67 protein-coding genes are annotated in these 52,197 nt (G+C 68.5%); 17 read left to right on the forward strand and 50 right to left on the reverse strand.

Going from position 1 to position 52,197, the window contains the following annotated elements; genetic code table 11:
- The 4 genes from JJ685_RS24310 to JJ685_RS24325 form a co-directional block, all read left to right on the forward strand.
- Positions 1-506, forward strand: a 506-nt coding sequence (locus JJ685_RS24310) for a hypothetical protein (RefSeq protein ID WP_236599253.1), incomplete at its 5' end; no start/stop codon positions are given.
- Positions 507-650: 144 nt separating this feature from the next.
- On the forward strand, positions 651-1,301 hold the full coding sequence (locus JJ685_RS24315; protein ID WP_201676962.1) for a DUF1877 family protein: 651 nt from the start codon (positions 651-653) through the stop codon (positions 1,299-1,301).
- A 144-nt stretch (positions 1,302-1,445) separates the two neighbouring features.
- Positions 1,446-1,919, forward strand: coding sequence for a hypothetical protein (locus tag JJ685_RS24320; RefSeq protein WP_201676963.1), 474 nt, complete (start codon positions 1,446-1,448; stop codon positions 1,917-1,919).
- A gap of 125 nt (positions 1,920-2,044) precedes the next feature.
- Positions 2,045-2,386: a hypothetical protein gene (locus JJ685_RS24325; RefSeq protein ID WP_201676964.1), complete on the forward strand. Its 342-nt coding sequence runs from the start codon at positions 2,045-2,047 to the stop codon at positions 2,384-2,386.
- Between the two features lie 142 nt (positions 2,387-2,528).
- Here JJ685_RS24325 and JJ685_RS24330 read toward each other — a convergent pair whose 3' ends face one another.
- From JJ685_RS24330 to JJ685_RS24505, 36 genes are all read right to left on the reverse strand, one after another.
- Complete coding sequence (locus tag JJ685_RS24330) at positions 2,529-2,747, reverse strand: hypothetical protein (RefSeq protein WP_201676965.1); 219 nt, start codon at positions 2,745-2,747, stop codon at positions 2,529-2,531.
- Entirely contained in the window at positions 2,711-2,848 is a 138-nt protein-coding gene (locus JJ685_RS24335; RefSeq protein WP_201676966.1) for a hypothetical protein, read from the reverse strand. Before JJ685_RS24335 ends, JJ685_RS24330 begins: the two co-directional genes overlap by 37 nt.
- Positions 2,845-3,279: a hypothetical protein gene (locus JJ685_RS24340; protein WP_201676967.1), complete on the reverse strand. Its 435-nt coding sequence runs from the start codon at positions 3,277-3,279 to the stop codon at positions 2,845-2,847. The genes JJ685_RS24335 and JJ685_RS24340 overlap by 4 nt, the downstream gene beginning before the upstream one ends.
- A 21-nt stretch (positions 3,280-3,300) precedes the next feature.
- A complete protein-coding gene (locus tag JJ685_RS24345) occupies positions 3,301-4,392 on the reverse strand; it encodes a phage tail protein (protein WP_201676968.1) in 1,092 nt (363 codons plus the stop codon).
- A 9-nt stretch (positions 4,393-4,401) separates the two neighbouring features.
- On the reverse strand, positions 4,402-6,357 hold the full coding sequence (locus JJ685_RS24350; RefSeq protein ID WP_201676969.1) for a hypothetical protein: 1,956 nt from the start codon (positions 6,355-6,357) through the stop codon (positions 4,402-4,404).
- A complete protein-coding gene (locus JJ685_RS24355) occupies positions 6,358-7,404 on the reverse strand; it encodes a hypothetical protein (RefSeq protein WP_201676970.1) in 1,047 nt (348 codons plus the stop codon).
- A gap of 2 nt (positions 7,405-7,406) precedes the next feature.
- On the reverse strand, positions 7,407-8,006 hold the full coding sequence (locus tag JJ685_RS24360; RefSeq protein ID WP_201676971.1) for a hypothetical protein: 600 nt from the start codon (positions 8,004-8,006) through the stop codon (positions 7,407-7,409).
- Entirely contained in the window at positions 8,003-8,728 is a 726-nt protein-coding gene (locus JJ685_RS24365) for a phosphoadenosine phosphosulfate reductase domain-containing protein (protein ID WP_201676972.1), read from the reverse strand. Before JJ685_RS24365 ends, JJ685_RS24360 begins: the two co-directional genes overlap by 4 nt.
- Position 8,729: 1 nt before the next feature.
- On the reverse strand, positions 8,730-9,695 hold the full coding sequence (locus JJ685_RS24370) for a hypothetical protein (RefSeq protein WP_201676973.1): 966 nt from the start codon (positions 9,693-9,695) through the stop codon (positions 8,730-8,732).
- Between the two features lie 9 nt (positions 9,696-9,704).
- Positions 9,705-9,998: a hypothetical protein gene (locus tag JJ685_RS24375; protein WP_201676974.1), complete on the reverse strand. Its 294-nt coding sequence runs from the start codon at positions 9,996-9,998 to the stop codon at positions 9,705-9,707.
- 9 nt (positions 9,999-10,007) lie between these two features.
- Positions 10,008-10,457: an N-acetyltransferase gene (locus JJ685_RS24380; protein WP_201676975.1), complete on the reverse strand. Its 450-nt coding sequence runs from the start codon at positions 10,455-10,457 to the stop codon at positions 10,008-10,010.
- Positions 10,454-12,088 (reverse strand): hypothetical protein, encoded by a 1,635-nt coding sequence (locus tag JJ685_RS24385; protein ID WP_201676976.1) that lies wholly within the window; start codon positions 12,086-12,088, stop codon positions 10,454-10,456. Before JJ685_RS24385 ends, JJ685_RS24380 begins: the two co-directional genes overlap by 4 nt.
- 2 nt (positions 12,089-12,090) lie before the next feature.
- Complete coding sequence (locus JJ685_RS24390; RefSeq protein ID WP_201676977.1) at positions 12,091-12,837, reverse strand: phage adaptor protein; 747 nt, start codon at positions 12,835-12,837, stop codon at positions 12,091-12,093.
- A 7-nt stretch (positions 12,838-12,844) separates the two neighbouring features.
- On the reverse strand, positions 12,845-13,456 hold the full coding sequence (locus tag JJ685_RS24395; protein WP_201676978.1) for a hypothetical protein: 612 nt from the start codon (positions 13,454-13,456) through the stop codon (positions 12,845-12,847).
- A 20-nt stretch (positions 13,457-13,476) separates the two neighbouring features.
- The gene (locus tag JJ685_RS24400) at positions 13,477-14,046 is read right to left on the reverse strand and encodes a hypothetical protein (protein ID WP_201676979.1); all 570 of its coding nucleotides are present in this window, start codon (positions 14,044-14,046) and stop codon (positions 13,477-13,479) included.
- Between the two features lie 12 nt (positions 14,047-14,058).
- Positions 14,059-15,981, reverse strand: a complete 1,923-nt coding sequence (locus JJ685_RS24405) for a hypothetical protein (protein ID WP_201676980.1) — start codon at positions 15,979-15,981, stop codon at positions 14,059-14,061.
- Between the two features lie 4 nt (positions 15,982-15,985).
- Positions 15,986-16,357, reverse strand: a complete 372-nt coding sequence (locus JJ685_RS24410) for a hypothetical protein (RefSeq protein ID WP_201676981.1) — start codon at positions 16,355-16,357, stop codon at positions 15,986-15,988.
- A gap of 87 nt (positions 16,358-16,444) precedes the next feature.
- Positions 16,445-17,416: a phage major capsid protein gene (locus tag JJ685_RS24415; protein ID WP_201676982.1), complete on the reverse strand. Its 972-nt coding sequence runs from the start codon at positions 17,414-17,416 to the stop codon at positions 16,445-16,447.
- A 123-nt stretch (positions 17,417-17,539) separates the two neighbouring features.
- The gene (locus tag JJ685_RS24420; protein WP_201676983.1) at positions 17,540-18,688 is read right to left on the reverse strand and encodes a hypothetical protein; all 1,149 of its coding nucleotides are present in this window, start codon (positions 18,686-18,688) and stop codon (positions 17,540-17,542) included.
- A gap of 39 nt (positions 18,689-18,727) precedes the next feature.
- Complete coding sequence (locus JJ685_RS24425) at positions 18,728-20,956, reverse strand: hypothetical protein (protein WP_201676984.1); 2,229 nt, start codon at positions 20,954-20,956, stop codon at positions 18,728-18,730.
- A gap of 2 nt (positions 20,957-20,958) precedes the next feature.
- Positions 20,959-21,357 carry a zinc ribbon domain-containing protein gene (locus tag JJ685_RS24430; RefSeq protein ID WP_201676985.1) on the reverse strand — a complete coding sequence of 133 codons (399 nt, stop codon included), beginning with the start codon at positions 21,355-21,357 and terminating at the stop codon, positions 20,959-20,961.
- Positions 21,357-21,572 (reverse strand): hypothetical protein, encoded by a 216-nt coding sequence (locus tag JJ685_RS24435; protein WP_201676986.1) that lies wholly within the window; start codon positions 21,570-21,572, stop codon positions 21,357-21,359. The genes JJ685_RS24430 and JJ685_RS24435 overlap by 1 nt, the downstream gene beginning before the upstream one ends.
- Positions 21,572-23,689 carry a hypothetical protein gene (locus JJ685_RS24440; protein WP_201676987.1) on the reverse strand — a complete coding sequence of 706 codons (2,118 nt, stop codon included), beginning with the start codon at positions 23,687-23,689 and terminating at the stop codon, positions 21,572-21,574. The genes JJ685_RS24435 and JJ685_RS24440 overlap by 1 nt, the downstream gene beginning before the upstream one ends.
- Before the next feature lie 8 nt (positions 23,690-23,697).
- Positions 23,698-25,050 carry a hypothetical protein gene (locus JJ685_RS24445; RefSeq protein ID WP_201676988.1) on the reverse strand — a complete coding sequence of 451 codons (1,353 nt, stop codon included), beginning with the start codon at positions 25,048-25,050 and terminating at the stop codon, positions 23,698-23,700.
- Positions 25,040-25,516, reverse strand: a complete 477-nt coding sequence (locus JJ685_RS24450) for a hypothetical protein (RefSeq protein WP_201676989.1) — start codon at positions 25,514-25,516, stop codon at positions 25,040-25,042. Before JJ685_RS24450 ends, JJ685_RS24445 begins: the two co-directional genes overlap by 11 nt.
- A 129-nt stretch (positions 25,517-25,645) precedes the next feature.
- Positions 25,646-26,002 carry a hypothetical protein gene (locus tag JJ685_RS24455; RefSeq protein ID WP_201676990.1) on the reverse strand — a complete coding sequence of 119 codons (357 nt, stop codon included), beginning with the start codon at positions 26,000-26,002 and terminating at the stop codon, positions 25,646-25,648.
- A gap of 4 nt (positions 26,003-26,006) precedes the next feature.
- Positions 26,007-26,774, reverse strand: a complete 768-nt coding sequence (locus JJ685_RS24460) for a hypothetical protein (protein WP_201676991.1) — start codon at positions 26,772-26,774, stop codon at positions 26,007-26,009.
- Complete coding sequence (locus JJ685_RS24465) at positions 26,771-27,184, reverse strand: hypothetical protein (RefSeq protein ID WP_201676992.1); 414 nt, start codon at positions 27,182-27,184, stop codon at positions 26,771-26,773. The genes JJ685_RS24460 and JJ685_RS24465 overlap by 4 nt, the downstream gene beginning before the upstream one ends.
- Positions 27,181-27,447 carry a hypothetical protein gene (locus JJ685_RS24470; RefSeq protein ID WP_201676993.1) on the reverse strand — a complete coding sequence of 89 codons (267 nt, stop codon included), beginning with the start codon at positions 27,445-27,447 and terminating at the stop codon, positions 27,181-27,183. The genes JJ685_RS24465 and JJ685_RS24470 overlap by 4 nt, the downstream gene beginning before the upstream one ends.
- Before the next feature lie 2 nt (positions 27,448-27,449).
- Positions 27,450-28,310, reverse strand: coding sequence for a hypothetical protein (locus JJ685_RS24475; RefSeq protein ID WP_201676994.1), 861 nt, complete (start codon positions 28,308-28,310; stop codon positions 27,450-27,452).
- Positions 28,310-28,966 carry a hypothetical protein gene (locus JJ685_RS24480; RefSeq protein WP_201676995.1) on the reverse strand — a complete coding sequence of 219 codons (657 nt, stop codon included), beginning with the start codon at positions 28,964-28,966 and terminating at the stop codon, positions 28,310-28,312. Before JJ685_RS24480 ends, JJ685_RS24475 begins: the two co-directional genes overlap by 1 nt.
- Before the next feature lie 13 nt (positions 28,967-28,979).
- Positions 28,980-29,189 (reverse strand): hypothetical protein, encoded by a 210-nt coding sequence (locus tag JJ685_RS24485; protein WP_201676996.1) that lies wholly within the window; start codon positions 29,187-29,189, stop codon positions 28,980-28,982.
- 14 nt (positions 29,190-29,203) lie between these two features.
- A complete protein-coding gene (locus JJ685_RS24490) occupies positions 29,204-29,575 on the reverse strand; it encodes a hypothetical protein (RefSeq protein ID WP_201676997.1) in 372 nt (123 codons plus the stop codon).
- 477 nt (positions 29,576-30,052) lie between these two features.
- Positions 30,053-30,970, reverse strand: a complete 918-nt coding sequence (locus tag JJ685_RS24495; protein ID WP_201676998.1) for a hypothetical protein — start codon at positions 30,968-30,970, stop codon at positions 30,053-30,055.
- Positions 30,967-31,428, reverse strand: a complete 462-nt coding sequence (locus JJ685_RS24500; RefSeq protein ID WP_201676999.1) for a hypothetical protein — start codon at positions 31,426-31,428, stop codon at positions 30,967-30,969. Before JJ685_RS24500 ends, JJ685_RS24495 begins: the two co-directional genes overlap by 4 nt.
- Before the next feature lie 9 nt (positions 31,429-31,437).
- Positions 31,438-31,731, reverse strand: coding sequence for a hypothetical protein (locus JJ685_RS24505; RefSeq protein WP_201677000.1), 294 nt, complete (start codon positions 31,729-31,731; stop codon positions 31,438-31,440).
- A 275-nt stretch (positions 31,732-32,006) separates the two neighbouring features.
- Between JJ685_RS24505 and JJ685_RS24510 the strand changes: the two genes are divergently transcribed.
- From JJ685_RS24510 to JJ685_RS24545, 8 genes are all read left to right on the forward strand, one after another.
- Complete coding sequence (locus tag JJ685_RS24510) at positions 32,007-32,375, forward strand: hypothetical protein (RefSeq protein ID WP_201677001.1); 369 nt, start codon at positions 32,007-32,009, stop codon at positions 32,373-32,375.
- A complete protein-coding gene (locus JJ685_RS24515) occupies positions 32,372-32,542 on the forward strand; it encodes a hypothetical protein (RefSeq protein ID WP_201677002.1) in 171 nt (56 codons plus the stop codon). The genes JJ685_RS24510 and JJ685_RS24515 overlap by 4 nt, the downstream gene beginning before the upstream one ends.
- Positions 32,542-33,465, forward strand: coding sequence for a PD-(D/E)XK nuclease-like domain-containing protein (locus tag JJ685_RS24520; protein ID WP_201677003.1), 924 nt, complete (start codon positions 32,542-32,544; stop codon positions 33,463-33,465). The genes JJ685_RS24515 and JJ685_RS24520 overlap by 1 nt, the downstream gene beginning before the upstream one ends.
- Positions 33,462-34,304, forward strand: coding sequence for a phage recombination protein Bet (bet, locus tag JJ685_RS30330; RefSeq protein WP_201677004.1), 843 nt, complete (start codon positions 33,462-33,464; stop codon positions 34,302-34,304). Before JJ685_RS24520 ends, bet begins: the two co-directional genes overlap by 4 nt.
- An 11-nt stretch (positions 34,305-34,315) precedes the next feature.
- Positions 34,316-34,543: a hypothetical protein gene (locus JJ685_RS24530; protein ID WP_201677005.1), complete on the forward strand. Its 228-nt coding sequence runs from the start codon at positions 34,316-34,318 to the stop codon at positions 34,541-34,543.
- A gap of 306 nt (positions 34,544-34,849) precedes the next feature.
- Positions 34,850-35,383, forward strand: coding sequence for a hypothetical protein (locus JJ685_RS24535; RefSeq protein ID WP_201677006.1), 534 nt, complete (start codon positions 34,850-34,852; stop codon positions 35,381-35,383).
- A gap of 179 nt (positions 35,384-35,562) precedes the next feature.
- Complete coding sequence (locus JJ685_RS24540) at positions 35,563-35,781, forward strand: hypothetical protein (protein WP_201677007.1); 219 nt, start codon at positions 35,563-35,565, stop codon at positions 35,779-35,781.
- Positions 35,782-35,858: 77 nt separating this feature from the next.
- On the forward strand, positions 35,859-36,266 hold the full coding sequence (locus JJ685_RS24545; protein WP_201677008.1) for a hypothetical protein: 408 nt from the start codon (positions 35,859-35,861) through the stop codon (positions 36,264-36,266).
- 179 nt (positions 36,267-36,445) lie between these two features.
- On the opposite strand, the gene JJ685_RS24550 is transcribed toward JJ685_RS24545, so the two are convergent.
- The 8 genes from JJ685_RS24550 to JJ685_RS24585 all read right to left on the reverse strand — a co-directional run bounded on the left by JJ685_RS24550 (position 36,446) and on the right by JJ685_RS24585 (position 42,329).
- The gene (locus tag JJ685_RS24550) at positions 36,446-36,700 is read right to left on the reverse strand and encodes a MerR family transcriptional regulator (protein WP_201677009.1); all 255 of its coding nucleotides are present in this window, start codon (positions 36,698-36,700) and stop codon (positions 36,446-36,448) included.
- A 61-nt stretch (positions 36,701-36,761) separates the two neighbouring features.
- Entirely contained in the window at positions 36,762-38,408 is a 1,647-nt protein-coding gene (locus tag JJ685_RS24555) for a tyrosine-type recombinase/integrase (protein WP_201677010.1), read from the reverse strand.
- A gap of 253 nt (positions 38,409-38,661) precedes the next feature.
- On the reverse strand, positions 38,662-39,027 hold the full coding sequence (locus tag JJ685_RS24560) for a hypothetical protein (RefSeq protein WP_201677011.1): 366 nt from the start codon (positions 39,025-39,027) through the stop codon (positions 38,662-38,664).
- 128 nt (positions 39,028-39,155) lie between these two features.
- Complete coding sequence (locus JJ685_RS24565) at positions 39,156-39,809, reverse strand: L,D-transpeptidase (RefSeq protein ID WP_201677012.1); 654 nt, start codon at positions 39,807-39,809, stop codon at positions 39,156-39,158.
- A 101-nt stretch (positions 39,810-39,910) separates the two neighbouring features.
- Positions 39,911-40,759 (reverse strand): hypothetical protein, encoded by an 849-nt coding sequence (locus JJ685_RS24570; RefSeq protein WP_201677013.1) that lies wholly within the window; start codon positions 40,757-40,759, stop codon positions 39,911-39,913.
- A 109-nt stretch (positions 40,760-40,868) separates the two neighbouring features.
- On the reverse strand, positions 40,869-41,006 hold the full coding sequence (locus JJ685_RS24575) for a hypothetical protein (RefSeq protein WP_201677014.1): 138 nt from the start codon (positions 41,004-41,006) through the stop codon (positions 40,869-40,871).
- A gap of 137 nt (positions 41,007-41,143) precedes the next feature.
- Positions 41,144-42,061 carry a DUF808 domain-containing protein gene (locus tag JJ685_RS24580; protein WP_201677015.1) on the reverse strand — a complete coding sequence of 306 codons (918 nt, stop codon included), beginning with the start codon at positions 42,059-42,061 and terminating at the stop codon, positions 41,144-41,146.
- Positions 42,062-42,140: 79 nt separating this feature from the next.
- The gene (locus JJ685_RS24585; protein ID WP_201677016.1) at positions 42,141-42,329 is read right to left on the reverse strand and encodes a hypothetical protein; all 189 of its coding nucleotides are present in this window, start codon (positions 42,327-42,329) and stop codon (positions 42,141-42,143) included.
- Between the two features lie 119 nt (positions 42,330-42,448).
- Between JJ685_RS24585 and JJ685_RS24590 the strand changes: the two genes are divergently transcribed.
- Genes JJ685_RS24590 through JJ685_RS24600 form a run of 3 tightly spaced genes read left to right on the forward strand, consistent with a single transcriptional unit; the run spans position 42,449 to position 44,981 of the window.
- Entirely contained in the window at positions 42,449-43,216 is a 768-nt protein-coding gene (locus JJ685_RS24590) for a c-type cytochrome (protein WP_236599254.1), read from the forward strand.
- A complete protein-coding gene (locus JJ685_RS24595; protein WP_201677017.1) occupies positions 43,213-44,493 on the forward strand; it encodes a c-type cytochrome in 1,281 nt (426 codons plus the stop codon). The genes JJ685_RS24590 and JJ685_RS24595 overlap by 4 nt, the downstream gene beginning before the upstream one ends.
- Before the next feature lie 11 nt (positions 44,494-44,504).
- Positions 44,505-44,981 (forward strand): protein-tyrosine phosphatase family protein, encoded by a 477-nt coding sequence (locus JJ685_RS24600; protein WP_201677018.1) that lies wholly within the window; start codon positions 44,505-44,507, stop codon positions 44,979-44,981.
- 23 nt (positions 44,982-45,004) lie between these two features.
- Here the strand turns inward: JJ685_RS24600 and atpE are convergent, their stop codons facing one another.
- From atpE to JJ685_RS24630, 6 genes are read right to left on the reverse strand one after another with little or no spacing between them, the layout of a single operon-like run.
- On the reverse strand, positions 45,005-45,247 hold the full coding sequence (atpE, locus tag JJ685_RS24605) for a F0F1 ATP synthase subunit C (RefSeq protein WP_201677261.1): 243 nt from the start codon (positions 45,245-45,247) through the stop codon (positions 45,005-45,007).
- A gap of 47 nt (positions 45,248-45,294) precedes the next feature.
- Positions 45,295-45,780 (reverse strand): 2-amino-4-hydroxy-6-hydroxymethyldihydropteridine diphosphokinase, encoded by a 486-nt coding sequence (gene folK / locus JJ685_RS24610; RefSeq protein ID WP_201677019.1) that lies wholly within the window; start codon positions 45,778-45,780, stop codon positions 45,295-45,297.
- 7 nt (positions 45,781-45,787) lie between these two features.
- Positions 45,788-47,371: a polynucleotide adenylyltransferase PcnB gene (pcnB, locus tag JJ685_RS24615; protein ID WP_201677020.1), complete on the reverse strand. Its 1,584-nt coding sequence runs from the start codon at positions 47,369-47,371 to the stop codon at positions 45,788-45,790.
- Positions 47,368-48,054: an HAD family hydrolase gene (locus JJ685_RS24620; protein WP_330901835.1), complete on the reverse strand. Its 687-nt coding sequence runs from the start codon at positions 48,052-48,054 to the stop codon at positions 47,368-47,370. Before JJ685_RS24620 ends, pcnB begins: the two co-directional genes overlap by 4 nt.
- Entirely contained in the window at positions 48,051-48,725 is a 675-nt protein-coding gene (hda, locus tag JJ685_RS24625) for a DnaA regulatory inactivator Hda (RefSeq protein WP_201677021.1), read from the reverse strand. Before hda ends, JJ685_RS24620 begins: the two co-directional genes overlap by 4 nt.
- A gap of 3 nt (positions 48,726-48,728) precedes the next feature.
- Positions 48,729-49,799, reverse strand: coding sequence for an AI-2E family transporter (locus tag JJ685_RS24630; protein ID WP_201677022.1), 1,071 nt, complete (start codon positions 49,797-49,799; stop codon positions 48,729-48,731).
- An 89-nt stretch (positions 49,800-49,888) separates the two neighbouring features.
- On the opposite strand from JJ685_RS24630, the gene purM reads away from it, so the two are divergent.
- Together purM and JJ685_RS24640 are read left to right on the forward strand one after the other, a co-directional pair.
- Positions 49,889-50,926 (forward strand): phosphoribosylformylglycinamidine cyclo-ligase, encoded by a 1,038-nt coding sequence (gene purM / locus JJ685_RS24635; RefSeq protein WP_201677023.1) that lies wholly within the window; start codon positions 49,889-49,891, stop codon positions 50,924-50,926.
- A gap of 4 nt (positions 50,927-50,930) precedes the next feature.
- Entirely contained in the window at positions 50,931-52,121 is a 1,191-nt protein-coding gene (locus JJ685_RS24640; RefSeq protein ID WP_201677024.1) for an MFS transporter, read from the forward strand.
- Positions 52,122-52,197 lie beyond the last annotated feature (76 nt).

Consider the following 52,197-nt stretch of genomic DNA (forward strand, 5'->3'; position numbering starts at 1 on the left):
AAACCTTACACTGCCCAATAGCGCCGCCGTGCCTCGGCGGTTTAGTCCAACAAGGTTTATCTGCCGCAGGGAGGGTCCGTGGTTGTCGATGCTGCGCGGCGGCAGATAAACGCTATTCGTTAGCGCTCATGTGTACGCTCACTGAGATCGTCGCGTCCGCCCTCATGCTCCTGCTCGTAATTGGCGGTGGCGTGGGCCTCTGGTTCGAGTCGAAGTTCATGTCGCGCCTATCCGCCGAGCATCCCGCGGAATGGCGCGAGCTTTCAGCCCGCGGGAAGAAGGTGCTGTTCGCCGATCGCGCTAGCGATATGTCGTACATCGGCGCCCAGTGGTATCTCATCCTCCGCGGTGAGTACAAGAAGATTGAAGACGACCAGTTGCGCGTGCTTGGCTCAAATGCTCGCCTGGCTACGCTCGTCACGCTCGGAATTTTTGCTGTTCTCGGTGTGCTCGTGGTCGCGACGCAGGCCTCGCCGTCACTGGCTTGCATGCTGCCCAGGACCTAAGGACGGAGACATGATCGCTAACAGGTCGGTCGACTCGGACACGTTGCGGCAAGGGGCCGCACAGTGCCGTCGAAAATCGTGCACCGTGCGGCCCCTTGCCGCAACGTGCCGGTCACCTTCACGTTATGTCGCAGGAACAGCAACATGAGCATCATCGCCTACTACGTCCACGTTGATGACGCACAGCTCCAGGCCCTCCGTGAGCAGCCGGCGCTTGTTTGGGACATCAGAAGCGATCCTCGTTTCGCCTCGGCGGTGCTGTTCGATATAGATAAAGACTACGATGTCCTCGCCTGGCTGGTCTCTGCGAAGAAGCGTAAGGAGCAGGCGCAGCAAGTCGCGAGCTACCGCGCTATCGACCGGGAGAGGGAGTCGGGATCCGACTATGACAAGGCTGAGTTCTCCCGTGTCCTGAACGAGGAGCTTCAGAAGCTCGGCGTACCGCCCGAGGACACAAATGCCATTCCGACCGATCCTGCACTGGAGGCGATTGAGGGCCGCGGAACGGAAAGCCAGCGAGATCCTAAGATCAACTTTGGCCTGGGAAGCGCACGTCACTTCAGGCCGGACGAGGTGAGGAAGCTCTCGGAGGCTGTCGACGGAGTCACAGAGGCAGACCTCCGGAAGTCGTTCAATCGAGCGGAAATGGCCAAGTTCGATGTTGGTGGGATGGGCTGGCTTGAAGAGGAGGATTCGGTCTTGGATGAGTTTCTGATACCGGCCTTCCGCAAGCTTCAAGCCTTCTATAGGCAGGCAGCCAATTCTGGTCACCATGTTCTTGTCATTTATCAGTAGCGATTCGAGGGTGGGGCACCTGCGACATAACAGGTCGTTCGACGCGGACACGCAGCGGCATTGCGCCGCAAGCCGTGCGGGTGAGCATGCGTCTTGCGGCGCAATGCCGCTGCGTGCCGGTCAACTCCGACGTTAGAGCGCACTATGACTCTGTTCCGAACCGCCGCTCTGGTCCTCGCCTTGTCACCGGGCGCGGTGTTCCCTCAGGCCGCCGACACCGAACTCCGGCTGCCCTCGGGCGCCGAAGTGGCGCGATCGCTCGCCACAATCTGCTCTGCCGAGGCCCAGGGTGCAACGCTCGGGTTCGCGGCACGCGAGTCGGGGATGTCCCTCGAAACCGTGCTCGCGCGCATGCCAGATCCCCCGGACCCTGGGCTCAAGAGCATCTACCGTGGCATCAGGCGCACCGTTCAAGACGTTTACGAGCATCGCAGCATCAGTTACTTTGCGATGTTCTACTACCGCTCGAAGGCGTGCTTCCGCGAGAGAACGGAACTGATGCCCTTGCCATCCGTTGCGTTCAGTGCTGCAGGCTTGCTTCGGTGTGAGAGTGAGTTTGGGCGCGAAGGCGGCCCTGAGCTTCTGGCTTGCGTCGAGAAAGTGGTGGGCGCCCTGTGATGCGCTCTAACAGGTCGGTCGACTCGGACACGTTGCGGCAAGGGGCCGTACGGCGCCGTTGGAAATCCTGCACGGTGCGGCCCCTTGCCGCAACGCGCCGGTCACCTTTACGTTAGACCTCACTTATGACGATTCCGGCTATTCGAATAGAAGTGAACGGTGAGCTTGTGGCAGTTGCAGGCGCCAAGGACGCTTCCTTGCTGACCGCGAGCCTTGGCCTCGGAGCGGGCGCCGAGAAGGATCTCGCCTTCGAAAGGCCAGTGTTTTCGGTCATGGCACTGGTAGGAGTTGCCGGTGACGCTCCTAGACAGCTGTCGTGGTGCGATCATGTGCACCTGCGCAAGGGTGACCGCGTGACTTTCGAGTTGGTCGAGGTTGACGAGGCGACGCCTCCGAGCAAGGCCCTCAGCACGCCCAGCAGCACGGAGCTTCAGGCCGAAGCTGAGAAGAAGGGCCGGCGCAAGTGAGGTCTAACAGGTCGACGCGGACAGGGAGCTCGCCAGCCCGCAGGGGGCCGACGCAGTGAGCGGCCTCCACGCGACCAGACGCACGAGGCCGCCCGAGGGCGGCTTTTGCTTTCGGGCCGGGAAGACCTGCCGGCGGGCGCGATCAGGGGTCGGGCGGCACCTTGCCATGCTCAAAGCGCTTGAACGCGTCCTTGGCTTCCTGCAGCCGGACCTTCTCTGCCTCGCGGATCTCGTCGTCGCCGCTGCTGCTGGTCCTGACGATCACGGTGCAGTTGATCAGGCACAGGGACGCCACCGGCGCGTCGGACGAGCACGCCGCGAGAGCTAGAACCGCTCCGCAAGCAAAGCCGCGAACCAGCATGCGAGGCTCCCCGCGAGCAGCGAGTAGCGGCCCGCCGGCACGTTGACCGTCGCCAGGATAGCCAGCACCAGTGCCGCGATCAGGAAGGCCAGCGGGATCATGGTGCCTCCGGCTGCGAGGCCGCGCCGCCCACCCCGAGCTGCCGCAGCTCCACGTAGCGCGGCATGACGACGTCCACGGTGGCGCCCCCGCCGATCTCGACGTCGAGGCTTTTGTCGTCGCCCGTGCAGCGGATCGCGTTGGTGGGGCCCGCCACCACACGCACACGCACGAGCGGGGTGTCGCTGTCCTTGGGCCTCGACGCGTGCTCGCGCCAGAACAGGATCAGCTCGATAGCCTTCTTCGCGATGGAGCTCAGTGCGTCCTGCAAGTCCTCCAGAAAGTCGGGGTTGTCGCCGATGGTGGCGATGGTCACGGTCTGGTCGGCGAACGAGTACGGCTCGCCGGGCTTGAGCGACAGCGCGACGCCGCCGCCTTGCGAGGAGGTCAGGGGTAGCGCTTCGGCTCCCAGGTTGGTCAATGTCACGTTCATGGCAAAACCTCCAATGGTGGGTTAGAACTTGATGATCTTCAGCACGGTGGCGCAGGGGTGGTACTGGTTCACAGGCGCGCCGGTGCCGGTCGCGTTGGTCTGCGTGATGCCAGCACCGTTGAAGGTCGTCTCGGTGATGCCGGTGGCCGCAACATCGGTTGTGCCAGCCAGCGTGCCAGCAGAATCGCGCGCACCCCCTTCAGCACCACCGGGCTGGGTGTTCGACGTTTTCGTGTAGGCGTGCGCGTGCCCCGGATCTGAGATGCCGTGCTTGTGCCCCGGATCGGTGATGGTGTGCAAGTGGGGCGGCAGTTGCGCCTCCGACAGGTTGAACATCTCCGAGCCGCCGACGGATCCCACTGCCACGCCAGGCCCGGCAGCGAACGTGCCGCCCGCGCCGACGGTGGAACGGCGACGCATGTCGGGCAGGTTGAACGTCGTGCTGCCGTCGCCTGCACCCCAATTCGTGCCGATAGCCGCGAACAGCGCAGCGTAGTCGGTGCGGCTGATGGCAGACCCGTTGCATGGCAGGTAGCCCGCTGGCGTCGAGGTGCCGCCGAAGTCGAACATGGTGCCGGGTGGCACCGAGTTTGAGGCGCCCCCAGCCGTCCACCGCATCACCTCGACCCCGTCGAGCACGAGCGCGATCACGCCCGGCGATGGAGAGTAGAAGCCGCTGTCGGTGTCGTTGATGGTGAGCACCGGCGCCGCCAGGGTGCCGGCGCCGAGGTGCAGTTGGTCCCCGAGGGTCACCTGACCCGGCACCGGGCCAGTGATGCCCGCCAGGCTCACCGGCTTGAGCAGGTCGATCACCGTGGTGCGGAACTTCGCCGCTGCCACGCCTGCGACGCTCACGCCCAGCACACTCGTCGCCTCGCGATAGAACCCGAGGTTGGACTGTGCAGTGAACGACAAGCCTGGCGCGGCCACGGTGCCGTCGGCGACGTTGAAGGGGCCCAGCATTCCGCCGCGCCCGTAGCGGTCCAGGCTGTCGGTGAGGGCTGCGGCGATGTCTGCCAGCGTGGGATTGGCCCACGCGGTTTCGATCAGCGTCTCGGGCTGCACCGGGTTGCCTGCGGGCAGCGTGTAGTTACCGGAAGAGTTGCGTGGCATGTTGCTCTCCTATGGCGAGACGACACCGGCACCAGTACCGGCACTGCCCACGTTGGACAGGCGCCGCGCTGCCTCCTGAATCGCCGCCATGCGCGAGTTGGGATCCAGCTTCGCGAGCTCCGCTGCGAGCACGGTGGGGCGCGACAGCATGTGCTGCAGCTCCTCCTGCACCGCTTCCTCGTTGAAGCGCGCCAGGCGCGACAAGCCCTCGGCCATTGCAGGACCACCCTTCACGTTGAGGATCCAGTTGAGGATCTTGCCGCCCGCCTCGGTCACTTGCCGGTTGGGCTCGGTCATTGAGCCGCCGCCGCCGGTGGCCGCGAGCTTGCGCGAGCGCATCGGCCCTTCTCCCCTGCGCAGCGTCTCGCGCAGAACCTGCGCGGCGCCCTCGTCGCTCGGGGTGAGCTTGCTGCCCCACTTGCCCTCGGTGCTGCGCTGCAGTGCCTTCTTGTAGGCGTCGAAGGTCACCTCGGGGTCGGTGCCCTTGAGTCCCTTCTGCTCCATGGTCTGCGCAACGTCGGCGAGCGCGTGCCCCGAGGAGTACGGGCCCGAGCGCGCGCGGAACTCCTGCATGTACGGCGCGAACCTGCCTTGGCTCGCGGTGTCGAGCGCGTTGTCGATGGTGTCGAGCAGGTCCATCACCTCCGCGCGTGCCTTCTTCACTGCGCCACCGAGCTGGTCGCTCGGATCCGTCCTGCCACCCAGCTTCTCCGCGAGCGTCTTGCGCACCTCGTACAGGCGCGAAGCGGTGACCCCCTTCGCGTCGGGCCCGAGCACGCGCTGCACGTAGTTCGTGATGGACTCCAGATTCGGGTTGGCGCCGCCGCCCGCAGGCCCCTCGGCAATTTGCCGCACGTGCTCCAGCACGGGCTCGACGTAGCCGCCGCGCGCCTCAGCGGACGCCAGTGCACCTTGGCGCATCGGCGCCGTGCGGCCATGCCGCACCGCGTCCAGCCGCTGCAGCCGCAGCTCGCTCGGCGCCATCTCCTGCGTGGCGCGATACAGCTCCATGTTGCGGATGTCGTCGAAGTTCTGCCACTGGGGCCCGCCGGTCTTGTTGCCGCGCGAGTACAGCTCCAGTTGCGTGAGGTACGGGTCGTTGGTCGCCTGGGCCGCACTCTGCGGCACGTTGAACTCCCTGTTGCCGTAGCCCGAGGGATGCGGCGCGTTCACGCGCACCTCGTCCGCCGCGCCTCCCAGGTTGGGACGGTAGCCAGGCGGCAGGAACTCGTCGATGAAGTTAAGAGCCTTTGAGCGCGCGCCCGAGCGCGTGAGCACCCGGTAGCCGCCTTGCCCGGCCTTGCCAATGGCGGCGCCGCCACCAGGCACTGCCATGCCCACGGTGCCCGCAATCGCCATGTTTTCCGCGCGCGACTCGTCGCTCTTGACCGGCGTAACCCCCGCACCGGCGGCGCCGCCCAGGCCGCTCGCGATGAGCGTCTTCACCAGGGGGCGCACATTCCTGATCGCGTTCGCGGCGGGCACTACGCGCGCCAGCGCAGGCAGCGCAGCGGGCCCGACGAGCGCCCCTGCGGCCATGCCTGGCAGCACCTCGCCAGCGACTTGCAGCAGCCCGCCGCCGGTGGTGGAGTCGGCCAGCGCATCGTCGCGCCTGCGCTTCTCTTCGATCTCCTCGTCGGTGATGCCTTTGCCCCAGCCCGCCTTGCCCGCGAGTTGCTTGCCACCTTGCACGAGGTTGTCGACACCGGCTCCCAAGTTGACCAAGGCACGCTGGCCCCAGTTCATCTCGTTGAGAGGGTCGTACCGCTGCAGGTCGTCGGCACGGTCGGACGCGGCCTTCGCCTGGAAGCCAACGGAGGAGGTGTCCACCGGCGGCTTCGTCGGTGCGGTGAGCGACGCGATGTACTGCCCCGCGATCTGCTCCACCTCGGCTGGGGTCGCGGTGTCCGGTGCGGTGATGCGATAGCTGGTGCCGTCGGGCCCCTTGATGCGGTAGTTAGCCATCTACTTCTCCGGCGTGACGGACCACCCACGAGGCAATCCGCCGCCTTGTCGGGGCCCTGCTGCGGGGCGGGTGCCGGTGACGGCATACGGGTCGATGCCGCGCGCGCGGGCGCGGTCACTCCACGAGCGCGTCGACTGGTCGATGTTCTGCTGCGCCAGCGTGGCAAGGCGCCCCGCCGCGCCCAGCATCTCGGTGCGCTGCTTCGGGTCGAGGAAGTTGCCCTTGATCGCACGGTTGTAGAGGTTGCGGACGCGCACATCGATGCCGCCCGCATTCTGCGCAGAGGCGAACTCGCCCTCGCGCACCACGCTGCCGGGGTCGAGCATCTTCATGTACTGGAAGATGAATGCCATGTCGCTTGCCGGGTCGTTGCGCTGCGCAGTGGTCTGCAGGTTGGCGAACGTGTCGACGCGGTCGCGGTGCTGCTTCACCTCCTTGGTGAAGTCGTCGAACATGCGGTCTTCGATGCCCAGCACGCGCGCCTGGCCCGCGCTCATGCCGTCCTCGCCGCCGCCGCCTTGCAGTTTGATCTCCAGCTTCTGCCGCCCGCCTTGCGCGAGCAGCATCTGCTTTTGCCAGAAGTCCATGCGGTCGGCCTGCTTCTTGTAGTCCTCCGCTGCCTTGAGCTTCTGGATCGCGTCGATGCGCGTGAGTTGCTGCTGGCGCAGGTAGTCGGGGTCGTAGCTGAACTCGCCGGTGATCTGATCGGCGCTGCCCTTCTCGGTGATCTTCGGCTGGCGCATTGCCAGTGCGTTCTTCAGCACGAGCCCGCCCGCCTCCTTGAAGTCGTCGTGCCCCGACAGCACGCCGAGCAGCCCCATCTCGTATTCGCGCTGGTTCGCGTCGCGCCGCTGCGTCACTTGCTTTGGCGTGTACATCGGCTTGCGCGTGCGGTCCATCTCGTCGAGCTTCGCCATCTCGCGCGTGAGCACCGCGTCCCAGGAGTTGGGCAGATCCGGCGGGGGCTCGGCAGGGTCCGCGAACGGCGACGGCTGGCCCGTCGGCTGACCCGTCGGGAGTGCCTTCTTCAGTACCGTGCCTCCCATGGTCAGCTCCCTGCGCCGCCGCCGCCGAAGGCACCCTTGAGCCAATCCATGAAGCCTGCGCCGCCGCCGCCCGCGCCCGCGTACGGGTTGGGAGGTGGGCGCTGCGGCATGGTCTTGCCCGTGATGCCCTCGTAGAAGGCGCGCTGCGCCTCGCGTTCGTCGCCCGCGAGCGCGTCGCTTTGCTGCTTCGCATCCATGTCGCCCATCAGGCCAGCGGCCTGCGACGCGAAGTTGCCGAGCAGCGAGCCGTAGCCTGGTGCGACGTACACGCGCCCGGCCTGCGTGCCCTGCAGTTGCTTGGTGCCCTCGGCGCGCAGCAGGTCGGCCATCTTGCGCTGCCGCTCAATCGCGGCTTGCTGCGTCTTCATGCCCGACAGAGCCATCATGGCGGCGACGGACTGCTCGTTGAGCCCCTTGCCAGGCGCGCCAGGTTGCGCCGCTGCGGCGGCGGCGGGGTCGGGTGGCGGCTGCAGTTGCGGCATGCCTTGCCCCTGCGAGTACATGGTCGGCGCGGGCTGCGGCAGGTTGTAGTCGAGCTCCGGCGGCATCGGCATGCCGGGGAGCTGCGGCGGCTGGCGCCGCGCGTAGTTGTAGTTGCTCATGCTGCCTCCATTGCGGTGAGATGGCGCCGCGTGATGTCACGCATCCAGTGCACGATGGGCTGCACCTCGGCCCAGGCTTGCGGGTAGTGCTCGCGCAGGTCGGCCAGGCGTCCGGGGTTCTCGTGCAGGTACGCGGTGCAGTTCATGCAGTCCAGGCTCGTGCGCAGCCCGCGCCGGTACGACGCTGGGATGTCGTCGCCCACGTACTCGCGCACCTGATCGTCGGACCAGTGCAGCAGCGGGAAGTGGTACTCGACGCCTTCACGCACCTCGCCGTGCACGACGTTCGCGTGCAGCGGGTCGCACGCCTTGTCGCCGCGAATGCAGCCGGTGGCGCCGTAGTCGATCACTGCCTGGCGCATCGGGCCCCACAGGTTCGCGCGGCAGCACACTTCCAGCGGCACCAGCATCGGCGCCGAGGTGTCGGCGGCGATGCGCCCGAGCGGGGTCGCTTCAAACGGCACGAGGTCCGCAGGATGACCATGGCGCGCCACGAACGCTGGCTGCTGCCCCAGCACCATCTGGAAGTGAGGCACGCTGCGCTGCACGTGCGACATGTAGTCGAGCGTCTCGGGGTACGGGTGGCCTGGGTTCACCCACGTGACCATCACGCGCGCCAGGTGCGGGCGCAGCAGTTTCAGGACCGCAGCCGAGTCCTTGCCTGCCGAGAACATCAGCAGGATGCGCTCGTGGCGCGCGAGGAAGTCGGCCAGCGTGTCCATGTCAGAAGGCCACTGCCATCATCGCGGAGCCACCGAGCTGCCCGAGGGTGCCGAGGGTCTGCCCGCGCTGCGCGCCGCGTGCGTTGTAGGAGTCCAGTGCCCCCTGGTAGCCCTGCTGCGCGGCGCCCATGTAGTCGGTGGCCTGGCCCATGCCCGCCTGCGTGTAGTCGCCAAAGGATGGCATCTGCACTTGCGAGCCACCCATGAGCGAGTTGTACTCGTTGATGCCCTGGTTGCGCAGGCCGAACAGTTCGTTCAGTTGCAGGCCGCGCAGCGTGTTCGCCAGTTGCGAGCCTTGGAACTGCTGGCCGAACGCCTGCCCCTCGCCAGCGAGCTGCGACGCGTAGTCGCCGCGCGCCTCGGCGCCCGCGCCGGTGATGGCGCCGCGCATCGCGGTGTCGTATGCGTCGGTGCGCTCCCGTCCGAAGTTGCCCATCTCGCGCTCCCAGGCATCGCTGTTGCGCGTGATGCCCTGGTTGGCGAGCTGCGTCTCCAGATCACCCTGGCGCTGCTGCCACTGCGGGTCCAGCCGCGAGGTGGCGCTCTTGTAGAACGCGTCCTCGGTGCGCTGGCGGGTGCCGCCGAAGCCGTACGGGTCGGTGATCGCACCCGGCACCGCACCCCACTGGTTCAGGCCGCTCGTGCTCACCGGCGAGCCGAGCGTCGAACGCAGGTTGCCCATCATGGAGGTGCCGATCTGCCCCGCAGTTGCCTGGTTGCCGAACTGCGAGTTCAGTGCCTGCTGCAGGCGCGGGTCGAGCGTGGTGGTCTGCCCCCACTGCGTGATCGGCTTGCCGGTCACCGGGTCGGTGCCCTGCGTCGCCTGCCAGGTTTGCGAGCCGTACGGGTTGTACTGGTTCGCGCGGTTCGCCCACGTTTGCTGCGACAGCAAGTCCTGCTGCTGCTGCCCCTGCTTCTCTGCGAGCCCCGTGTAGTCGGGAGCTGCGGGTGCGCTCTTCTTGCCCATGGTGAGCTCCTAGAACGGGGGGACGTCTGAACGGCCCTTCTTGCCGCCAGGCTGGAACGGCGCGGCCTGGGACATGGCCCACGGCTGCTGCGGCGGCTGCTGGGGCTGCTGGGGCTGTTGCTGGGGCATCTGCGGCGGCGCGGCGCCCGCCTTGCCGCCTGGCGGCGGGGTGCCTGGCGTGGCGAACTGCATGCTGCCCTGCGGCGGCGGCGGCGCCCAGGTTGACTGCTGCGGCGCGGCTGGCGCTGCAGCGGCCTGCGCGGCGGGCTGCATGCTGGGAGCGGGCGAGCCTGACTTCTTCACGGTGCCTCCTCAGTGCGTCACCCGCTGGCGGATCCAGCGGCACTGCTCGCGGCGCATGCACAGAACCACGAGGTCGCCGTCCATGCCCGCGTGCGGGATGCGCGCGATCTCGTGGAAGCCCAGCTTCGTGTCGAAGCGCAGCGCCGCCTCGTTGGTGGAGTCCACGAGCGCGATCACTGCTTCGCAGTCGCAGGTCACGAAGGGGAACTCGAAAGCCTCGTGCACCAGGCGGCGCAGCATGCGCTCTGGTTTCGCGATCACCGTGTGCATGCAGCAGGCGCGCCCGATGAACTGGTCGTAGCCTACGGCGACGGCGACGTCGTCCATGGTCACAAGCTCGCCGGGGCCCGGCGGCACCACGTGGCACACGCCTCGGAAGTCGTCGCTCGGGTGCAGGCCCAGCTTCTCGTGGAAGTACTGCCCCACCATTTCGCGCTGCGTGATCGACACAAGGCTCATAGCGGACCTCCAGGCTTGACCATGTACTCGATGTTGGCGATGGTCGCGCCCTGTTCGCTCGCGACGTAGATGGTGGGCGCCAGCGCAAAGCCCATGGCTTCGACGCTGCGCCATTCGCCGAAGGCTGCGATGGCGCCAGCCCAGAAGGCGGCGTCCCACATCGCGTGGTTCCACAGGGAGCCGACAGCTCCGGCGAGCGCGGGCGCCGATGGCGGCGGCTGCACCGCGAAGTCGCGGTTGACGTGCAGCACGTAGCTCGGCGACGACGACGCGAGGAAGTTCACGCGCATCATCAGTGCCTGCTTGAGGACCGTTGGGTCGCCGAAGTAGTTGAACGCGGGCGTCACGCGGCCACGGATCTCGTGCGCGCCGGTGCCATCCAGCAGCATGCCGTCCTGCGTGCCGTCGAAGAGTTGCAGCACGCGCCCGTCGTCGGTGCCGCCGTAGGCTTCGTTGAGCCTGCGCCCGAACGTCTCCGCAGGGATGTCAAGCAGCCGCGTCCACGCAAGCGCATGCTTGTGGAACGTGTACTGCACGAACTCGCCCACCACGAGCTGCGGGCGCGCGATCAGCATCAGTGCCTTGGTGGGGAAGTTCATGATCTCCCAGCCCACCGTGTCGATCAGCGTGGCGAAGTCGACGTTCAGGACGTCCTGAATCTTGCGCAGTTGCTGCAGGAACTCGGTGCCCGCCATCAGCAGCGTGTCCAGGCCACCCTGCACAACCTGCGCCACCGGGACCACGCCGAACACCGTGAGCACGAACACGTTGCCGCCGGACTGTGTCATGCAACGCCGTCCCACCGGCGGGCGCCCGATGTACCACACGCCGACGTTGCGGAACTGCGTGGCATTGGTCGGGTCGGTGCCCTCGTACACGAGCAGGTCGCCTGAGCTGCCGAGCGCCACGAGCCTGTCGTCGATGCCCGCGCCTGCGTCCATCGTCCAGTTGGCGAGCGCCAGCAGCATGCCGCCCGAGCGCAGCAGCGGCCCGAAGTCGAACTTCGCGGCGGCGCCGCCCACGCTGCCCACGGGCAGGATCCAGGCGACGGTGCCGCCGCGTTCCACGAACATGAGCCGGTGCTTCCACGCGCACACGTGCACGAACATGGCGGGGTCCACGCCGGTGACCACGCCTGGCCCAGGATCACCTTCGCTCGACATCTTCGACCACGTGGTGCCGTCGAACAGGAAGGCGCCGTCGGTTTCGCTGCAGGCCACGAGGTACTTGCCGCCTGCGGTGGTGAAGTCCACGAAGGACAGGCGCCCCGCATACGCTGCGCCCGACAGCGCGATCATGGGAGTCTCGGCTTCCATGTTGCCGCCGCCTTCGACGTCGAAGATGCCATCGTCGGTGGCCGCGAACAGCACCGACACCGACACCGGAGACGCGGTCGACAGCGTGGGCGCGCCGTCGTAGGAGAACACCGTTCGCACCGGGCCTCCCAGGTTGGTGGCGTACTCGCGCCATCCCTCGCGCAGCGTCACGCCGAAGTCCGCAGAGATGAAGTTGTCCATCTCCAGCGCATCGGTGGGCTGCATCGTCGCCACCGCATCGGTGCTGTTCAGGCCGCGCACGGGTGGCGGATTGGCTACCAGGCGATGCAGCAGCCGCTGCGGCTTCGTGGGCACGGCTAGCTCCCGTAGCCGGTGTCGGGCAGGTTGAACACGGGAGACAGCAGCGGGTAGTCGCTGCCGCCGCCGACGGCAGACAGCACCGGCGCGTCGCTGTCGTTGTCGATGGCTGCTTCGATGAGCGCGTCGAGCTGCGTGGCGACGGCAGTGGTGTCGAAGCCCTTCGCGGTCAGGAAGGCGAACTGCAAGCCCGCGACCATCATCTCGGGGTCGAGCATCACGATGTCGCCATCGGCCACCGGCGCGTCGGCGTACGGCGCCTGCGGATCCGGCGGGCTCGCGAGCTTGACCCAGTTGCGCGAGGTGTAGGCGATGGAGAGTGACTGTGCGTCGCCTGGCGAGTTGTAGATCTCAAACTGCTCGCCCACCGTGCGGTACACGATGCTGATGGTGGAGGATCCCAGGCTGCGCGCGCGCAGCGCTTGCCACTGCGCGTCGAGCGCGCCCAGCATCGGCAGGCGCGAAGCGAGGTTCCACGCGGTGCTGTCGATGAAGCCGTCGTGGTCGGTGGGGAGGTCGTACAGCGTCTTGCCTGGCACCGTGGTGAGCTTCCACTCGCGCGTGAGTGCCTGCCACCGATGCGTGCGCGTGGGCTTCATCAGTCGCCGCCCGGTCTGGCGCAGCAGCACCCAGATCTGGCGTGACGTCGCGTCGTTCGTGTTCGCCGACACCGCGTTGGGCACTGGCAGGCCCATGAGCCCGAGCACCTCCTTGCAGATGTCGCCCGCGTTCATCAGCCGTGCCATCGTTCATTCAGGCGGCTTTCGCCTGCTCCGCGTTGCGCAGCTTTTCGATCAGCTTGGCCTGCTCGCGAATGGCCCCTTCCAGCTCGCTGATGCGGCTTTGCATGGCTTTGTCCTTCGCCACTTGCTGCGCCGCCTCTGCGGTCGTTTTGGCGCGTCCCAGCCAGGCTTTGGCGATCTCCTTGAAGTCGCGCGAGCCAGGCATGCGGCTGCAGACGTCGTCGCGCAAGTCGGCGAGTTGCTCCACGGTCTTGATGCCCAGGTACTCGTACTCCAGCACCTGTCCGCGCGAGGCGGCGGGCCAATCGCGCAGGCGCGTGCCCACCAGTTGCTCTTCCTCCTTGGCACCCGCCTTGAACTGCTCGTACTGCTTGGGGAAGCGTCGCTTGTCCTGATCGCTCGCGGGCCGGTCGATGATGTTGTTGCGATCTCCCGGCGTCATGATGCGCACGAACTCCTCGTCGCGCGCGATCAGGCGCCCCGCGCTGGTCGACGCCTGCTGGTCGACCACCACCCCCATGTAGAACACCACGAAGAGCGACTCGTCGCCCGCATCGGGTTTCTGGAACAGGCGCGGGTCGATTGCTTCCAGCGGGGCACCGTGAGCGATGCTGTAGTCCATGTGAGTCTCTCCTTGGTTGATCAGGCGACGGCGGCGCTCGCCGTCGCATTGCTGCCGAACGTCGACTGCCCGGTCGTCATTGCCAGGCCGCTGCGATTGGCGAAGCCCGTCTCGACGACGGCGCCGTTGGCGACGGCGCCGGTCGCGGTAACGCACTTGATGCTGAAGCCGGTGAACGCGGGCCCGGCGCCCGCGTCGCGCGAGCCACCGTTGCCCGCACCACCGATGCCGTAGCCTGCGGTGTAGGGGTTGGGTTGGTAGCGGGTGGCCGCGTTGCCCGTCTCGCCGTTGCTGCGCCCGCCGCCGATGTACATGTAGGTGGAGTCGGTGGTGGGGGTGCCGTCGGGCTTCGTTTGGCCTGGCGTGTAGTCGTCGGTGTAGCCACGCTGCGCGAACGGGGTCGACGTCCCCATCACAGGCAACGCGTTGAAGCCGATGCCCGTGGCGAGCGCGCCGGTGGAGAAGTTGCCGGTGCCGTCCTTGTCGAATGGAGAGCCCTTCGGGCCGGAGAGCAAGTCGAAGGTCACGAACGCGCCTTGCGACGGGTTGCTTTGTTGCGCGAGCGTCGCGCCGGGAAGTCCTGCGGGCATGGTGGTTCTCCTTCAGGTGACAGCGCGCCCGAGCGCGGTTTGGAACGTCTGCATGTGCGTGGTGAAAGCGGTGCACTGCGCATCGGTCAGGCCCGCGCCGATGGAGTAGCCGCCGCATGGGATCGCGGTGTAGCCGTTGACCGACGAGCCGCTGTTGTTGGTCGCCAGCACGTAGATGTCGAGTGCGAGCAAGGTGCCGCCGCTGCCGGTGCCGCTCGCGACCTTGGTGCCCTTCTTCCAGAGGGCGTGGTTGTTCGCGGCCTGCCGGTTGCCCATGCACAAGCCCCAGTAGTTGCTGAGTCCACCCGCCCCACTGAGGTAGCCCTGTCCGGTCACGTTGCTGTACTGGTGCGACTCCATGCCGCCACCGGAATCGCTCGGTGCCCCCAAGGCGAATGCATCCAGGCCACTGGCAGACCAGCACCCGTGCCAGCCCGCCCCGTTGACGTCCAGGCCCCGGCTGTAGACCGCGAAGTGGGTCGAGTTTAGCGTGAGCGCGCTGGGCTTCAGGCCCGTGTTCACGTACTTGGGAGAGCCGCCGCCCAGGCCCGTCGCCTCGGTGTAGTCGGCGCCCACGTGGTTCACGAAGGTGTCGAGCGCCGTGCCGTTGCCCACCTTCAGCGGCACCTTCGCCGCCGCGAGCTGGTCGCCCGCGAACAGGTTGATGCGGTTGATCTTCGACCAGTAGCCCGATGCCTTCGCGCTCGTCACGAACGCCGACACCGCGTTGAGCGTGTTCGCGCTCACGGTGCCGCTGTTGCCCACCACACGGGTCTGCCAATCGACCGCATCGGTGTCGGCAGGGGGCGGCCCCACGGCGCGCGAGAGCGCGCTCTGGAACGTGTGCATGTGCCCGTAGAACGCGAGCACCTCGGCTGCGGTGAAAGCCTGTCCGATGGAGTAGCCCCCCATCAGGACGTCGGTGAAGCCCAGCCGCGCCGAGCCACGGTTGGAGGCGAACACGCCGACGTTCTGCGCCTGCGGAACACCAGGGGTGCCGGTGCTGTTGTTCGCACCCTGCAAGCCGTTGCGGTACAGCGTGAGCGTGCCACCCGACACGGTCTGGTTCGCCAGGAAGTGACCACCGGGGGTGCCGGTCAGCCCGCTGATGTCGCACACGATCACCGGCTGGAAGCCGTAGGCGCGTTCGATGTCCTGCGTGGTGTTCCCCAGCTTCCACGGGTCGCTGCTGGTGGGCGACTCGCACCCCAGCAGGTTCTTGGTGGACAGCGTCGTGCGCGTGCGCTCGTAGGCCGACAGGTGCCGGTTGCCAGCGGTGAAGACAGTGCCCAGCACGCCGGTGTCGAGCCACTTGTTGCTGCCGTTGCCGCGCAGGCCCGTGTTCTCGGTGTAGTCGGCTGCGGTGAAGTTCGCGTTGCTGTCGTACGGCGTGCCGGATCCCACCTTCAGCGGCGTGAGACACCCGGCCAGGTCGTCGCCGCAGAACAGGTTGATGCGGTCGAACTTGCTCCAGTAGCCGCTGGCCTTCGCGGAGGTGGCGAACGCCACCATGGCATCGATGGTCGCCTGCGAGATGGTGCCGCCCGCGTCGAGCACGCGGAAATACCAATCGGCCACATCAGCGTCGGCCACGGGTGGCTTGACGCCGATGACGGCACTGCCCACCGGCGCGGTCTTGCCGCTGCGGTTGATGCTGCCATCTGGCAGCGCGCCGCCAGGCGCGACGTCGGCGCCGGTGACCACATCGATGGCAAGCACCTGACCGGCGAAGCCGACAGCCTCGGCGCCAGTGAAGGGGGCGCCGAAGCCAATGTGCATGGAGGGCACCTTGTCGGCGTCGTCGAAACCTTGCGTCAGCGGTGGCCCCATGACCGCGTTGGTGCCCCAGCCGATGAGGGTGTTCAGCCCGCCGAGCTTGTTGCTCGCGAGCGTGTCGTACAGCGCACCGGGAACGCCGGTATGGTTCGCCGCCATGGCGTCACCCCATCGCCGCTTCCGGCACCTGTGGCCCGCCTGGCAGGTTCACGTAGACCAGGGACTGCAGCACCGGGCCCGCGTCGAAGTAGGTGGCACCTGGGTCCAGCGAATCCATCACGAGGTCGCTGCCCAGGTACTGCTCCTGCGGCCCCACCACCACCGCTTCCACCATCGTGCCGGGAGGCAGGAAGGAGTTGATCGAATCGACGTCGCCAGGCGTGCAGGACAGCCACCAGTTGCGCACCCACGTGCGCTGCGGGTCGTTCCACGGCAGCACGAAGAACTCCACCATCGCGTCCTGCGCCTCCAGCGGGAGGTCGCCCCATGCGGTCGGCGATGCCAGCAGGATCGCTTCCACTTCTTCCATGGTCATGTCGCATCTCCCACCTTGCAAAAGGCCCCGCCCGATTGCGCAGGCGGGGAATGGCAACCACGAGCGTCAGCTCGTGGGGACTCACGATCACGGGGAGATGAGGCGACCCTGGAACTGCGCGCCGCTGCAGGTCATCTGGCCGCAAAACGCCAGGATGGAAACGCTTGCGTCTTGGTTGATCGCGTAGCGCCGATCCGGCGACAGCGGCACCATGTTGCGTTGCGCATGCGGCCTCCAGAACAGGAACTTCGTGTTCAGGAAGAACGCGGTCTTCGTGGTCATGAAGCCGCCGATGCCGCCGTCGAGGACGACGTCCGCGTCCATGTACTGCACGGTGGGGAATCCCAGCTTGGCCGTCTCGGTGCCGGTGAAGCGCTGCTGCGCCTGCAGTGACGCGAGGTACAGCCCCCACATGAAGTTGTCCACGACGATCAGGTCGGGCCGGTCCATGCCGCGCACCAGGCTCGACCACATGTCGTTGAAGGCACCCTGGATGGTGGCTGCGGTGAGTGCCGCGCCTGCGGTGGTGGTCTTGCTGCGCCAGAAGGTGCCGATGGCAGTGGAACGGTCGATGCCGCCGTAGGTGCCGGTGGCGGGGTTCACGGGCACGGCGGCATTCAGTCCCGTGATCTGCTTGCCTCCGGCGCCGGTGCCGTCGGAGTACACGCCTGCGGCCAGCAGGTTCTGCATGGAGCTTTCGGCCACTCCCATGCGCCCTTCCAGCAAGTTGATGAACTGCTCTTTGCCCGAGTTCTTCAGTTGATCCAGGCCGGAGATGGTCACGGGGCACGCGGCCTGCTTGAGGTCGTACTGCGCTGCGCTGATGACGTCCTGCGCCGCCACCGGCAGCAGGTCGTAGCCGCTGTACCACCCCGCGTTGCTGTTCTCCGCGAAGGACAGCTCCTCGTAGATCAGCGAGCCGCCGTCGATGGTGCGCACGTTGCCGCGTTGCTGCAGGCGGCGCAGCAGCGCGTTGTTCTTCTCCACGTTGTCGGCGATGCGCCGACTACGGTTTTCGATGGTGGTCGCGACGATGTCGGACACGTTGGGGAATGCCATTGCGGCCTCCTGTAGGTTGGACAGTTCCAGACCTGTTTCGGAGATGGCCCATTCACGGGTTCATCCGCGCCGGTCATTGGCGCTTCAAAACCGGATGGGCCCCGCGAGGCACCCGGTGGACGCTCACTCAGCGTGCGCGTCGAAGGCGGCTTCGATGGCAGAGCGGATGGAGTCGTTCTTTGGCACCGTGGCCCCTTCGGGGGACGGGGAGCCGTTGACGCTCACTGCTGCACGCTTTGCACGAAGGACCGCTTGCGAGGGGCCTGGCGCACCACGCTGCTGGTTGCGCGTGGGCTGCGCCAGGCCCGCTCGTTGGGCAAGGATTGTGGACACTTGCTCGTCGAGTTGGCAAGCCCTGGCGTAGATCTTCTCCATGTCCACTGCCTGGCCGCGCCGCGTCGCCGCGTCGATCAGGTCGGCCATGGTGTCGGCGACGTCCGCATAGAACTCGTGCGTCTGCGCGAAGGAGGCAAGGCTCTTGCGCAGCTCGTTGTCCTCCCAGGCTTCGCGCTCGGCGAGTTGCTGCTGCTGCGCGTACTGCTGCTGCTGCTGGTAGGCCAGGATCTGGTCGACGCGCGGGTCGCGCAGCGGCTGCTGCTGCGGCGCCTGGCCGTCGTCGGTGACGCCGAGCATCTGCGCCAGTGCGCTGTCGAGCATCTGCAAGTCGATGCCGTGCTGGCGCACGATGTTCGCCACGATGTTGACCTTCGACTGCGGCGTGCCCACGCGCAGCTCGGCTGCGGTGTTCATCAGCGACTGCACCGCGCGCAGCGGGTCCGAGTTCTCGCTGCGGATGAACATCTCGTAGGGCCGCACGATGGAGTCGAACGCCTGCGCGAACTGGCGCAGGCCCGCCGACTCCTGCAGCACGCGCTGCGCCTCACCCTCGCGCCGGTGGATCTCCGCGCGCAGCTCGGGGTCCACCGTGCCCCACTTCTCGCGCGCCGTCGGCGTCCACGATGCCGGGGCCTTGAGCTCGGGCGCGGCAGGGGCCTGGGGCGCGCCAGGCGCGCCTGCGGGGGCGATGGCGCGGCCAGGTTGCTGCGGCGCCGCCTGCGGCCCGCCAGGGGCCTTCGCGGGGGCTTCCCCCTCGCCGGTCTTGGCGAAGCGTCCGAGCTCGTCGCGCGTGCGGCCTGGCGCGTCGTCGACCTCGTCGGTCGCGTGCTGCTGGAAGGCGGCGTCCAGATCGTCGCGCAGCGACGTCTCCTGCGGCTCGTCGAGTGCAGGGTCGGCGCCAGGCGCGCCGGTGGTCGTGTCAAGTCCGCTTGCCATGGTTGCTCCTTGCGCGTTATGGGTTCTTCACGTGGAACATCACTGCTGCCCGCCGAACATGCGGCGCAGCAAGTCCTGAACGTCCTCGTCGTTCGCCGCCGCCAGGCCCGCACCCGTGGCGAGCGCGGTGCCGCCCAGCAGCGCTGGCGTGGCCTGGCCGTACTGGTACTTGCGCCAGTTCTCCAAGTTGGGCTTGAAGGGGGTCAGCCGCCCCGTGGCGGGATCCTTGCGCGTGTTGAAGCCGCCCGCCTGCGCGAAGGTGTCGCGCGCCATTGCGTACTCCTCGGGCGTGAGCCTGGGGGAAGTCCCGGCGAGCTTGTTGAGCGCGGCGTGCGGCTCGGCGCGCGAGCGTTGGTAGTCCCACGGGAACCATTGCGCACTGAAGCCGCCCAGGCCCAGCTTGTTGCCGCCCGCCTGGATGTTGCGCAGTGCCGCCTCGTACAGCGGGCCGATCACTTGCGCCTGCTTGGGCTCGTAGAAGGGCAGGCCCAGCAAGTGCGGCGGCACCTCGCGGTTGACGAGCTGCGAGTAGGGGCCCTGCACGAAGCCAGCGGGCGGCTTCGTGCGGTAGGTGAAGGACTCGGGAGTGGAGACGATGTCGCGGAACTTGTTGGCTTCGATCTCCTGCGCAGTCCCGCCGAGCTTTTGCTTCTGCTTGGCAGTCATCGTCGCCACACGCTCGTCGACACGCTTGCGCGCCGTCGGCAGGGTCTTCGCCTCGGCGCTCTTGTTGAGCTCGGCGTTGAGCGCGTCGAGCATGCGCCGGTCGTAGATTGGCGCGGTCAGCGGATCCTTGCTCACTGCGCTGCGCGTGATGTCCGCGATATGCCGGTCGATGGCAGAGATGTTGGTGTTCTGCGGGTCCAGCATCGCGAAGCCCAGTGACCCGGTCTTCGGCCCCAGGCCCCTCACCTGATTCATCAGCCGCTCGACGAACTGCGGCTCCGTCTCGGTGGCCTTCTTCACGAAGAAGGACGGATCCTCCTCGTACATCTTGGCGAGGTCGCTCACGTATTGCCGGTTTGCCGTGTTCGCGGTGCCGGTGCCGCCGCGCGCACTCGCCTGCACCCCGTACGCCTCGTTGATCGCGCGGTTCATCTCGTTCTTGTAGTCCTTGGGCAGCTTCTGGTCGTAGCCCACCGGCGAGTAGCGTGCCCAGTCGGAGATCTCCGCAGTGCTGCGCGGGCGCATCTGCGCGTATTCGATGAGGTTCTTCGTGATCGGCGCGTTGCCGCTGGTGATGCCGAACTTCAGCCGCCCGAATCGTTCGATGTCGGGCATGTCGGGACCGGGGTCGACGCTGCGCACCAGCTTCTCGTGGATGGCTTGCGCGAGCTTCTTGTTCAGCCGGTTGTAGTCGATGCCCTGCGCACTGATCTTGGCCGAGTCCGCCAGCGTGAGGTCGCCCTCCAGCCCGCCGGGGATCATCAGCGTCTCGCGCGTGACCGGGTCGCTCATCCAGACCTCGGGGCTTTCCTTCCAGGCGTCGCCGAAGTGCTTCACGCGCGTGGCCTCGTCCATCGCGTACAGCGGCTCGCGCCCGTACTTGGCGCGAAACGCCGCGTCGCCCGCAGGCGTTCCCAGGTCGGGGCCGCGCGCGGTCACCTTGGGCTTCACGCGGTCGTTGATGGGGGGCAGCACGCCTCCCTCGTACGCGTAGGGAGCGTCGCGGTTCACGCGCGGCGTGTCGGGCTCGACCTCCTCGACCATCTGTTCGACCGGCTCTTCGCGCGCCTTGCGCGGCGCCTTCGCGTTCTTCTTGAGCGAGCTCGCCACGGGATCCTCGCCGCCTGCCATCACAGGCACCTTGGCGGGCTCTGCAGCGGCCTTTGCGGGCACCTTGGACGGCAGCGCCGCTACCACCTCCTCGGCGGCTTTCGCGGCCCTCTTGGCACCGCGCGCGGCCCGGCCTGCACCCTTTGCCGGGTCCACCACGTTGCCAATGGCCGCGAGCGCGGCGCCCGCCAGCGGCGACTCCTCGCCCACCACATCGGTGGCGCGCTTGAGGGGGTCGATCAGCAAGTCGATTGCCTGGCCGATCTTCTCGACGTTGAGCGCCCCCTCTGCAGTGCGCGGGGCGGCGAGCGCGTTGGAACGGTTGATGGTGTCCACTGCCTCGTCCAGGCTTCCGGTGCGCGCGAGCTGCGCCAGGCCCGCCAGGCCCGACACGGGTTGCCATGCCATGTTGCCGCCGATGGTGGCAGCGGTGTCGAGGTAGCCGAGCGACTCGCGCCCGAACTGGCGGATGAGGTCGGACAGTTTCGCCATGGCTAGCTCCCCTCACGCGGCGCGACGTCCTCGCCGCCGAGTTTGTCGATGGCTTGCGCGATGTCGCGCGGGCGCTCGACGTCGATGCCCTGCATGCGCAGTGCACGTTGCCGCGCCGCGCGCTTCCACGTTTCGGTGAAGTCGTCGATGGTGGTCAGGTTGTGCTCGCGCATGTAGGCGCGGTGCTTGGCGCGCGACGAGATGTCGGTGCCGTCGCTGGCGCGCAGCCCCTCGTAGTGCGCCTCGGAGATCACGCCCAGGCCAGGCGCGGCGAGGAACACGCGCTGCATCGCGCGCTCGCAGCACTGCGGGCGCGGAGGCTCGGAGCAGTAGCGGGAGATCGGCATCACCAGCTCCTGCACGCGCTCGCAACTGTCGCAGCGGAAGGTGTAGGTGGGCATCACGCGCTCCCAGGTTGGCCCGCCATGAGCTGCGCGAGCTGCGAACGCGCGGCGCGCACCACGGCACGCTGCTCGCTGATCGCGGCGTTCAGCTCGCTGATCGCGTCGGGGTCGCGCATGCGCCTGCGCAGCAGGTCGGCTCGCCGGTGCGCCAGCGAGTGCAGCAGCGCGAGCTGCACCCGGTAGTCGTCCATGCCTGCGTCCAGCGGGTCCATCACTGCACCATCGGGTTGAACGGCATCGGCGGCTGCGGCTGCATGGGAGCCACGCTGCCGGGGCCTGCGGGCAGTCCGCCGCCAGGCCCGGCGGCGGGCTGCGACTGCGGCGGCTGCGGCCCGCCGGGGGTCATCTGGATGCCGCCGCCAGGCCCGCCTGCTGGCAGTGCCATCGGCGGGATGAGTGCCGTCTCCTTCTTCGTGCGCTCGGCTTCGGCGCCGTACTTGCCCGCCTGCGCGATGTTCTTCTGGTCCTCGGGCGACGGCGGCTGCGGCGCCGGCGGCTGCGCCGCCTTGGCTTCCAGGCTGCGCGCGAACTGGTCAAGGATGCCTTCGATGGTCTGGGCTCCCTTGAAGCCCGCAGCGGCCCACTGCAGCAGTTGCACTAGCGTGGCGCCCGCCTCGGGCGCCTGCTGCACCAGGGGTGCTGCGCTCATGAGGTAGTTGCTCGCCGCTCCCAGGAACTCGGTGCGCGCTTCCTTCTCCTGCGCCCAATCGGGCGCGGCCAGGCTCTCGCTGGTGACGTTGATGGAGTACAGCGCGGTGCCGAAGTCCTTCAGGAGCTTCACCGCAGGTTGCGCGAGCTGCGCGTCCGGCGTGCGTTCGATCAGCGAGCGCTGCACGATGGTCTGCGGCTGGAAGTGGTTGCTGATGATGTTGGCGCGGATGCGCATCACCTCGCTCACGAACCGCGACACCTCGTTTTGCAGGTTCGACAGCCGCGCGCCGCCGTACTGCACCTTGAGCGTCTGCGCCGTTGCCGTCTCGCTCGCCACGCTGGCGCCGCGCATGATGTCGCTGATGCCCAGCACCTCGTACAGGTCGTGCTGCACCAGTTGCTTGCGCGCGTTGAGTTGCGTGATCGCGTTGACGAACGCCTCCACCGGCATCCAGTCGACGCTGCCCTTCATGCCGCCGCGCTCGGTGAAGTTCGACCAGTTCTCCACCGGGATCAGTTCGTTCTCCACGTTGGCCGACAGCAGGTTCTTCACCGGCATCGCGGTCTTGTCGTACACGCCTGCGGCCTTGACTGCCTTGGTCAGCAGCGACAGCTTCTTGTTCAGGAGGTCCAGCTCCTTGTACAAGTCCTGCGCCATCGCGTAGTCGGCGCGCGGCAGGAACGCCTTGGTCAGCGTGGTGGACACCACCGGCTGCGGGCACGGCCAGAAGTCGTCGAGCTCCAGCGGGTCGGCCTGGTAGTCCAGCACGAAGGTGCAGCCCTCGACGTACCAGCACACGCTGTTGGATTCCTTCTCCCAGATCTCCCAAACTGCGGCCTGCTTGAAGGGGGTGGCTTTGAGGACATCCTCTTCGACGTTGCCCAAGTTGTCGGTGGCAGGCGTGCGCGCCGCCATCGGGATCATCTTGGCCTGCTCCGGCGTGAGCTTGAAGCGTGTCTTGATGGCGTTCTCGCCCATGTAGACACGCCGCGCCACCCACCGGCAATCGCGCCAGCGGCGACACGGCGAGTAGCGAAAATCGTCCCAGTAGCAGTAGTCGACGGTCGCCTCCTCGTTGGCGATCTTCTCCACCTTCTGCATCACCGGCTGCTGCGTGGCGGGGTCCAGTTGCGGCTGCTGCGTCGCGGGGTCGAGCACGGGTTCCTCGACCTCTTCGATGTCGACCTCGTAGCGGCACCAGACTTGCCCCAGGCCCACCACGAAGCGGTCCTGCACCGCGTCTCGCATCGCCGCGTTGGTGTCGTCCCAATCGCGCTCAAGGTCGCCATTGAGGATGCGCTGCATCATCAGCGACGCCACGCGCGAGACGTCGTCCATGTGGTCCTTGAAACGCCTCTCCACGGTGGCCTTGGGCAGGCGCCCGTAGATCGCGGACAGCACTACCTGCACGTTGCTCCAGAACAGGTTGGTCTTGCCGTTGTAGTCGCCCGCCATGGAGGTGCTGAACGCATCGTCGCCTTGCGACAGGTACGCCTGCTCGCAGCGGCGCGCGTTGCGCGTGAAGCGGTCCATCCACTTCTTGGACGCGTTGAGCTCGGTGGCCCACTTGCGCGCCAGGCGCGCGCTCTGCGCGATGCCCTTGTCGCCTGGTTTTTTTGGCGCCGCGGTTTGGGCTTCGCTGCCCTCTTCTTCGATGACGTCGGTGGTGTCGGCCATGCTTGCCCTCACATGCGTCGATCACGCGAGAAGCCGCAGCGCTCGTGCAGCTCCTCCAGCGTGAAGGGGTAGTGCGTGCCGTCCCACTCGGTTGCCGTTGCGATCACTTGTTCTCGGATCAGCTCGCGCACCATCTGGGCGCCGTAGGAAAAGCCGTCGCCGCCGTGCGAAGCCCAGTTGTGGTCGGGCTCGGCGGAAAACACCTTGCGCTCCTCGTCGTAGCGAAAGCTCCAGCTTCGCAGCGCGTCGATGCCGCGCGAGCACGCCACCTCGTTGAAGCGGCAGTGCGGGATCACGATGCGCGCGGCGTTGATGCGGTCCTGCAAGCCCGAGCGCGGCACGATGGAGCAAGGCCAGGCGCGGGCGAACTGTTCGATCACCGTGTGCCTGGTCGCCATGGTCTTGGCACGCGCGTCGTGCGGCAGGTACACGTGCGCGATGTCGATGCCGTGTGCCTTGATGCGCGCGATCCACTCGGTGGCATCCAGCCCGGTGTCCTCGTCGTAGTTGATGAGGCTGAAGCCACCCTCGCCGAGCTGCCACCACCAGAACGCTGCGGCGTCGCGGTAGCCGAGGTCGCCGGAGAGCACCACGCGGGCACCTGGCTCCCAGGTTGCCTCGGGCGTGATGCGCCCCTGCTGCTGCGCCGCGCTCATGTAGCGGCCCACGATGGCGCCCACGTTGGCGACGCTGAAGTCGCAGTAGTACTCCTGGCGAATGAGCTCGTCGGGCATGTCCATCGCGCGTTCCAGTGCGATGTCCGCCTCGGTGAGCACGCCGGTGTCGGCGATGGTCATGACCGACACGAAGGCGCCTGGCAGGCGGCGTGCCACCTCCAGGGTCTTGTAGCCGTGGTTGTAGCCACGCGGGGTGTAAATGAAGGCGACGCTGCCGTTGTTCTCGCGCAGGATCGGGCGCACGTAGTCGTAGGCGCGCGGGTCGGTCAAGGCCCACTCGGAGAACGTCACGTGCACGGGGGAGGCGCCCACCAACGCGTCGAAACGATCCGCGCCCACGATCTGCACGATGGACCCGTTGGCGAGTTCCAGCTTCATCTCGTCCTCGTGCTTGCGGCGCACGAGCTGCGGCGGGAAGGTCTGCGCGATGAGGTTCTTGCCCTCGCTCGTGATGTTGTCCCAGACCACCTTGCGGCCTTGGCGCAGCGTGGGCAGGCAGTGCCAGTACAGGCCCACCCGCTGGAAGGCGTCCTTGCAGGCTTGCGCGAGCGCGGTGCGGTCCTTGCCGCCTCTACGGTGCATCACCCAGCAGGCAAACTTGCAGCCCGCGTCCATCGCGGCCATGTAGGGCATCTGGTAGTGCCGTGGCGTGAAGCCGCCGTCGATGGCGAGATCAAGGGGCATCGCGCACCTCGTCGATCACCTCGGCCAGCGGCGGCAGCAGCGTGCGCACCGTGGTGTCGATGTGCCCGGCCACCGGCGAGGAGATGACGCCGCGCACCGGCTGCGCGTTTTCGATCACCACCTTCTGCACGAAGATGTTGAAGCCGCCGGGGTTGGCAAGGTCGTCGCGCGAGACGAACTGCCCGCAAAAGCGCAGGAAGGTCGAGGCGTTCTTCGCCGCGACCTTCTTCAGGTACTCGACGCCACCCGCCTCGTGCAGCGCACGAGCGGCCATGCGGCGCATGCGCGCGTTGAGCTCCGCCAGGCTCACCTCGCCGTCCACGGCGTCGTCGTCCTCGGGCAGCTCGGGGTCGTTGGCGGGGGGCGCCGCCTTGGGCAGCGTGATGGCGCCGCGCTGCTTCTTCAGCCGCTCGCGATAGGCACGCTGGCGCTGCGCTGCGGTCCTCGGACCTTGCGCTTCGGCCATGCGTGCTCCAAAGAAAAAGCCCGCACGAGGCGGGCTTGAATGGCGATGCGGGGGGTCGCGCTGCGCGAAGGGAGGATGACCAACGAGGAGGAGGTTTCGCGCAGGGCTAGCCCCACGGGCCGGTTTGTACTACAGCAGTCCCTCGCCGATCAAGGCGGCTTCGATCAGCGCACGAGCTCGAGCGCAGAGACTTTGCGCGGTGTCGAACTCACCCTCGACCCCCAGGCACTCTGCGCGCGCGAGCTGCGCGATGGCGCGCTGCAGCTCCAGCGGCATCTTGACCACGTGCGCTTCGATGGTTCCCATCAAGAGTTCCTCCAGCTCGTCCTCGGGGCTGGCGGGCCCGCCGGGGCGCGCGTAGCCGCGCTCGGGCGAGTAGACCTTGCGCCAGCAGTGCCAGCGTGCCAGAAGGCCACCCAGGCGATGCAGCGGCGCCTGGCGCTCGGGCGCCAGGGTGCGCAGCAGCGCCGGGGTGGTGCGGTTCATTGCTTCAGGCCAGCGGCTTGGCCAGCACGCCGAAGACCTCGCGCAGCTCGTAGCAGGCTTCGCGCTGCATCTGGTCGAGCACCTTCTGGAGGCAGTCGGGATGCTCGGTCAGGCGCGCGCGCAGCTCCACTGCTTCGGCACGGTCCATCACCAGGCTCACCGCGATGGTCACCATCTCCTCGTCCCGCACGAGGCTCGCGGCGGCGCCCGAGGTGAGGAACCCCTGGCGCTCGCAGCGCGTGCGCGATGCCTGCTCCAGCGCCTGCGCCGCCGTCATGGCCTGCACGGCGGATTGCACGATGCCGGGCGACTTCTTGGCGAGGTCGACGCACAGCTCGCCGCCTCGGATCTCGCGCTGCTGCCACTGCTCGGAGTGGTACAGGCGCCAGCGCTCGATGCCGTGCAGGCGCGCGTTCTCCTCGCGCACCTTGTCCATGCCCTGCTGCACCGTCAGGCCCACGCCCATGCCGCCGCACATGCCCGCCGCGTCGTAGACGTTGTTGGGCTTCAGCGGCTTGCGGGTCTCGGTCCACCCCTCGGCGGGCGCGGGCACGGGCATGCCGTCCTCGGGCAGGCGGTAGGGGTACTCGCCCGGCGGCAGCACCGTGCCATCGGGCTGATGGTCGCCGTGCTCGAAAGCGCGGGCGACCTCGCGCCGCTCGGCTTCGCGCTGCTCCTGCGGGGTGGGCCCGTAGGTGTCGCGGTAGTGGCGAGCGAGCATGTCGCTCTGGATGGCGCCCACCACCGTGCGGTCGTTGCTGGAATCGTTCATTGCACGTTCTCCTTCGCGGGTTGGTCGGCGCGACGCTGCGCCAGGAACTCCTGCTTGGACCTTTCCAGATCCTCCCCCGTGAGCCCGCTCTCGTTGGCGACGCAAGCCATCGCGCGCGCCATCAGCACGTTGGTCGACTCCACCGTCATGTCCGCGTGGTCGCTCGCCTCGTGGTGGCCGTCCTTCCTGCCCGCCAGGTACGCCAGGTACAGCAGCGCCGGATCCACCTGGCCGAACACCGGCAGCACGGCGGCGACGTATGTCTGGAAGCGCGCGAAGCGCTCCTGCAGCGCGGACTCCTGCAGCATCGCCACCAGTTGCGCGGCCTCGCTCGGGCCACCCTCTTCGTGGGAAGAGTCCTTGTCGCGCTCGTTGCTCTTGTCGTCGCACATGATCGTCTGGCCTTTCACTGGTCTTCGGGGACACCGCAGATGAGGTGCATCCATGCCACGTACAGCGTGGCGCTGTTGCGAAACTCGCGCGGGTCGTCGCGCAGGTAGAAGCTCACCACGCCCGTGCCCCACTCGCCGAACTTGTTGCGCGGGGTCACCACCTCGCGCGAGATCCCCAGCTCCTCGTTGAACGCGGTGAGGATGCCCTTGCTCTCCAGCGTCAGGTGCATGCCAGGCTTCATCGGCTGCGCGCAGAACTCCTCGTAGGTGAGCTCGCCCATCACTAGGCACCTGCGACGGCGCGCAGCGCGCCGTCGCGCGCGGCCACGCGCACCTTCTTCGCAGGCGGGGGCGGCGGCGGCACGAGGCCGCGTTCGACCACGCTGCGCGCCCACTCCAGCACCGGCGCCGCGTCGGCGACCTGCACCTTCTTCAGGTTGGCATTGCGCGGATCGAACACCTTCACGCAGCGGGCGAACAGGTCCGGCGTGCTTTTGGAGCCGATGCGCCCGTCGATCTCCGCGTTGGCGAGTGCCTTGACCACCGGCGACATCGACGAGAAGTCGCGCCGCACGAGTGCCTGATACACCAGCTTGATGTAGTCGCGGTCGCGGCTGGTCTTCATCGCCAGGATCGCCGCCGCGCGCACCGGCGCCGAACTCCACGTGCGCTTGCGCGTCGGGCAGAACTCCATCAACTCGTTGAACTCGGGCATCAGCCACGCCACGATGGGATCGACGAACTGCGGGGTGCGGCCCGTGCGGCCATTCGCCAGCAGCATGCCCAGGAAACTGCCCACCTCCGACAGGTCGCGCCCGATGCGAAGCACATCCGCGATGCTGCGCGGCGAGCTCACCGTGTCCAGCACCGGGAACACCGTGTCCCGCGAGACGTCGCGCCACACGACGATCCTGCCCTCCCATCCGTCGGGCAGCAGGCTGATGGCCGTGAGCCGGTGCTGCCCGTCCATCAGGTTGCCGTCCTCGTCGAACGCGATGCCCTGAATCGAGGTCACGAACTCGCCGCGCCCAAACATCGCGTGGAACATCTCCACGTGCCCAACGCGCAACGGACGGTTGCCCACGTTGAGTTTCATCCACTCGCGCGCGATGCGCGGCGTCACCCGTTCGATGGTCTGCTTCATCACGCGGCCCTCCTCGCTTCAATGGCTTCGCTCACCTCGTCCAGCAGGTGCCTTTCCTCGTCGCTGAACTGACCGTTGGCAGCAGCAATCGCACGCAGCAGCAGCCGCGCGTACATGCAAAGCATCGAGGCGTCCATCCTCGCCGCCTCGGCGAGCTCGCGCTTGAGCCTCGCGGCCTTCTTCGGCGGCAGCGGGTTGCCCACCAGGCGCTTCTTGGTCTTGGCCGTGATTGGCATGCGGCCCGTGTGGGTCGCCACCGCTTCGGCCAGCGCCTTCTGCGTGGGCACATCACCCTTGGCCCGTGTCGTCGCGAAGTACTTGTCCACCGCTATCCCTCCCGCAGCAATTCGCTCGTAGTCGTTCGCGCAGCTCGTGCTGATGCCAGCCGCGTGCAATGCCTCCCTCTTCGTGACTTCTTCCGCGTGCGCGGAAGAAGTGCCACGACGCAGCCCCTGCACCTTGGGCAGCTCGCGCGTGATCTCGCCGATCCTTACCATCGCGCGCAGCTTGATCTCGGCCATGTCGCGCCGCGCCTTGCGGTCGTTCTTCTGCAGCGCGTACAGCTCCAGCGCCTTGGCCTTGTCGCGGATGTCCTTGACGTCGTCCACCCGCACGCAGTCCGCGAGAGCAACGCGAAACCTGTCGTAGTTCATCAAGTCGGTCCCCATCTCAGTTCCCCTCGTGCACGAGGTCGCCGGGCCTGGGCCCGGCGCCCGCGCGCAGTTGCGCGATCTCCTCGCTGGCATCGTCGATGGCAGCGGTGTACCCGGCCACCCACGTGAGCCTGTCGTAGCCGCCGCACTCGCGCTCGGCATAGCGCTGGCGCGCATCGAGCCGCTGCACGTGCTGGAAGCACTTCGCATAAACCGCATCGCTCATGTCTCGCTCTCCTTTCATTGCAGAACCTCGTCTGCGTCGTCGCTCTCGCACATCACCACCACCCCCCAGTTCCTGCTCCTCTCCTGCGCGTACACCCACCTGATGCGCTCATCCCCGTCATCGCACCCCAGCCACCGCGCCACCTCGTCCCTCGCCGCCTTCATCGCCCCGCGCAGGTTGTCGTCGTCCAACTTCCTGCCGTAAGGGCCCACCCGCTGCAGCAGCACCACGCACGGCACCGACGGCACCTCCTTCACGGTGTTCAGCACCATCCCCACCGCGAACCTCTCGCGCTTCACCCGCCTGGCTCGCGCCATGTGGTGCTCCCGCACGTTGGGCGCCGACACCGTGCGCAAGGGAATGCGCACCGCGATCACCGCGACCACCACAACGCCGGACGCATCAGCCCCAGCACCACCATCGCCACGAGGAACACCAGCGGGCCCGTCAGGACGCCCGCGATGTACGCCACCAGCAGCCACCAGGCACTCATCGAATGCCTCCTCGTGACGAAACAACTTTCGGGTGCGGGGACGGGTGGGGCCTACCTTTTCCCCGGCACCCCCCGCCGCCGGATCGACCCGCCCCTGCCCCTCGGCACGGCGCCCGGCACGGCCCGCAGCCAGGCCAGGCGGCCATCCCGCGCCAGGCACGCACGCAGGCCCGCAGCAGGCCCATGGCTGCACGATCACGATGCAGCCGACGTTGGGGTAGGGGTACAGCTCGCGCCCCTGCATGGGGTCGTTGCGGCTCCCAGGTCGCGACGCGAGCAGGAGGGTGGGATGTGCACCGGCATGTGCATCGGCTCGTGCGATGCAGAGCCAGGCCGCGCCAGGCTTGAAGACAAAGCGTCGTCCTACGGGTCATTGCGTGCCTCGCACCTTCGCGAGCAGCGCAGGACTGAGCAGCCCCTGCAAGGGGTCCGGCGCAGCCGCAGCAGTGGCGACAGGGCCAGCAGCAGCCGCGTCCCGGCGCCGCCCTTCGACCGTCGACAGCACGTAGGCGAACGTGCAGCGCGGCTGTCCACGCAGCTCTGCCACAACGTCGACCAGCTCCTGCTCGGCACCAGCGTCGACCAAGCGCATGAAGCCGGGATGCGATGGGTTCAGGCTCGGCAGTCCGGCGCCCTTCAGCCGCAACGCGACGGCGCCGTAGCGCGACCCGCCGGGCTGCGGGGTGACGCTCGCCGGACGCTCTCTCTCTGTGAGAGCTGTATTTGTATTTAGGTATTCCGCGTGCGCGCGCGAGGGCGTAACCCCGTGGGGTGACGTTGGGGTTACGGTTGGGGTTACGCCGCGATGCTCGTCGATGGCACGCTGCAGCTCGCGCAGTGAAGTGTGCTTGCGAGTGGCGATGCCCATGCGCTCGGCCTGATCGCGGAGCTCGTCGATGCGGCCACGGTAGCGTTGCATGCGCGCCGTCACCGTAACGTCGCCCGTAACACCTGCTGGGGTGACAGTTGGGGTTACGGGTGGGGTTACGTTGGGGTTACGCAGCTCTGCTGGTGCGAGCTCTGCATTGCGCGGCATACGCAAGAGCTGCAGGCCCGGCCTGCGACCCAGCTCGGTCACCACGAAGTGCTTGTCGAGCACGCTCTGGCAGAGCTCGCGGTCTGCGCGGCTGTAGGCGCCTGCGATGCCGCAGCACTGGTCGAAGTCGAGCGGCAGCATGCGCAGCAGGCGCATTGTGTGCACGGTGAGGGCGATGGTCATTGCGAGCTCACGGTCGGCGCCGCGCATGCGCTCCAGCGTGTCCAGGTTGAGGGTCACGTGGTGGTTCACGACAGGTGTCCATGGGCCCTCAGAACTTCCTCGGCGAGCTCGCGTGCGCGGCGGGACTTGCCTTCCGTGTTGGAGTGGATGCGCAGGGCCCAGGCGATGCCGTCGCTGCGGCGCGCGCCGTCGATGAATTCCTGCTGCAGGATGCGCAGGGCCGCGAGTGCTTCGCGCTTTTCGTGCGAGTGCACCTTCCGCGGCGACCACGCGAGCTGCGCCAGCTCGATCACGACGGGCCTCTGGTTGGCGAGGGCCCGCAACTGGCGCACGTTGGGCACGCTGTCGCCGGGGAGGTGCTCCAGCATGTAGCGCACGCTCGCCTCGGACAATCCCGCGAGCTCGGTGCCGAAGTGGGCGCGGATCTGCTCGTTGGCGTGCACGTAGCTGCCAAGGAACCGCTTGCCATACAGCAGCGACATCTTGAGCATCACGGCATCGAGCAGCGTCGCGTCGAGCGCGTCCATGTGCTGCCCCTACGCGGCCTGCTGCTCGTCTTCCTCGGCGACCTCGTCGCGCGGCGCGGGCACGGTCATGAGGTCGGCCATGGTCTGGTCGTCGACCTTCACGAACTCCACCTCCTGCCCGTGCGCCAGAGCCCACTCCTTGCGCACGAGCGCGGCGAGCACGCCGTCGACGACGCGCCGACTCGTGAGGTGGCCGAACTTGTCGGTCTGCCAGGCCGCCACGTTCTGCCTGCTGCAGCCCATGGCCTGCGCCGCCTTCGTGGGGCTGTTCCCCAGCACGTACACCGCATTGCGTTTCAACATCTCCGAGCCCCTACTTTTTTTTCAAGCGCAGAACCTTGCGCCGAAAAAAATGGCGATGCAATGGGCAACGTGTTCGCGCTCGCAACGGGACTTCGCATCTCATTGGAGAGCGGGACGATGCGGGACATCGCGCGGTAGTTCGCGGGACATGACCCACTGACGTCCCAACTTTTTCCGCCAGTGAATTTGCTCGGGACCAGTGCCTTTGCTTTTTGTCCCCAGGCTCTGGACCTCAATGCACTTTCCCTGCGCCAGCGGTGCTGCAATCGCGCGCCATGCACAACGACACCGCGCCGCTCACGAAGGCGCAGCAGCACGACGCGCTGTACTGGGAAGCCTTCATCGGATTGCACGCGGAGTTCCTGCGCGTGCTCGCGGACTCGCCCGCTGAGACGCTGGCCTGCCCGCACGAGGGGCCCGAGCTGGCGCTGGCGCGCGTGGTGTCGGAGCTCGTGCTCGCACAGGAAGGCGACCACCACACGCTGGCCGAACTGCTTCGCGTGGCGCACGGCGCCGCCGCGCGTGGCGACGCTCGTGCCCAAGGTGTCGTGGAGCATCTGGCGAACACCTACGCTGCGCACTTCGCCGCCGCGATGGACGAGGCGGGCGACTTCGCGAACACGCCGGTGGGAGCGTGCGAGTGATGGTCGCCTGCGAAGCCTCGGGCCGCGTGCGCGCGGCCTTTCGCGAGCTCGGGCACGACGCATGGTCCTCCGAGGACCGCTGGATGCTGTGCGCGCGCACCTACGAGGGTGTCGCCCAGGCGATGGCGCAGCAGTGGGGCTGCGAGTGCTGCGAGGAGGTGCAGTGATGGACATCGAAGTCTCGCGCGTGGTGTACGGCATGGAGTCGGACACCTACCGGGCCGCTCCCGGCTTCGCGCACTCGGACGGCAAGCGGCTGCGCCGCAGCCCGTGGCACTACAAGGCGCTCACGCTGCCGCGCGCGCCGGAGTTGGTGAAAGCGCCCGCCCCGCAGCAGGCCAGCGGGATCATGGCGCACGCGGCGACGCTGGAGCCGCACGAGTTCGACACGCGCTACGTGGTCGGGCCCGAGATCAACAAGAACACGAATGCGTGGAAGGCGTTCGCCGACGAATGCGTCGAGCGCAAGGTGGAGCCGATCACGCAGCAGCAGAGGGACACCGCATTCGCGATGGCGGCATCGGCGCTTGCGCTGCCAGACTTCGCCTCGGTGATCGAAGGCGCAGCGCGCGAGGTGTCCCTGTGGTGGAAGTGCCCGGCCACCGGCGTGCTGGTGAAGGCGCGCCCCGACGCGGTGAAGGTCTACCCACCAGGCATCCCGGTGATCGCGGACGAGGCGCATCCCATCGCGCCGGAGCGCCTGGCGCTCATACACGACAAGGGCTTCGCGATCCTCGCGGACTTGAAGACCACCGACGACGCGAGCCCCGAGGAGTTCGCCGCCAGCACGGCGCGCTACAGCTACCACACGCAGGCGGCCTGGTACAGCGAAGGCGTCGAGCGCGCGCTGAACGTGCCGGTGCTGTCGTTCTTGTTCTGCGTCGTCGAGCGCGAGTACCCGTATGCGGCGGCCACCTACACGCTGGACGACACCGCCATGCAGGTCGGCGCCGACTTGAACCGCGCCACGCGCGAGCTGTACGCGCAATGCCTGAAGGCCGACTCGTGGCCCGGCTATCCCCAGGACACGCGCGACCTCGCGCTGCCTGCCTGGTACATGAAACGCTACCTGATGGGACAACCCGTATGACCGAGATCGCCACCTTGCCAACGGCGCCCGCGCGCCCGCTCACGCTCGTGGAACGCACCGCTGCCGCCTTCGCGGTGGACCCCGAGAAACTGCTGCACACGCTGCGCATGACCTGCTTTCGCACCGGGCCCGACAAGCCGCAGGTCACCAACGAACAGATGATGGCGCTGCTGATCGTGCGCGAGCAGTACAACCTGAACCCGTTCACGAAAGAGCTCTTCGCCTTCGACGACAAGAGGGGCGGCATCATCCCCTACGTGTCGGTCGACGGTTGGTCGAGGATCGTCAACGAGCACGCGCAGTTCGACGGCATGGAGTTCGCGTGGGACGAGGCGCAGCAGGCCATGACCTGCATCATGTGGCGCAAGGACCGCAGCCATTCCACGGTGGTGACCGAGTACATGACCGAGTGCAAGCGAAACACCGAGCCGTGGACCAAGAGCCCGCGCAGGATGCTGCGGCACAAGAGCCTGATGCAGTGCGCGCGCCTGGCCTTCGGCTTCGCGGGCATCTATGACCGCGACGAGGCCGAAGTCATTCGCGACGGTGGCCTGGTGGCGCAGGCGCCGGTGGCCTCGACGCAGCGCTCGCACTTGAAGAGCGTGCTGGCTGCCGCGCGCGAACACTTCGCCGCGCCGATCACCGACGTCGAGGATGCGTCCCAGGCCGGCGACGACGACGGGCCTGGCGGCACGGTGGAGAGCCTCACGGCTGCAATCCTGGCAGCGCCGGATCGCGACGCCGCCACCGAGATCCTCGACCGGGCGCGCAGCATCCTGAGCGAGGACGATCTGAGCGAGTTGGCGGCGAACTTCTCCGCTGCCTGGGACAACGTGTGAAGGGGACTCTCGTGAACGACAAGGTCAAGACCCGCGTGTACCTCGTGGAGATCACGGGGCAGGCCCAGCCGCGCTTGGTGCGCGCCACCTTCCCGCACATCGCCGAGCGGCATGCCACCGCGCACATGGCGAGCGCGCGCCTGCCCACGCAGGATGAACTGATCGAATGCACGGTTGCGGGCATCAAGGTCGAAGACGCGCACGAAGAGGCCCGCCAGGCCGAGCTGCCAGTCACGTAGAAGCGCTTCACGTTTGTCAAGCTCTGCGTGGTCGCATTTCCCTAAGCCTCACCGGAATGGACGAGGCTGAGTTGTCCCGCGTTATCCCGCTGGGCAGCGGTGGTTACCACTGTGTTACCGAATAGTTGTGAGGCGCACGAACACAGCGCCTGCCACGGTTCAGTTATTTCCGGGTCGTACTGATGGACTCTCAGAAAATCCGTTTGTCACGTTGCGCCGCTGTCACAAGAATGCCTTCCGGCTGGGCGCCATAGTCCGTGCGCACCCGCTATTGACTAGCTACGTCAGCACGTAGAGAGGATGGCCATGGCAACCAGCGAGCGAGTCACGACGGGACGCAACCCGAAGCAGAGCAAGAAGAGCAAGGCAGTGGCCGCTGATGGTCAGTACATCACGCGCGCCAGGATGTTGATGGTGCCCGCTGACGACAACCGTGGGTACGGCGGCTTACGAGATCGCGCGGGCAGCCAAGCGCGTGCGCGTGCCACCGAGCAGAGGCTGCGCACGATGATGCATGTGATCGCGCGGGCGCTGCTGGCGAAGCAGCGCGCCGAGCTCGCCGTCGTGCGCGAGGACGCGGTCATGAAGCAGATCCCCGACGACATCCAGCGCGCCGCCGCCGACATCCTCAACACCGTTTTCATCGCTCCCGAAGAGCGGCGCGACTACGCGCCTCATTCCAATCGCACAGTGACCCTGCCAGGACGAACGCCCTGCGTCGTGCGCGCGAAGTTGCGCGCGAGCGGCGCCACATGGAAGCAGGCAGCACCGTCGCTGGACTCCATTACGAAGGCCATTGACCAAGTAGTGAGGGACCACGGTGTGCCACTAGGTCACTGAGACTCTCTTAGCTTGTCGCGACCACAAGTCGCGACACAAGGGAAGCTGGCGGCGCATTGAGGTGCCTCGCTGGCTTTGCTTTTTCTGCGCACGTGGCAATTGACTGTCACTGCAGGAGAGGTACGCCTTGGTGAATCTGGAATGTGTAGATCCTGGTCTAACTCTTTCTGGAGATGAACATGTCGCACTTCAATTCGGACAAGCAGCGTGCCTTGCAAGACATGCTGCAGAACATCAGGAAGGTGGTCGACGCCGACAGCGTGTTCGTGATGGTGATCGATCACGGGCAGTGCTACCGCGCGCACGAGGGCACGAGCTCGTTCGATGTGCTGCTGCAGGATTGGCTCGGCGCCGCGCAGCGTCACGTGGCGCAGCGCGATTTCGACAGGCGGGGCTAGTGATGGTGAAGCGAGCAGTTAGGAGGAACGACGACGACGCCTCCATGCCGCGCACGTGGCGGGAGGTACCCGTGGGCATGGAGATGACGCTGGTGGAGATCGGGCGGCTGACCTGCAAGTTCAAACCGAAGACGTACCACAACAACGGCAAGGGCTTTGATTGGCTGCGCGAGAGCGATCTGCCGCGCAGCGGGCGCAAGCTTCGCTGGAAGGCGGAATCGGTTCTCGCCGATTGGATCGCGGATCTGCGGCGCCGAGGGCACGAGGAGCACACGAGCGAGCTGCACATGCAACTGATGCGCCTCACCAGCAAGAGCAAGATGGGGATGGGGATGGGGATGGAGTTGGCGCAAGCGTTCGCCTCGCGGCCCCTCGGGATGCGCCGCACGCTGGAGGGAGGGACCGAGTTTTTCGTGCCTGGCCCCGCGTGCGACAACGTCAAGCCGCCGCCGCAGGAGGATCCCGACCACGATCCCGACAGATGAAGCACGGCGAAGAGAAGCGGCCCCATCGGGGCCGTTTCTTCGTGTGCGTGGCGCGTCACTTCTGAGGGGTCCAGTAGGCGAGGTGAGCCACGCGGACAGCGCGGCGCGCAGCGCGCGTACTCGCCCTGCGCCCGCAGTTCCTCCAGCCGCACGAACTGGTCGTCTGTCAGAGCCATGACTCAGACATCCGGGTGTTCGTTCGCCACGAAGATGACGGCAGTGCCGTGGTGGCTCACGCCCTGCACGCGCTTGACGGTGTCGGGCGTGGGCTGCTGGTCGGCAGGCAGCGTGTAGAAGGCTTCTTCGATGGCAGCGGCCATGGAGTAGCCCAGCATCTCCTCAAAGCGCGCGATAGCGGCCTTGCGGGTCTTGTAGTTGCGCGAGGTGGATCCACCGAGGTCGCGGGTCTTCACGGTGTAGGTCGTGGTTGTCATGGTCATGAGTCCACTGGATTGGTTTGGAAGCGGAACGCTTGCGCGTCCCAGGTTGGAACAATCAGGCGGCGAGCGCCAGGGGCTCGACTTGGTCGGTGAGCTCGCGCGAGTCGCGTAGGTCGTCGAGGTAGTTCGCCCAGGCCTGCATCGCGGCGAGGGATTCCTTGGGCAGGTCGAAGGAAGCGGCGGCCTGCACGAGCGCGTTGATGCGGTCACGGTCGTAGGAGGCGCCCATGCCGCCCGTGTTCGCGCGCTCCAGCATCGCCACCAGCCGGGCGGTACCGCCCAGCATCTCGCGCGCGTCGTCGTGGCCGATCACGGTTTCCAGCACGAGCGGCGGAACGCCCATGCGCTTCGCCATCGTGCGGAAGCAGGCGCGGGAGCCGTGAGGCGTGTGGTGCAGCGGGTTGATGTTCAGGTCGGCCTGCGCCTTGCGCTTCTCCTTCGACAGCGTGGCGAGATGCGCGGCCTCTTCGTGCGTGTGCTTGCCGAAGCCGAGCTGCACCAGGCGCTGGTTCATCTGGTACTCGCCCATGACGATGTTGCCCGCGCGCTCGCCGGGGAACAGGTAGTCCCCGGTGGTGGCGGCGCGCAGCTCGCGCACGAGCTCCACGGTCTGGCGCGACAGGTACACCACGTGGTCGGGGATCAGCCCGTCGCGCTTCTTCTGCTCGTGACCCTTCATGCCCTTGCCCTTGCCGTGCGGATCGACGGCGGGGATCGTCCACTTCGGGAAGGCGCCGTCGAGGTCGCTCATCTCATCGAAGCGGGCGAAGCGCACGTTGTCGTAGCGCTGCGCGGTCAGCAGCGTGAACTTCAGTGCGTTGCTCGGCACCACCGAGTACTGCTTGACACCGCTGGACTTGGGCAACGGGGCCCACAGGGCGCGCACCAGCACGGCGAGCTTGGAGTCTTCGGTGAGCGCGGCGCGGTGCTGGCGGCGGGGCGTCTTCGCCTTCAGCGAACCATCGTCGGCCTTCACCGGGCAGGCGTTCGTGCGCCACTTGCGCGGGCTCTTCGCGGCCCACGCGAACACCTTGCGGCAGTAGCCCTTCACCTTCCACGTGGTATGGGCGATACCGGCGGCGACCATTGCGTCCTCGACGGTCTGGATGTCGCACTCGTTGACGTCGTTCACGTGCTTGTCGCCGAACAGCGGAATGCAGTGCTTCACGAGCGCCTCGGCGATGCGCGCGAGGTGGCGCTGGCCGATGCCCATCGGGTTGGCGTCGATGTAGCCCAGCGTGCAGGCATGGAAGGACTGCGGCACGCACAAGTCCAACGTCCAGAGCTTCGCGTTGGGTTCCTTCTCGCGCAGCGCGGCGCGCTTCTCGGCGGCGGCGCCCTCGGCCTTCGCCTGCGCGGCCTTCTCCTTCGTTTCGGTGCGCTTCGCGGCGGCGGCGGCGTTGGGATCGAAGCTCTTGTCGTTCTTCGTGCGCAGCACCAGCGCGGCGCCCAGCTCGCGCGCCTTCTCCGGGGTGACGCTGGCCGCCGCCAGGCGACCGTTGCCGCCCAGGCGGCACTCGCCCACCGTGGCCTTTGTGGTGGTGGTCTTGCCGGGGCGCATGTACGCCTGGGCCCAGCGGCCCGTGCGGTCGCCAGCGGTAATCAGGTACAGCCCCTTGCCGTCGTGGATGTACTGCGGCTCGTCGGAGCGCAGCGCGGCGAGGAAGGTGTCTTCGGTCATCTGTTCGACGATCTTCGGCATGGCTGGGAGTCCTTTTGTTGCGCCGCTTCGCGCGCGGCTGAGTTACTGAAGGACTTCAGTCTGATGCACATCCTGGTGCACAAAAAGGGGGGACTTGAATGCAGAAAAGCCCGCTTGCTATGGGCAAGCGGGCTTGTCGGTTTTTGCCATTTTTCCCAATCGGGACAATGGGTTAGCGCTACTTAGGGGGTGGCATCAGGCCAGTCCTTTTGACCGAAGAAGGGGCGCAAACGCGGCCCTTTTTTCATCGGCTTCAGTTGCGGTCCCCCTTCACGACCTTCTTCGACTTCTTCTTGCCCTTGGCGGCCTTGGTGGAAGAGGACGTGCTGGCCGCCATCGTCGTCTCGCCACCGGCGGGCGCCGCACCGGCCGTGGCGCCGGAATTCATCGTGGCGGACGCGCCCGTGCCACCGGCCGCGGCGCCGGCGCCCATGCTGCCCTGCGTCGCCGCACCGCCGCCGCCCGGCGTGCCGGTCGATCCCATCGGGGTGTTCTGCGTGCTGCGCTGCCCCGCGCCGACGGCGGGGTCGGTGGCGGGCCGCGGAGGCGTGCCTTGCGCGAAGGCGAGGCTGAGGGTCGCCGCGGCGAGCGCGGCGGTCAGGATCTTGGGCGAGAACATGTGGAATCGCTCCTTTGAGATGGCTCGGGACCGGCGAGGCGCCGGTCCGGCCAAGATAAGGAGCCGCCGTTGAGGCAACGTCGGTCCGGCGCGCACGCCGGTGTCGGACGGTATCGGACGGCGTGGGACTAGCGCTGCTCCAGCGCGCGCACGAAGCCCTGCACGGTCCGCGTCTCCGGCAGCACGTAGACCACGCTGCGGGAGGCGCCGAGCACGCGCTGCACGACGTCCGTGTAGAAGGCCACGGGCACCACCACGCAGCCCCAGGACACGCGCATCTTCGCGGCCTGCGCGGTGGACAGGCGGCCCGCGCGGCCCGCGTAGGAGAAGCCGGGCCGCAGGCGGTGGATGGCGAAGGCGCTTTCGTAGTCGACCCAGATCACGTGCTCGCCCGTGCGGTTCTCGCCCGGCTGCGCCTCGAAGCGGCCCGCCGGCGTGGTGCGCTCGTCGGGCGGCACGTGCCCGCCCTGGGCATGGTCGCCGACCCCGGCCACGGTGTGATCGCCCGGCGCGCTTCCGAGCAGCGCCGGCGAATGACCGGCCAGGCGGCCGTCGCCATCGAACACGTAGAGGTGCGCGCTGCGCTTGTCGACGACCGCGTAGGGCCGGCCGCGGGCGTCACCGGTGCGCTGCACCCAGCCCACGAGGCTGCGCGCGTCTTCCGACGCACCGAGCTGCTGGAAGGTTTCGGTGGCCCAGCCGGCCGCCGGCGCGAGCGCCGCGACCACCACCCATGCCGTACTGCCGGCTGCCTTGCGCAGCCACCGGCGTGCATCCTCCATCCGGGTCCCCTGTCGCCGAGCCAGGAGGCTCAACAGGGGCGGATGCTATCAAGCGCGGCCGTGCGGCCGCAAGGACCTCAAGGTAAATGCGACGTGAACCCTCAGCGGGCCGGCTGGAGGGCCACCTTCTGCACCGGGTTGCCCTGGATCGCCTGCGGGGCGGCAGCCATCTGCGCGGGATCCGTGACGTCGTAGGCGCCGAACACCTGCTGCGGCGTCTTGACTTCCGGCAGCACGTAGATGACGGCGCCGAACTTCGTAACTGTGGGCTTCAGCACGTCCTCGTAGAAGGTCACCGGCAGGTTGATGCAGCCGAAGGAGATGCGGTTGTCGTCGGTGGTGAGCGTGGCCAGCCGCTCCAGCCGGCGCTCGCGCGCCACCAGCGGCCGGATGCGGTGCATGGACACCGCCGCGTCGTAATCGACCCAGACCACGTCCTCGTTGTTGGCGTTCATGCCCGGCTCGGCGACGAAACGGCCGGCCGGCGTGGTCTTCTCCTCGGGGCGCACCGCGGACAAGGGCTTGTCGCCGATGCCGGGGAAGGTGTCGTCGCCGCGGGCTTCACCGAGCAGGGCGGGCGCGCTGTCCTTCAGCCTGCCGTCGGGGGCGAAGACGTACACCCGCGCATCCTTCTTGTCGACCACCACGAAGGCATGGCGCTTGTTGTTGCGGGTGTGGACCACCCAGTTGGCCACCAGGCGCGCATCGGGCGAGGCCTGCTCGCCCGCGAAGTCCGCCAGCCGCAGGGCGGGAGCGGTGCCCGGTGCCGGCCTGGCATGCGGCGCCATGGCCACGGGGGGCCGCTGCTGCGCCTCCTGCTGCGTGTCGCGGCTCTTCTTGAGCGACAGCAGCGGCAAGGCCAGCATCACGGCCAGGCCGAGCAGCACGCCCTTGCGCATCCAGGCGACGAATTCGGATTGCTGCGCTTTCTTCTGTCCCGCTTCCTGCATGGTGCTTCTCTTCCTTCGAAGGAAGCGCCAGCTTAGGCAGGCTCCGCCGTGGCGCGCGTCCGGGGATCAAGGCACCCGGTGTAGGAGCACAGCGGGCACGGGCTGTACGTCAGGACGCTCCGGCGGCCGGCGCCCGCGCTTCCTCGCCCCACAGCGCGATCTGCAGGGCGGGATCCGCGCATTCGCAGCCGAGCGCGAGGTCGGGATCGTCCAGCACGGAGGCAGGCACCTCCAGGAACGGCGGCATGGCGGATGGGGCAGGAACGGACGGCTCCATTTCAGGCATGGCAACTCTCCCTCTTGTTGCAGAGCCATTGTTCCGGGGAGGCCGCGAGCTCCGTATCCGAAGAGCTCGCCAGACGACGTAGGAGCGGGCCTACAGCCTCAGGCGGGCAGCGCCGGCTTGCCCCGCATGCGGCGCGCGAGCGCATACACGGCGACGAGGAGGCCGCCCGCCACGATGCCCACCAGCGCCTCGAGCAGCATGGCGGCCGGAATCCGCATCCCGCCGGAGCGCGCCGCGGCTTCCTCGATGGCGTGGTGCAGCGGCGGAATGCCGTGCTCGAGGATGCTGCCGCCGACCAGGAACATGGCCGCCGTGCCGGCGACGGACAGGCCCTTCATCAACCAGGGGGCGGCGCGCACGATCCAGTTGCCCAGGGCGCGGGAGACGGCCCGAGGGCGGCGGCTCAGCCAGGCGCCCAGGTCGTCCAGCTTCACGATGCCGGCCACGAAGCCGTAGACACCGACGGTCATCGCGATCGCGATCGCGACCAGCACCGCGAGCCGGGTGACGAAGTCCTGGCCCGCCACCGTGCCCAGGGCGATCACGATGATCTCGGCGGACAGGATGAAATCGGTGCGGATGGCGCCGCGGATCTTCTCGCGCTCGTGCGCCACCAGGTCCACCTTCTCGTCGGCGACGGCGTGCTGCAGTTCCTGGTGGTGCGCCTCGTCCTCGGCGCGGCTGTGCAGCAGCCGGTGCGCCACCTTTTCGGCCGCCTCGAACGCGAGGTAGGCGCCGCCCAGCATCAGCAGCGGCGTCACGGCCCAGGGCGCGATCGCGCTGATCGCCAGCGCGGCCGGCACCAGGATGGCCTTGTTCAGGAGGGAGCCCTTGGCGACCGCCCAGACGACGGGCAGCTCGCGCTCGGCGCGGACGCCGCTGACCTGCTGCGCATTGAGCGCGAGGTCGTCGCCCAGAACGCCGGCGGTCTTCGTGGCCGCCACCTTGGTGAGTCCGGCGACGTCGTCGAGGATGCTGGCGATGTCGTCGAGGAGGGCGAGCAGGCTGGAGGCCATTCGGTGGGGGTCGTGGGCTAACCCCCCATTATGGGCAGCCCCCGGCCCGGCGGGGCCCGCGAACCGGGGCGCGCCCGCTTCAGTAGTTGCCCGTGCGGTACGGGCTGCGAGGCACGTACTTGTGCTCGCCGTCGGGAATCGGCTCCGCCTTGGGATCCGGCCGGGGCTGGGCCGCGTTGCTGCCCTCGCCTCCCGGGGCTTGCCGACGCCGGCCGCGTTGCGATTCCGCCTGCGGCTTCGGCTTGCTTGAACGTCGGTAGAGGTTCATGAAACCACCTTAGGAGTGCGCCCGCGCCTGAGTTGTAGGACGCTGCCCATGGCCATGTCCGATGGTCACCGACGGAACGGTACGTGCTCGCCCCGCCAACGATGGCATAGTGCCGGGCCATGCGGGGCACCATCCTTCTCCTGATCCTGCTCTGGTGTGCAGCCGCGGCGCGCGCGGGCGCACCGGTATTCGAGGACACGATCGCACAGCGGACGCTCGCCTGCACCGCCTGCCACGGCCGGCAGGGCCGGGCGGGCCCGGACGGCTACTACCCGCGCATCGCGGGCAAGCCGGCCGGCTACCTGTACAACCAGCTGCTGAATTTCCGCGACGGGCGGCGCCACTACGGCCTGATGGTCGGACTGCTGGACACCCTGTCGGACAGCTACCTTTACGAGATCGCCCAACACTTCGCCACCCTCGACGTGCCCTACCCGCCGCCGCAACCGGCCAGCGCCGCGCCCGACCTGCTGCAGCGCGGGCGCGAGATCGCGCTGCAGGGCGATGCCGAGCGCCGCGTGCCCGCCTGCGCTCGCTGCCACGGCAAGGCGCTCACCGGCGTGCAACCGAACCTGCCGGGGCTGCTGGGATTGCCTCGCGACTACCTGAATGCGCAGTTGGGCGCATGGCGGACCGGCCAGCGCCGCGCGCTCGCGCCCGACTGCATGGCCGAGATCGCCCGCCGGCTCTCGCCCGAAGACCTGTCGGCCGTCACCACTTTCCTCGCGGCCGAGCCCCTGCCGAAGGACCCGCACCCGGCCGCGGCGCCCGAGCCCGCGAAGGCGCCGGTGAAGAAGGGTCGCAGGGCGCCGCCGCCGCCGCCACCGGAGCCCCCGCCGCTGCGCTGCGGCTCCGCCGAGCCGCCCGCGGCAGGGGCGAGCCGATGATCCGGCGCGTGCTGTGGAGCCTGCTGGCGCTGGTGCTGGCCCTGGTGGCCTTCGTCTGGATGTTCAACTTCTGGGGCGGCACCGGACTGCACGGCAAGGCCCCGTCTGCGCCCCCCGCGCGCGAGCAGGTCGCGCGTGGCGCCTACCTGGCCCGCGTGGGCAACTGCATGCTGTGCCATACCGAGCGCGGCGGCGCCGCCTATGCGGGCGCACGCCCGATCGAGACCCCGTTCGGCACCGTGTACGCGAGCAACATCACGCCCGACGCCGAGACCGGCATCGGTGCCTGGTCGGCCGCGCACTTCCGACGGGCGCTGCACGAGGGCCGCTCGCGCGACGGCCACCTGCTCTATCCCGCCTTCCCGTACACGCACACGACGCGCATCACGGGCGCGGACGCCGACGCGCTGTTCGACTACCTGCGCAGCCTGCCGCCGGTCAACAAGCCCAATCGCCCGCACCGGCTGCGCTGGCCCTACAACACGCAGGCCGCGCTGGCGGTCTGGCGCACCCTCTACTTCCGGCCCGACCGCTACGAGGAGGACGCCGCGCGCACGCCCGAATGGAACCGCGGCGCCTACCTGGTGCAGGGGCTCGGGCACTGCGGCGCCTGCCATACGGCGCGCAATGCGCTGGGCGGCATGCGCGACGTGATGGACCTCTCGGGCGGCCTGATCCCCATGCAGAACTGGTATGCACCGTCCCTCGCGGCGACCGGCGAAGCGGGCGTGGCCGACTGGAAGGTGGAGGAGATCCAGCAGCTGCTGGCGGCCGGCGTGTCGCCGCGCGGCACGGTGCTCGGTCCGATGGCCGAAGTGGTGCTGCACAGCACGCAGTACCTGGAGCCGGCGGACCTGCGCGCCATCGCCGTGTACCTCAAGAGCCTGCCGCCGGTGCCGGGCGACTCCGATCCCCGCGAGGTGCCGCGCGCGGCGGCCAACGTCCTGGACCGCGGCGGCAAGATCTACGGCGACCGCTGCGCCGCCTGCCACGGCGAGCAGGGCCAGGGCGTGCGCGGCGCCTATCCGCCGCTGGCCGGCAACCGCGCGGTGACGCTGCCGGTCACCTCGAACCTGGTGCAGATCGTGCTGCATGGCGGCTTCCCGCCCGCCACGCGCGCGCACCCGCGGCCTTTCGGCATGCCGCCCTTCGCGCCGGTGCTGTCGGATGCCGACGTGGCGGCCGTCCTCACCTACATCCGTTCCTCCTGGAACAACAATGCGGCGCCCGTGACGGAACTGGCGGTTTCGCAGCAGCGCAGCAGCCGGCGCGAGTAGACAATCGCGGGATGTCCCTGCGACGCGTGCACCTGCCCCCGGAGGTTTCCGGCCAGCTCTGGCTCGGTTCCATGCCGGGGCGCTTCCAGCCCTGGTCGAGCTTCACCACCGAGGCGGAGCGCAGCGGCCTGGGCCTGGTCGTGTGCCTCACGCCGAAGCCGGAGCTGGCCGAGCTTTCGCCGGACTACCACGCGGCGCTCGCGCGCGGGCGGCTGCCGTTCCGGTGGCTGCACGTGCCGATGCGCAACTTCGGCCTGCCGGAGGACCCCCCGGCCTTCCGCCGCGACATCGGCGCGATCGCCGACACGATCCGCGAGGGCAAGGCGGTGCTGCTGCACTGCGCCGCCGGCCTGGGCCGCACCGGCACCGCCGCCGCATGCGTCCTCAAGGCCCTGGGCCTCGGCTCGGCCGAAGCGCTGCAGCGGGTGCGCGACGCGGGCTCGAACCCGCAGAACGCGGAGCAGTCGGGCCTGGTGGACTGGTTCTGACGGTCACTCCGGCATCCGAGCGCCTACCCGGCGAACGGATTCGCGAACACGAACATCATCGCCACCCCCACGCCGATCAGGAAGTTGGCGTCGATCAGGCCGGCGAGCAGGAACATCTTGGTTTGCAGCTCGTTCATCAGCTCGGGCTGGCGCACGGCGCCCTCGATGAAGCGGCCGCCCATGGTGCCTATGCCCAGGCAGGCGCCGATGGCGCCCAGGCCGATGATCAGGCCGCACGCGATGGCCACGAGGCCGGTGTCTGTCATGGCGGACATCCTTTCTCCTTGGATGCCCCCATGCTGCCGGCACGGCGTCAGGGCGTCGATGACCCCGGAGGTAATGGCGCGATGCGCTGGTCCGCCACCGCCGCCAGTTCACGCGCATTCACGAGTTCCGGCGCGAGCTCGGCCAAGGGCAGCAACACGAAGGCCCGCTCGCGCAGGCGCGGATGCGGCACCGTCAGCGCGGCGCTGGCGATGCGCGCCGACCCGTACAGGAGCAGGTCGAGGTCCAGCGTGCGCGGCGCATTGCGATAGGGGCGCTCGCGCCCGGCGGCGAGTTCCAGGGACTGCAGCGCCCGCAGGAGATCCGGCGCCGGCAGCGTGGTTTCGAGCTGCGCCACCGCGTTGACGTAGTCGGGGCCGCCGGCGTCGACCGGCGCGCTGCGATAGAAGCGCGAGCTGCGCACCTGCCGCACCCCCGGCAGCGCGGCGAGGCCGGCCAGCGCCGCGCGCAGGGCCGCCTCGGCGTCGCCGAGGTTGGCGCCCAGGCCGACGAAGGCCGTCACCGGTTCGCGCATTGGCGCGCTATTCGGCCGGCCCGGTCCCGCTGCCCTCGGAGGGCGCGCCGGCACCCTGCCCCGCGGGCTTGCGGCGCCGGCGGCGGCGCTTGCGCGGCGCCTCGCCGTCCCCCGCTTCGGCCGGTGCCGCCGCCCCTTCCGCGGCGCGCGGGGTGCGCTCGCGCGGCTCCGGCGCCTCGGCGGCGCCTTCCTCGCCCCGCTTGCGCGGCGCGCGCGTGCGGCGCTGCCGGTGCATTTCGTCGCGCAGCGCCTCGACCAGGTCCTCGCGCACCGCGTCGCTCGCCTGGCTGAATTCCTGCCACCAGTCGGCCAGCGTGACGTCGACCTCGCCGACGTCGGCGCGCAGGCGCATGAAATCGAAGCCGGCCCGGAAGCGCGGCTGCTCCGCGAGGCTGAAGGGCGTGTGGCCGCTGCGCTTCTCGAAACGCGGCTGCATCATCCAGATCTCGCGCATGTCCGACCCCAGCCTGCCGCGGCCTGAGATGTCGCCGATGCGGGCGTCGAACACCTCGTCGATCGCGTTCTGCAGCGCCGGGAAGGGATGCTCCTTGTGCGCGATGCGCTGCGCCCAGCCATCGCGCACGTCGGCCCACAGCACGCACGCCAGCAGGAAGCTGGGAGCGACCGGCTTGTCCTCGTTGACGCGGCGGTCGGTGTCCTGCAGCGCGGCGCGCACGAAAGGCTGCTCCGCGCGTTCGACCACCAGGTCCAGCAGCGGGTAGATGCCGCTGGCCATGCCCAGGTGCTTCAGCTGCTCGATGGTCGCCAGCGAATGGCCGGTCTGCAGCAGCTTCAGCATCTCGTCGAACAGGCGGCTCTGCGGCACCTCGGCCAGCAGCGGCAGCGAGGGATGCAGCGGCGTGCGCGTCTTGGGATCGAACTTGAAGCCGAGGCCGGCGAGCTTGGCCGCGAAGCGCACCGCGCGGATGATGCGCACCGGGTCCTCGCGGTAGCGCGTGGGCGGGTCGCCGATCATGCGCAGCAAGCGCTTCTTGGCGTCCGCGATGCCGCCGTGGTAGTCCACCACGATCCGGGTCTCCGGGTCGTAGTACATGGCGTTGATGGTGAAGTCGCGCCGGGCCGCGTCTTCCTCCTGCGGGCCCCAGACGTTGTCGCGCAGCACGCGGCCGGAGGCATCCACCGCGTGGTGCATGCCGGCGAGTTCCGCCTTGCTGGTGCGCTCGTTGCCGTTGACGGCCTCGGCCTGCGCCGCCTCGAGGTAGGCGCGGAAGGTGGAGACCTCGATCACCTCGTGCTCGCGCCCGCGGCCGAACACCACGTGCACGATGCGGAAGCGCCGCCCGATGATGAAGGCGCGCCGGAACTGCGCCTTCACCTCCTCCGGCGTGGCGTTGGTGGCCACGTCGAAGTCCTTGGGGCGCAGGCCGAGGAGCAGGTCGCGCACCGCGCCGCCCACGATGTAGGCCTCGAAGCCCGCTTCCTTCAGGGCATGGACGACGCTCAGCGCCCGGTCGTCCACGAGGGTCGGGTCGATGCCGTGCTGGTCGGGGCCGACCTCCTGGCGCTTGCCGAATCTCGGTTTGCGGCCGCTGGCGCCGGCGATCAGCTTGTCGATGAACTTCTTGATCATTCTCTTTCGAAGAGGTCGAGTATGCGCCAGCCGCGCTCCAGGGCGATGGTGCGCAGGCGGGCGTCCGGATTGGTGGCCACCGGGTGGTCCACATGCTCCAGCAGGGGGAGGTCGTTCAGGGAGTCGGAATAGAAGGTGGATTCCACGTCGAGCCAGTCCAGCCCCCGGCCGGCCAGCCACTTCGTGACGCGCACCACCTTGCCCTCCCGCATGGAGGGCACGCCGGCGATCTCGCCGGTGATCCAGCCGGAGGCGTCGCGTTCCAGCTCGACGGCGATCAGCTCGGGCACGCCGAAGGCGGCCGCGATCGGGCGGGTCACCAGCTCGTTGGTCGCCGTGACGATCGCCACCAGGTCGCCCGCCTGCTGGTGGGCGCGCACCAGGTCCAGCGCGGCTGCGCGCAGGCGCGGAGCGATCCATTCGTCCATGAAGCGCGCATGGGCCTCGCGGTAGGCCTCGGGGCCGCGCTCGCGCAGCGCCTCCACGGCGAAGCGCACGTAGTCGTGCACGTCCAGCGTGCCCGCCACGTAGTGGGCATAGAACTCGTCGTTGCGGCGCTTGAACTCCACCGGGTCGGTCCAGCCGATCTGCTGGGTGAATTCGCCCCAGGTGTAGTCGGAGTCGATCGGCAGCAGGGTGTGGTCGAGATCGAACAGCGCGATTCTCTTCTTGGGGGGACTCACTCGCTCTCCAGCATGGCCCGGATCAGGGGGATGGTGATGGCGCGCTGCGCCTGCAGCGCATAGGCGTCGAGGTGCTCCAGCAGTTGCAGGAGGCTGCCCAGGTCGCGCGAGAAGCGGTGCAGGATGAAGTCCATCACCTCGTCGCTCAGGAAGACGCCGCGCTCGTCGGCGGCCTGGCGCAGCACGGCGCGGCGCTCGGGCTCGGACAGCACGTGCAGCTCGAAGATGTGGCCCCAGCCCAGGCGGGTGCGCAAGTCCTCGCGCAACTTCAGGTGCGTCGGGGCCGCCGCGCCAGCCGCCAGCACGCCGCGCTGCAGCGCCTGGGCCTGCACGAACCAGCTGAAGGCGGCGTGCTGCTGGACGGCGCCGTAGCGGTGCACGTCGTCCAGCAGGACGGCGGCCCAGCGTTCGTCGAACGGCGGCGGCTCCGCGATCGCCGGATCCAGCCAGCCCACCCGGGCGCCCTGCTCGCGCAGGCTCTCCTGCACCGCCTTCAGCAGGTGGGTCTTGCCGCTGCCGGCCGGGCCCCAGAGGTAGGTCGGCACGGGCGAGCGCGTCGGGCTGCCGACCCACAGCTGCAGGTGCTTCCAGGCCGCTTCGTTGGGCCCGGCCAGGAAGCTGGCGAGGCTGGGCGCGCGGGCGAGGCCGATGTCGAGGGGGAGCTGCTTCATCGCTTAGCTGTGGTAGAGCTTGCTGGCGAAATAACCGCTGCGCATGCGGCGGATCGCCACCAGCAGCACCGCGCTGGCGGGCAGCGCCACCAGCACCCCGACGAAGCCGAACAGCTGCGCGAAGGCGAGCAGCGCGAAGATCACCGCCAGCGGATGCAGCCCGATGCGCTCGCCCACCAGCCGGGGGGTGAGGAACAGGCCTTCGATCACCTGGCCGGAGCCGTACACCACCCCTACCATCAGGAAGGCCTCGCCCGACCCGAACTGCAGCAGCCCGGCCAGCAGCGCCAGGATCAGGCCGATGCCGAAGCCGACGTAGGGCACGAACATCGCCAGCCCGGTGAAGACCCCGATCGGCAGCGCCAGCTCCAGCCCGAACAGCGCCAGGCCGGCGCTGTAGAAGGTCGCCATGACGACCATCACCAGCAGCTGGCCGCGCAGGTACTGGCCCAGCACCTCGTCGCATTCGGAGGTGAAGGACTCGACGCCAGGGCGCATCCGCGGCGGCACCAGCTCGGCCACCCGGACGACCAGGCGTTTCCAGTCCAGCAGCAGGTAGAACAGCGCCACCGGCACCAGCACCGCGTTGCCCACCACCGCCAGGGCGACGCTGCCGCCGATCTTCACCGAGGACCAGACCGAGCCGAAGCTGCCGCTCCAGTTGGACTGCAGGTAGTCCACCAGCTGCGCGCGCAGGCTGTCCAGGTCGAGCGAGATCCGCACGCCGAATTGCGCCAGCCAGGGCGACAGGTTCACGTGCAGGCGGTCGAACAGCCCCGGGATCTGCTCGCGCATCAGGGGCACCTCCTTCACCAGCACCGGCACCACCAGCAGCACCAGGCACAGGATCACCACGATCACCAGCAGTTCGACCACGATCACCGCCAGGAGCCGGGGCACGCGGCCCTGCCACACGGCGTCGAGCCGGTCGACCAGCGGCGTCAGCGCGTAGGCGAGCACCGCGGCGATCAGGAAGGGCGTGAGCACCGGCCCGAGCGCGCGCAGGGCCAGCAAGGCCAGGACGGCCATGGTCGCCCAGGCCGCGGCCCGCTTCTGCGTGGGGGTGAATTGCATGCGTGTTGGCCCGGCCCGAGGGCCCGATGACACTAAAATCAGGCGCAAATTCTATCGGCCGGCGCATTCCGCCCCGGCCCCGCACCTGCATGAACGCTTCCCCCCTCTCGTACAAGGATGCCGGCGTCGACATCGATGCCGGCGACGCGCTCGTCGAACGCATCAAGCCGCTGGCGAAAAAGACCCTCCGCGAGGGCGTGCTCGCGGGCATCGGCGGCTTCGGCGCGCTGTTCGAAGTGCCGAAGCGCTATCGCGAGCCGGTGCTGGTGAGCGGCACCGACGGCGTCGGCACCAAGCTGAAGCTGGCCTTCGAGTGGAACATGCACGACACCGTGGGCATCGACCTGGTCGCCATGAGCGTCAACGACGTCCTGGTGCAGGGCGCCGAGCCGCTGTTCTTCCTCGATTACTTCGCCTGCGGCAAGCTGGACGTGGACACGGCCGCGGCCGTGGTCGGCGGCATCGCGCGCGGCTGCGAGCTGGCAGGCTGCGCCCTGATCGGCGGCGAGACCGCGGAAATGCCCGGCATGTACCCGGCCGGCGAATACGACCTCGCGGGGTTCGCCGTGGGCGCGGTGGAGAAGTCCCTCATCCTGGCCGGCCAGGACGTGCGGGAAGGCGACCTCGTGCTGGGGCTCGCCTCCAGCGGCGTGCACTCCAACGGCTTCTCGCTGGTGCGCAAGTGCATCGAGCGCGCCGGCGCACAGGTGCCGGCCACCCTCGACGGCCGCCCCTTCCGCGAGGCGGTGATGGAGCCGACCCGCATCTACGTGAAGAACGTGCTGGCGGCGCTGCAGCAGCACCCGGCCGGCATCAAGGCACTGGCCCACATCACGGGCGGCGGCCTGCTGGAGAACATCCCGCGCGTGCTGCCGGAGGGCCTCGGCGCGCAGTTGCGCCCGGGCAGCTGGCCGCGCAGCGAGCTGTTCGCGTGGCTGCAGGCCACCGCCGGCATCGACGACCACGAGATGAACCGCACGTTCAACAACGGCATCGGCATGGTGGTGGTGGTAGCGCAGGCCGAAGCCGCCGGGGTCGCCGAGACGCTGCGCCGCGCCGGCGAGACCGTGCACGAGATCGGCCGCATCGCCCCGCGCGGCAGCGGAGCCGCCGTCACGCTCGCCTGACGCGATGCAGGCCGCGCGCCCCCGGCTCCCCGCGGGCATCTGGGCGCTCGGCTTCGTCAGCCTGCTGATGGACGTCTCCTCGGAGATGATCCACAGCCTGCTGCCCGTCTTCCTCGTCACCGGGCTGGGGGCCAGCACGCTCGCCGTCGGCCTCATCGAGGGCGCGGCGGAAGCCACGGCGCAGATCGTGAAGGTGTTCTCCGGCGTCTGGAGCGACTGGCTCGGGCGCCGCAAGCCGCTCGCGGTGCTGGGCTACGGGCTCGGCGCCGCCTCCAAGCCCCTCTTCGCGCTGGCCTCCAGCGCCGGCATGGTGCTGGGCGCCCGGCTGATCGACCGCGTGGGCAAGGGCATCCGCGGCGCCCCGCGCGACGCGCTGGTGGCCGACCTGGCGAGCCCGGAACAGCGCGGCGCCGCCTTCGGCCTGCGCCAGGCGCTCGACACCGTCGGCGCCTTCCTCGGCCCGCTGCTGGCGGTCGCCCTGATGCTGCTGTGGGCCAACGACTTCCGCGCGGTGTTCTGGGTGGCCGTGATCCCGGGCGTGCTGTCGGTGGCGATGCTGTGGTTCGGCGTGCGCGAGCCCGACCGGCCGCCCGCGGCGAAGCGCGTCAACCCGATCCGCCGCGAGAGCCTGCGCCAGCTCCCGGGCGCCTACTGGTGGGTGGTGGGCCTGGGCGCCGTGTTCACGCTGGCCCGCTTCAGCGAGGCCTTCTTGGTGCTGCGCGCGCAGCAGGGAGGGCTGCCCATCGCCTGGGCGCCGCTGGTCCTGATCGCGATGAATCTCGTGTATTCGATCGGCGCCTATCCCTTCGGCAAGCTCGCGGACACGATGTCGCACCGGGTGCTGCTGGCCATCGGGCTGGCGGTGCTGGTCGCAGCGGACCTGGCGCTGGCGGCCTCCGACCGGGGCGTGCTGCTGTGGACCGGCATCGCGCTGTGGGGCCTGCACATGGCCCTCACGCAGGGGCTGCTCGCCACGATGGTGGCCGACACGGCCCCGGCGGCGCTGCGCGGCACGGCCTTCGGCGTCTTCAACCTGGCCAGCGGCTTCGCCCTGCTGGTGGCCAGCGGCCTGGCCGGCTGGTTGTGGGAGCGCTTCGGCGCGGCCGCGACCTTCGGCGCCGGCGCGGTCCTCTGCGCTCTCGCTCTGGCCCTCATGGCCTCTCCCGGCCTTGCCCGCATCGGCCGTCCGGCCTGACGACGGCGCCGCGCATGGCGGAAGCCGCGGAAGCTTCCGCGGCCCGGTGGCAGACATTCTGAAACACCGGCTGGCC

Origin of the sequence: Ramlibacter monticola (assembly GCF_016722785.1) — a bacterium.
GTDB lineage: Bacteria > Pseudomonadota > Gammaproteobacteria > Burkholderiales > Burkholderiaceae_C > Ramlibacter > Ramlibacter monticola.

Excerpts from the sequence above, each read along its gene's own strand:
- JJ685_RS24315 (WP_201676962.1), top strand. The coding sequence starts at position 651 with ATGAGCATCATCGCCTACTACGTCCACGTTGATGACGCACAGCTCCAG.
- JJ685_RS24320 (WP_201676963.1), top strand. The coding sequence starts at position 1,446 with ATGACTCTGTTCCGAACCGCCGCTCTGGTCCTCGCCTTGTCACCGGGC.
- JJ685_RS24325 (WP_201676964.1), top strand. The coding sequence starts at position 2,045 with ATGACGATTCCGGCTATTCGAATAGAAGTGAACGGTGAGCTTGTGGCA.
- JJ685_RS24330 (WP_201676965.1), bottom strand. The coding sequence starts at position 2,747 with ATGCTGGTTCGCGGCTTTGCTTGCGGAGCGGTTCTAGCTCTCGCGGCG.
- JJ685_RS24335 (WP_201676966.1), bottom strand. The coding sequence starts at position 2,848 with ATGATCCCGCTGGCCTTCCTGATCGCGGCACTGGTGCTGGCTATCCTG.
- JJ685_RS24340 (WP_201676967.1), bottom strand. The coding sequence starts at position 3,279 with ATGAACGTGACATTGACCAACCTGGGAGCCGAAGCGCTACCCCTGACC.
- JJ685_RS24345 (WP_201676968.1), bottom strand. The coding sequence starts at position 4,392 with ATGCCACGCAACTCTTCCGGTAACTACACGCTGCCCGCAGGCAACCCG.
- JJ685_RS24350 (WP_201676969.1), bottom strand. The coding sequence starts at position 6,357 with ATGGCTAACTACCGCATCAAGGGGCCCGACGGCACCAGCTATCGCATC.
- JJ685_RS24355 (WP_201676970.1), bottom strand. The coding sequence starts at position 7,404 with ATGGGAGGCACGGTACTGAAGAAGGCACTCCCGACGGGTCAGCCGACG.
- JJ685_RS24360 (WP_201676971.1), bottom strand. The coding sequence starts at position 8,006 with ATGAGCAACTACAACTACGCGCGGCGCCAGCCGCCGCAGCTCCCCGGC.
- JJ685_RS24365 (WP_201676972.1), bottom strand. The coding sequence starts at position 8,728 with ATGGACACGCTGGCCGACTTCCTCGCGCGCCACGAGCGCATCCTGCTG.
- JJ685_RS24370 (WP_201676973.1), bottom strand. The coding sequence starts at position 9,695 with ATGGGCAAGAAGAGCGCACCCGCAGCTCCCGACTACACGGGGCTCGCA.
- JJ685_RS24380 (WP_201676975.1), bottom strand. The coding sequence starts at position 10,457 with ATGAGCCTTGTGTCGATCACGCAGCGCGAAATGGTGGGGCAGTACTTC.
- JJ685_RS24390 (WP_201676977.1), bottom strand. The coding sequence starts at position 12,837 with ATGGCACGGCTGATGAACGCGGGCGACATCTGCAAGGAGGTGCTCGGG.
- JJ685_RS24395 (WP_201676978.1), bottom strand. The coding sequence starts at position 13,456 with ATGGACTACAGCATCGCTCACGGTGCCCCGCTGGAAGCAATCGACCCG.
- JJ685_RS24400 (WP_201676979.1), bottom strand. The coding sequence starts at position 14,046 with ATGCCCGCAGGACTTCCCGGCGCGACGCTCGCGCAACAAAGCAACCCG.
- JJ685_RS24405 (WP_201676980.1), bottom strand. The coding sequence starts at position 15,981 with ATGGCGGCGAACCATACCGGCGTTCCCGGTGCGCTGTACGACACGCTC.
- JJ685_RS24410 (WP_201676981.1), bottom strand. The coding sequence starts at position 16,357 with ATGACCATGGAAGAAGTGGAAGCGATCCTGCTGGCATCGCCGACCGCA.
- JJ685_RS24415 (WP_201676982.1), bottom strand. The coding sequence starts at position 17,416 with ATGGCATTCCCCAACGTGTCCGACATCGTCGCGACCACCATCGAAAAC.
- JJ685_RS24420 (WP_201676983.1), bottom strand. The coding sequence starts at position 18,688 with ATGGCAAGCGGACTTGACACGACCACCGGCGCGCCTGGCGCCGACCCT.
- JJ685_RS24425 (WP_201676984.1), bottom strand. The coding sequence starts at position 20,956 with ATGGCGAAACTGTCCGACCTCATCCGCCAGTTCGGGCGCGAGTCGCTC.
- JJ685_RS24430 (WP_201676985.1), bottom strand. The coding sequence starts at position 21,357 with ATGCCCACCTACACCTTCCGCTGCGACAGTTGCGAGCGCGTGCAGGAG.
- JJ685_RS24435 (WP_201676986.1), bottom strand. The coding sequence starts at position 21,572 with ATGGACCCGCTGGACGCAGGCATGGACGACTACCGGGTGCAGCTCGCG.
- JJ685_RS24440 (WP_201676987.1), bottom strand. The coding sequence starts at position 23,689 with ATGGCCGACACCACCGACGTCATCGAAGAAGAGGGCAGCGAAGCCCAA.
- JJ685_RS24445 (WP_201676988.1), bottom strand. The coding sequence starts at position 25,050 with ATGCCCCTTGATCTCGCCATCGACGGCGGCTTCACGCCACGGCACTAC.
- JJ685_RS24450 (WP_201676989.1), bottom strand. The coding sequence starts at position 25,516 with ATGGCCGAAGCGCAAGGTCCGAGGACCGCAGCGCAGCGCCAGCGTGCC.
- JJ685_RS24455 (WP_201676990.1), bottom strand. The coding sequence starts at position 26,002 with ATGAACCGCACCACCCCGGCGCTGCTGCGCACCCTGGCGCCCGAGCGC.
- JJ685_RS24460 (WP_201676991.1), bottom strand. The coding sequence starts at position 26,774 with ATGAACGATTCCAGCAACGACCGCACGGTGGTGGGCGCCATCCAGAGC.
- JJ685_RS24470 (WP_201676993.1), bottom strand. The coding sequence starts at position 27,447 with ATGGGCGAGCTCACCTACGAGGAGTTCTGCGCGCAGCCGATGAAGCCT.
- JJ685_RS24475 (WP_201676994.1), bottom strand. The coding sequence starts at position 28,310 with ATGAAGCAGACCATCGAACGGGTGACGCCGCGCATCGCGCGCGAGTGG.
- JJ685_RS24485 (WP_201676996.1), bottom strand. The coding sequence starts at position 29,189 with ATGAGCGATGCGGTTTATGCGAAGTGCTTCCAGCACGTGCAGCGGCTC.
- JJ685_RS24500 (WP_201676999.1), bottom strand. The coding sequence starts at position 31,428 with ATGGACGCGCTCGACGCGACGCTGCTCGATGCCGTGATGCTCAAGATG.
- JJ685_RS24505 (WP_201677000.1), bottom strand. The coding sequence starts at position 31,731 with ATGTTGAAACGCAATGCGGTGTACGTGCTGGGGAACAGCCCCACGAAG.
- JJ685_RS24510 (WP_201677001.1), top strand. The coding sequence starts at position 32,007 with ATGCACAACGACACCGCGCCGCTCACGAAGGCGCAGCAGCACGACGCG.
- JJ685_RS24520 (WP_201677003.1), top strand. The coding sequence starts at position 32,542 with ATGGACATCGAAGTCTCGCGCGTGGTGTACGGCATGGAGTCGGACACC.
- bet (WP_201677004.1), top strand. The coding sequence starts at position 33,462 with ATGACCGAGATCGCCACCTTGCCAACGGCGCCCGCGCGCCCGCTCACG.
- JJ685_RS24535 (WP_201677006.1), top strand. The coding sequence starts at position 34,850 with ATGGCAACCAGCGAGCGAGTCACGACGGGACGCAACCCGAAGCAGAGC.
- JJ685_RS24540 (WP_201677007.1), top strand. The coding sequence starts at position 35,563 with ATGTCGCACTTCAATTCGGACAAGCAGCGTGCCTTGCAAGACATGCTG.
- JJ685_RS24545 (WP_201677008.1), top strand. The coding sequence starts at position 35,859 with ATGGAGATGACGCTGGTGGAGATCGGGCGGCTGACCTGCAAGTTCAAA.
- JJ685_RS24550 (WP_201677009.1), bottom strand. The coding sequence starts at position 36,700 with ATGACAACCACGACCTACACCGTGAAGACCCGCGACCTCGGTGGATCC.
- JJ685_RS24555 (WP_201677010.1), bottom strand. The coding sequence starts at position 38,408 with ATGCCGAAGATCGTCGAACAGATGACCGAAGACACCTTCCTCGCCGCG.
- JJ685_RS24560 (WP_201677011.1), bottom strand. The coding sequence starts at position 39,027 with ATGTTCTCGCCCAAGATCCTGACCGCCGCGCTCGCCGCGGCGACCCTC.
- JJ685_RS24565 (WP_201677012.1), bottom strand. The coding sequence starts at position 39,809 with ATGGAGGATGCACGCCGGTGGCTGCGCAAGGCAGCCGGCAGTACGGCA.
- JJ685_RS24570 (WP_201677013.1), bottom strand. The coding sequence starts at position 40,759 with ATGCAGGAAGCGGGACAGAAGAAAGCGCAGCAATCCGAATTCGTCGCC.
- JJ685_RS24575 (WP_201677014.1), bottom strand. The coding sequence starts at position 41,006 with ATGCCGCCGTTCCTGGAGGTGCCTGCCTCCGTGCTGGACGATCCCGAC.
- JJ685_RS24580 (WP_201677015.1), bottom strand. The coding sequence starts at position 42,061 with ATGGCCTCCAGCCTGCTCGCCCTCCTCGACGACATCGCCAGCATCCTC.
- JJ685_RS24585 (WP_201677016.1), bottom strand. The coding sequence starts at position 42,329 with ATGAACCTCTACCGACGTTCAAGCAAGCCGAAGCCGCAGGCGGAATCG.
- JJ685_RS24590 (WP_236599254.1), top strand. The coding sequence starts at position 42,449 with ATGCGGGGCACCATCCTTCTCCTGATCCTGCTCTGGTGTGCAGCCGCG.
- JJ685_RS24595 (WP_201677017.1), top strand. The coding sequence starts at position 43,213 with ATGATCCGGCGCGTGCTGTGGAGCCTGCTGGCGCTGGTGCTGGCCCTG.
- JJ685_RS24600 (WP_201677018.1), top strand. The coding sequence starts at position 44,505 with ATGTCCCTGCGACGCGTGCACCTGCCCCCGGAGGTTTCCGGCCAGCTC.
- atpE (WP_201677261.1), bottom strand. The coding sequence starts at position 45,247 with ATGACAGACACCGGCCTCGTGGCCATCGCGTGCGGCCTGATCATCGGC.
- folK (WP_201677019.1), bottom strand. The coding sequence starts at position 45,780 with ATGCGCGAACCGGTGACGGCCTTCGTCGGCCTGGGCGCCAACCTCGGC.
- pcnB (WP_201677020.1), bottom strand. The coding sequence starts at position 47,371 with ATGATCAAGAAGTTCATCGACAAGCTGATCGCCGGCGCCAGCGGCCGC.
- hda (WP_201677021.1), bottom strand. The coding sequence starts at position 48,725 with ATGAAGCAGCTCCCCCTCGACATCGGCCTCGCCCGCGCGCCCAGCCTC.
- JJ685_RS24630 (WP_201677022.1), bottom strand. The coding sequence starts at position 49,799 with ATGCAATTCACCCCCACGCAGAAGCGGGCCGCGGCCTGGGCGACCATG.
- purM (WP_201677023.1), top strand. The coding sequence starts at position 49,889 with ATGAACGCTTCCCCCCTCTCGTACAAGGATGCCGGCGTCGACATCGAT.
- JJ685_RS24640 (WP_201677024.1), top strand. The coding sequence starts at position 50,931 with ATGCAGGCCGCGCGCCCCCGGCTCCCCGCGGGCATCTGGGCGCTCGGC.